This window comes from Prosthecomicrobium pneumaticum (genome assembly GCF_014199915.1).
Taxonomy (GTDB): Bacteria; Pseudomonadota; Alphaproteobacteria; order Rhizobiales; family Kaistiaceae; genus Prosthecomicrobium; species Prosthecomicrobium pneumaticum.
On the sequence record NZ_JACHOO010000004.1, the window covers coordinates 56,421 to 111,315 of the forward strand.

The window sequence follows — 54,895 nt, forward strand, 5'->3', positions numbered from 1 at the left end:
ACCGCGGACGGCCTGCCCTTCGGCGTGCAGCTCGTCGGCCCGCGCGACAGCGACGAGGCGCTCGCCCCCTTCGCCGCGGCGCTGCACCGGGCCGCCGGCTGCGGCAGCGGGCTCGACCTCGCCCTGACGCCTCCGCCGGTCGCCGCGCCTTCGGAGGACCGTCTGCCGATCGCGGTGGTCGGCGCGCATCTCTCCGGCATGCCGCTCAACCGCGAACTCGCCGCGCTCGGCGGCCGGCTGGTGCGCACCGGGACGACGGCGCCCGACTATCGGCTCTATGCCCTTGCCGGCACGGTGCCGCCGAAGCCGGGACTGGCGCGCGCGCCGGGCTTCGCCGGACCGGGCATCGCGCTCGAGATCTGGTCGCTGACGCCGGAGGGCTTCGCCCGTTTCGTGGCGGGTATCCCGAAGCCGCTCGGCATCGGCAAATTGACGCTCGACGACGGCTCGGAGGTGTCGGGCTTCATCTGCGAGCCGGCGGGCCTCGAAGGCGCGCGCGAGATCACCGAGTTCGGCGGCTGGCGCGCCTATGTCGAGAGCCGGACCCGCGCCGCCGCGACGGCGACCGCCTGAGGCCTATTCCTCCGGCTCGGTGGTGAAGAGGAGCGGATAGCCCTCGGCCCGGCCGGCATCGGTGGCGCGGGTCGCCTTGGTCTCGGCGATGTCCTTCGCATAGACCGCGACCACGCACACGCCGCGGCGATGCGCCGTGATCATCACCTTGTAGGCCGTGTCCTCGCTCATCCGGAACTCGGCCTTCAAGACCTTGGTGACGAACTCGCGCGGCGTGAAATCGTCGTTGACGAGAATGACCTTGTGGAGCCGCGGCCGCTCCGTCTTCTGACGGGTGCGGGTGCGGGGACTGTTGGCGATGTGGCTCATCGCAGCGTCCTCCGACAGGGGCGGCGTCTCCCGACGGGGTCGGCCTTGCTCGGGCTGGGGTGCACGAAGTCTCGCATTTCGGCCGCCTGCCGTCCACCTCGCGCGCTGTCGGTCGGACGGTGCGCCCAATCTTGAACCGGCCGTGCCATCCGACCATATCTTGTGCGTCCGCTCCGTGTGCCTCCCGAGGGCATGGGGCGGCGAGGTCGCTTCTCGGAGGACTCGTGTGACGCGCGTATCCGGTTTTTCCAGCCCCCTCCTGCTCGGCTTCGACGAGATCGAGCGGGCGCTCGACCGTGTGACGAAGACGGCGGGCGACGGCTATCCGCCCTACAATATCGAGCGGCTCGCCAAGACCGAGACGCGCGGCGAGATGCTGCGCATCACGCTCGCGGTCGCGGGCTTCTCGCGGGATCAGCTCGAGGTGACCGTCGAGGAGAACCAGCTGCTGATCCGTGGCCGTCAGAGCGAGGATCCGACGCGGGTCTATCTGCATCGCGGCATCGCCGCGCGGCAGTTCCAGCGCACCTTCGTTCTCGCCGAGGGCATCGAGGTTCTCGGTGCCGAACTCAGGGACGGCCTGCTCGCCGTCGACCTCGCGCGGCCGGTTCCGGAGCGCGTCGTCAAGAAGATCGCCATCGACGTCCGCGACTGAGGATGCCGATCGTCTCGCTCAGATGAGGAGAGTGTAACATGACCGAGTACCAGACCCTCGACACGCAGGGCTTCGCCGAACTGGGCGGTGGCAAGATCGCCTTCGTCAAGGAATTCCGCTCCGAGGAGCTGCCGCGCTACTTCCCGCAGGCGCCTGCGCTCGCGCCCGGCCTCAGACTGTTCGCCCTGCTCGACGCCGCCGGCACGCCGCTGATGGTCGCCGACAATCGCGACGCGATCGAGATGAACGCCCGCGAGCACGACCTCGAGACGGTGAGCGTGCACTGACGCGGCGGGGTCCGGATCTCCTCCGGACCCTCCGCCTAACGCTGCCAGACCGTCAGCGACACCGCCGCCGCGGCATCGAGCACGACGGGGGCCGCCGGGGTCAGCCCGTGCCGCGCGAGCAGCGCCTCGGCGCCGCCCGCTTCGTTGACGCCGGTGAAGATCTTCACCCCGCCCGGCAGGCGGACGCCGCGCTTGCGCACCAGATGGTAGGCGTCGAAGCCGAGTTCGAGGAACAGGTCGTTGACGAGCCGGCCGCCGGGCACGGCGACGATGCCGCCCTGCGGCGCGACCCGAATGATCGCCTGCAGCAGCGGCACGTCGGCCGGGTTCCACCACCAGCCATCCGCCCGACGCTCGATGCCGCGCGCGCTCGACGACACGACGAGACGCGGCCGCCGCTTCGGGTTGGGGTTCTGTTCGTGTCCCTTGCGGCCGAGCACGATCACCGCGGCGCGGTCGAGTTCGGCCTGAAAGTGCGCCCAGTCGGCATCGTTGCGCAGCGCCTCGGGCATGAGGCCGGAGGCGTCGGTGATGCAGTCGTCGTCCGAGACGATCGAATGGCCGTGGACGCGATAGTCCGGCATCGCCGCTCCTTCGGCTGGGCGGCCCGGCCGGCGGCCGGGCCTTGTCGCGTCAGCTCCTGAGCGTGCCGCCGGTCGCCTTGGCGACCTGCGCCACGATCTTCGCCGAGACGGCGTCGATCTCCTCCTCGGTCAGCGTCCGGTCGGTCGGCTGCAGCGTCACCGCGATCGCCACCGACTTGCGGTCGGCGCCGAGCGCGGCGCCCTCGAACAGATCGAACACCGCGACCTCGGCGACCAGCTTGCGGTCCGCGCCTTCCGCCGCCCGGACGATCTTCGCCGCCTCGACGCCGCGATCGACGACGAAGGCGAAGTCGCGCACCACCGGCTGGAAGGCGGAGAGCGCCAGCGCCGGCTTGGTGCGGGTCGGCCGCGCCTTCGGCGCCGGGATGCGGTCGAGGATCAGCTCGAAGCCGGCGAGCGGGCCGGCGACGTCGAGCGCCTCGAGCGTCAGCGGGTGGAACTCGCCGAACCAGCCGATCACCGTCTGCGGCCCGAGCTGGATCGTGCCCGAACGGCCGGGATGCAGGAAGTCCGGCCCGCCGGCGACGATCTGCATCTTGTCGACCGGCGCGCCGAGCGCATCGAGCAGCGCGAGCGCATCCGCCTTCGCATCGTAGACCGACACGGAGGCCGGCTTCGCCCGCCAGTGCCGGCCGCCGCCCGCGAGGCCTGCGCTGCCGCGCCTTATCCCGGCCGCGGCGGTCGACTGGTCCTGCGGGCGGACGCCGCGGAACACCTGGCCGACCTCGAACAGCGCGAGATCGGCGCTGCCGCGGTCGGCGTTGCGCTGCGCGGCGAGGAGCAGGCCGGGCGCCAGGCTCGGCCGCATGTCCGACATGTCAGCCGAGATCGGGTTCGACAGCACGAGCGCCTCGGCGCCGCCGCCGAAAGCCTGCGCGGCCTTGCGCGTGATGAACGACCAGGTCACCGCCTCGACGAGACCGCGCGCGGCGAGCGCCCGCTTCGCCCGCCGCTCGCGCTGTTGCGGCAGGGTGAGCACGGGCTTCGCGACGCCCTCCGCGCGGCGCATCGGGGTCGACGGGACCGCGTCGACCCCGAGGATGCGCACCACTTCCTCGACCAGATCGGCCTTGCCCTCGACATCGGGCCGCCAGGACGGCACCGCGACGGTGAAGGCGGGCGCCTCCCCCGATACGCCGAAGCCGAGCGCGCCGAGCACGCGGGCGATCTCGTCGGCCGGCGGATCGATGCCGGCGAGGCGCTTCACCTCGGCGACCGGGAAGGCGATCGACAGGCGCGGCTCGGGCACCGCGCCGGCGACGACGATTTCGCTCGGCTCGCCGCCGCACAGGTCGAGCACCAGCCGGGTGGCGAGCTCGAGGCCCGGCACGGTGAAGGCCGGATCGACGCCGCGCTCGAAGCGGTAGCGCGCATCGCTGTTGATGCCGAGCGCGCGGCCGGTGCGGGCGATCGAGAGCGGCTCCCACAGCGCCGATTCGATCAGCACGTCGGTCGTCGTCTCGGAACAGCCGGTCGCCTCGCCGCCCATGATGCCGGCGAGCGATTCGACGCCGTTCTCGTCGGCGATGACGCACATCGTCTCGTCGAGCGTATAGGTACGGCCGTCGAGCGCCAGCAGCGTCTCGCCGGCGTGGGCGCGCCGCACCGTCAGATCGCCCTTGACCTTCGCCGCGTCGAAGACGTGCAGCGGCCGGTTGCGGTCGAAGGTGAGAAGATTGGTGATGTCGACGAGCGCATTGATCGGCCTGAGCCCGATCGCGCGGAGCTTCTTCTGCAGCCAGTCGGGCGAGGGGCCGTTCTTGACGCCGCGGACGAGCCGCAGCGCGAAGGCGGGCGAGAGCGGCTCGCCGTCGCCGAAATCGAGCGTCACGGAGACGGGCGCCGGGAAGCGTCCCTCGACCGGCGCGACCGCGGGGGTCTTCGCCGTGCCGAGACCGGCCGCGGCGAGATCGCGCGCGACTCCGGCGACGCCGAGACAGTCCGGCCGGTTCGGCGTGATGGCGATGTCGATCACCGGATCGTCGAGCCCGGCATAGGCGGCATAGGGCGTGCCGACCGGCGCATCCGCCGGCAGCTCGATGATGCCGTCGTGATCCTCCGAAATCTCGAGCTCGGCGGCGGAGCACAGCATGCCGCGGCTTTCGACGCCGCGGATCGTGCCGATCGCGAGCGTGATGCCCTTGCCGGGAATGTAGGTGCCGGGCGGGGAGAACACGCTCTTCATGCCGGCCCGCGCGTTCGGCGCGCCGCAGACGACCTGCACGGGCTCGCCCGCGCCGGTGTCGACCATGCAGACGCGCAGCCGGTCGGCGTTCGGGTGCTGCTCCGCCGAGACGACATGGGCGATCGAGAAGCCGGCGAGCCGCGCGGCGGGATCGTCGACGCCCTCGACCTCCAGCCCGACCCGCGTCAGCGCCTCGGTGATCTCGGCGAGGCTCGCCCCGGTCTCGAGGTGCTCCTTCAGCCAGGACAGGGTGAATTTCATCGGTCGGTCTCTCCCGCTTCCGGCCCGCCGTCTCCGAAACCCTCCCCCCTTGTGGGGGAGGGTAGGGTGGGGGGAAGCATCAAGCTGTCGGCGATCGTGCGGAGCACGCCCTCGATGTTGTCGATCACGTCGGCATTCCAGAAGCGCAGCACACGATAGCCCTGCTCGGCGAGCCAGGCGTCGCGGCGGACATCGCGCGGCCGCCCGGCACCCGTGCCGTGCTGACCGCCGTCGACCTCGATCACCATCCGTTGCTCGTGGCAGACGAAGTCGAGCACATAGGGCCCCATGGGCGACTGACGACGGAAGCCGAGTCCCTCGAAATGGTGGCCGCGCAGCTGATACCAGAGCCGCCACTCTGCCTCGGTCATCTCCCGGCGCAGGCGTCTGGCCCGCCCGCGCATGGCTTTCGACAGCGGCTTTCTCGCCATGGACGGCGTCCCCCCACCCTGACCCTCCCCCACAAGGGGGGAGGGAAGAAGGGTGCACGCATCGGTGGCGACGCTCAAGACGCCGAGCCGGTCCGCCCCCTTCCCGCGCGGGGGATGGGGGGCCGGGGCGTGACCGCGCCTTTCGAGCCCGATCACGAGGACAGCCCTCCGACGAGCGACGGCAGGTCGAGCGGGCGGAAGCCGTAGTGCTTCAGCCAGCGGATATCGGCCTCGAAGAAGGCGCGCAGGTCCGGCATGCCGTATTTCAGCATGGCGATGCGGTCGATGCCCATGCCGAAGGCGAAGCCCTGGTAGACGTCCGGATCGAAGCCGCCGGCCCGCACGACGTTCGGGTGGACCATGCCGCAGCCGAGAATCTCGAGCCAGTCATCGCCCTCGCCGAAGCGCACCTCGTTGCCGCGGCGGTCGCACTGGATGTCGACCTCCATCGACGGCTCGGTGAAGGGGAAGAAGCTCGGCCGGAACCGCATCGACACCTTCGGCACCTCGAAGAAGGCCTTGCAGAACTCTTCGAGCACCCATTTCAGGTGGCCGATATGGCTCTCCGTATCGATGACGAGGCCCTCGACCTGATGGAACATCGGCGTGTGGGTCTGGTCGGAATCGTTGCGGTAGGTCCGTCCCGGGCAGATGACACGGATCGGCGGCGTGCCGCGTTCCATCGAGCGGATCTGCACCGGCGAGGTGTGGGTCCTGAGCACCAGCTTCTCGCCCGCCGCGTCGGGCGGCAGGAAGAAGGTGTCGTGCATCTCCCGCGCCGGGTGGCCGACCGGGAAATTGAGCGCGGTGAAATTGTAATAGTCCGTCTCGATGTCCGGCCCCTCGGCGACGGAGAAGCCGAGATCGGCGAAGATCGCGGTGATCTCGTCGATCACCTGGCTGACCGGATGGATGCGGCCTTCGGCGAGGCCGCCCAGGCGCACCGGCAGGGTGACGTCGACGGCCTCGGCCGCGAGGCGGGCGGCGAGGCCGGCCCGCTTCAGCGCTTCGCGCCGGTCGGCGAGCGCGGCGGCGATGCGGTTGCGCAGGCCGTTCAGGGCCGGCCCCATCGTCTTGCGCTCGTCCGGCGTCATGCCGCCGAGGCCCTTCAGGCGCTCGGAAACCGAGCCCTTCTTGCCGAGCGCGGCGACGCGCACGGCTTCGAGCGCCGCTTCGTCCGCGGCGGCGTCGATATCGCCGCGGATCTGGCGCTCGAGTTGATCGAGATCCGACATGTCTTCCTCGTCGTGACGGCCGTTACGTGCGGTCCGAGAGGAAAGGCTCGGCGGACCGCGATCCCGCCCGTGCCGCGTTCCGCGACACAGGCCTCAAGGTGCGGGCCCCGGTCAAGTCCGGATTGGGTGAACGTCGATCGCAGCCTCAGGCCGCGAGCGCGCCCTTCGCCTTGTCGACCAGCGCGGCGAACGTCGCCGGCTCGCGCACGGCGATGTCGGCGAGCACCTTGCGGTCGACCTCGACGCCGGCCTTGGCGAGGCCGTCGATAAATCGGCCATAGGTCAGGCCGAGCTCGCGGGTGGCGGCGTTGATCCGCTGGATCCACAGGGCGCGGAAGTTACGCTTCCGGGTCTTGCGGTCGCGATAGGCGTACTGTGCGGCCTTGTCGACCGCCGCCTTCGCCGTGCGGATGGTATTCTTGCGCCGGCCGCGAAAGCCTTCGGCGCGCTTGAGGGTCTTCTTGTGACGGGCGTGCGCTGTGACGCCCCGCTTGACGCGTGCCATGTCTCATGGTCTCCGAAAAAGGGATGATCGTCGAAGGAGCGGTTCAGCCGTACGGCATGTACTGCTTGACGATCTTCGCGTCCTGCTCGGCGAGCACGGTGGTGCCGCGCGCGTTGCGGACGAACTTCGCGGTGCGCTTGATCATGCCGTGCCGCTTGCCGGCCTGCTGCACCTTGATCTTTCCGGTTCCCGTGAGCTTGAAGCGCTTCTTCGCGCCGCTCTTGGTCTTCATCTTGGGCATTTTGCTACCTTTGATCTGCGCCGGAACTGAAGAAGCCGTCCCGCTCCGCCCCTTGCGGGCGGCAGAGAGACGGCGATCCGGCTCTTGAGCATTCGAGAGCCGCCACGGCATGCCCTTCGAGCGATCGCAAGCGATGCTCTCAAGCCGGGCGGCTCGGAACGGCGGGCGTTATAGCGATGTCATGGAAAAGAGACAAGGGCGGAGGCGGCGCTCCGTCGTCCGGCGCCGCTCCGCCACGCCGGCCGCGCGGACCGGCCCGCCGGGGGAAAGCCGCGCCGCCCGACGCCGCGCCATCCCCGCACGGACGGGCGCCGATGAAGGGAAGGTCGCCACAGCCGGGGGGGGGGGGCGGCTTCGGGGGATGAGGGCGGACGGCGAAAGCGCCCGGCCTCGCTATGGCGTGCGCCGCCGGACGCGGCCGGCATTCCCGCCATCCCTCTGTCGACCGACGCCGAAGACGGCGGTGGCCGGGCCCGGGCCGGCCATGGCGATGCACCGCGCCATCCCGACGATGAAGGCGGGCGAGAGAGACGAGGCTCCGGGCGCGGATCGGCCCGGCGGCGGTGCGAGAGGCGCCGCTTATCGCGGCGCCAGAACCATCACCATCTGGCGGCCTTCGAGCCGCGGCTCGGCCTCGACCTTGGCGATCTCGGCGGTCTCGTCGCGCACCCGCTCGAGCAGCTTCATGCCGAGATGCTGATGCGCCATCTCGCGGCCGCGGAAGCGCAGCGTCACCTTGACCTTGTCGCCCTCTTCGAAGAAGCGGCGGATCGCCTTCATCTTGACGTCGTAGTCGTGATCGTCGATGGCCGGACGCATCTTGATCTCTTTGACCTCGACGACCTTCTGCTTCTTGCGGGTCTCGGCGGCCTTCTTCTGCGTCTGGTATTTGAAGCGGCCGAAATCGAGGATCTTGACGACCGGCGGCTCGGAATTGGGGGCGATCTCGACGAGATCGAGGCCGGCCTCGGCCGCGGCGTCGAGTGCCTCCTGAATCGGCACGACACCGATGTTCTGCCCGGCATCATCGATCAACTGAACTTCACGGACGCCGCGGATCTCGCGGTTGACCCTCGGACCTTCCTTGGTGGGCGGCGGGGCTCTGAACGGACGACGAATGGGTGCTTCTCCTGGTCGTTGCTCCGGAACGATCCGACTTCTTAACGCGGACAGCCCCGCCGCTGGGCGACGAGGCACCACGGGCGCGCTCGTACGCGTCCGGACCGGACCGAAATGGAAAAGTCGGCGATCGATCCGTAAAAGTCAAGGACGACCGCGGCGATCGACCCCGGATTGGCCGGAAAGCCGCTCCGTGTTACGCGATCGGCACAGCGCGGCGGCAGGCGGAGGACGGACATGGACGAGCGCGACGAGCGGATCGTGGTCGGCGAGGGGGCGGCGGCCCGCACGATCGCGCTGCGGCACCGTGACGGCCGGGCGCCGGGCCTCGTCTTCCTCGGCGGCTTCATGTCGGACATGACCGGCTCGAAGGCGGAGGCGCTCGCCGCCCATGCCGGGGCGACCGGGCGGGCGATGACCCGCTTCGACTATTCCGGCCACGGGGCATCGGGCGGCGCCTTCGAGGACGGCACGATCACGCGCTGGCTCGAGGAGGCGCGCGCCGTCTTCGACCGTCATGTCACGGAGTCCGCCGTTCTGATCGGTTCCTCGATGGGCGGCTGGATCGCACTCCTGCTCGCCCGCGCGCTCGCCGCGGCGGGCGACCGGCGGATCGCCGGGCTGGTGCTGATCGCCCCGGCGACCGATATGACCGAGGCGCTGATGTGGTCGGCGATGCCCGAAGCGGCGCGGGCCGAGCTGATCGAGACCGGCGCCTGGCGGCGGCCGAGCGCCTATTCGGGCACGCCCTATCTGATCACGCAGGGCCTGATCGAGGACGGCCGGCGGCATCTCTTCGGCGACCGGCCGATCGAGGTCGGCTGCCCGGTGCACATCCTGCAGGGCGTCGCCGACACCGACGTGCCCTATCGGCATGCGCTCGACCTCGTCTCGCGGCTGCACGAGGACGATGTGGTGCTGACGCTCGTCAAGGACGGCGACCACCGCCTGTCGCGGCCGGAGGACCTCGAGCGCATCCTCGCCGCGGTCGACGCGATCACCGGATAGAGGGCCGGCCGACCGAAGCGGTGCGCGCTCAGGCCGCGGTCGCGATCGCCTCGAGGAAAGCCTCGCCATAGAGGGCGAGCTTCTTCTCGCCGACGCCCTGGACATGACGCAGTTCGTCGAGCGTCGCCGGGCGGCTCTCCGCCATCTCGATGAGCGTCCGGTCGGGGAAGACCATATAGGCCGGCACGCCCTCGTCGGCGGCGATCTCGCGCCGGAGCGCCCGGAGCTGCTCGAAGAGCGCTGCGGTCGTTTCGTCGAGACCGTCGGCGCGGTTTTCGCGCGGACCGCCGCCGAGGCGCGACCGCCGCGGTGGCGCAGCCGCCTCGGCCAGGGCGCGCAGTTCGATCCGCTCGCGGCCGAAGAGGATCGCCTCGCCCTTCTCCGACAGGCCGAAGCCGCCGTGCTCTTCGCTCGCGGTCGTGAGCGCGCCGACCGCGAAGAGCTGGCGGGCGAGCGTCTGCCAGTCGCGTTTCGAACGGTCGGCGCCGACGCCGAAGGTCTTCAGCCGCTCGTGGCCGTGGCGGGCGACCGCCTCGGTGGCATTGCCGGTCAACACATCGGCGAGATGGCCGGCGCCGAAGCGCTGACCCGTGCGCACCACCGCGGAGAGGAGCTTCTGGGCGTCGACGGTCGCGTCGACGAGCCGGGCGCCCTCGCGGCAGAGGTCGCAGCGTCCGCATGGGCCGCTCTCCTCGCCGAAATAGGCGAGCAGCGTCTGGCGGCGGCAGACCGCGCCCTCCGCGAGGGCCAGCATGGCGGTGAGCCGGCGGTGCTCGATGCGTCGGCGTTCCTCGTCGACCGGCTTGTCGTCTATCTGCCGGCGGCGGAAGGCCATGTCCTCGAGGCCGTAGAGGGTGAGCGTGTCGGCCGGCAGCCCGTCGCGCCCCGCCCGGCCGATCTCCTGGTAATAGGCCTCGACGCCGGCCGGCATGTCGGCATGGACGACGAAGCGGACGTCCGGCTTGTTGATGCCCATGCCGAAGGCGACCGTGCCGACGATGACGATGCCGTCCTCGCGCAGGAAGAGGTCCTGGTTGTTCGCCCGCACGGCCGCGTCGAGGCCGGCGTGATAGGGGAGCGCCCGCACGCCCTTTCCCGACAGCCAGTCGGCGAGCTTCTCGGTCTTGTCGCGGGAGGAGGCGTAGACGATGCCGCTCGCGCCGCGATGGCGGGCGAGAAAATCCTCGATCTGGCTGCGCGGCTTCTCCTTCGGCGCGAAACGCAGCATCAGGTTGGGCCGGTCGAAGGAGTGGACGAGCACGCGCGGCGGCGCGGGGAACAGCTCGCGGGCGATGTCGGCGCGGGTGGCGGCGTCCGCGGTCGCGGTGAGGGCGATCGTCTGCGGCCCGCCGAGCGCCCGGCGCACCGCGGCGAGCCGGCGATATTCCGGCCGGAAGTCGTGGCCCCATTGCGAGACGCAGTGCGCCTCGTCGATCGCCAGCCGGCGGACGCCCGCATTGGCGAGCAGGGAGAGGAAATTGTCGCCCGACAGCCGCTCCGGCGAGACGAAGAGGAGCCGCAGGCTGCCGTCCCGCAGGGCCCTCAGCGCCGCGCCGTTCTCCTCCTCGCCGATCGTCGAATTGAGCGTCGCCGCGGCGACGCCGACATGGGCGAGCTGGCCGACCTGATCGCGCATCAGGGCGACGAGCGGCGAGACGACGACGGTCAGCCCGCCATCGACCACCGCCGGCAATTGGTAGCACATCGACTTGCCGGAGCCGGTCGGCATCACGGCGAGCACGTCCTCGCCGGCGAGCACCGCGCCGATCACCTCGTCCTGGCCGGGACGGAAATCGTCATAGCCGAAGACGGATTTAAGCGCGGCGCGGGCCGGATCGAGCGAAACGGACATCGCCTCTCGCTATCCGATTCGGCCGGGGTGCGGCGAGGGGCTTCACCCGCGTCGGCGCGTCGCGACCCTCGCCGCGGCGCGCCCGTGGTCTGCGCCGGTCAGGAGAAGCGGCGCTTGCGGGCGGACAGCGTGCGCAGCCGCAGCGCGTTCAGCCGGATGAAGCCGGCGGCGTCCTTCTGGTCGTAGGCGCCGCGATCGTCCTCGAAGGTGACGAGCGCGTCGGAATAGAGCGATTTCGGGCTCTCGCGGCCGACGACGATGACATTGCCCTTGTAGAGCTTCAGCCGCACCTCGCCCTCGACATGCTCCTGGCTCCTGTCGACCAGCGCCTGCAGCATCTCGCGCTCGGGCGCGAACCAGAAGCCGTAATAGACGAGCTCCGCATAACGGGGCATCAGGCTGTCCTTGAGATGCGCCGCCTCGCGGTCGAGCGTGAGCGATTCGATCGCCCGGTGCGCGGCGAGCAGGATCGTGCCGCCCGGCGTCTCGTAGATGCCGCGCGACTTCATGCCGACGAACCGGTTCTCGACGAGGTCGATGCGGCCGATGCCGTTGTCGCGGCCGAGTTCGTTGAGCTTCGTCAGCAATTCCGCCGGGGACAGCCGCACGCCGTCGACCGAGACGGCGTCGCCCTTCTCGAAGCCGACCGTGACATAGGTCGGCGTATCGGGCGCCTCCTCCGGCGCGATGGTGCGCATGAAGACGTAAGGCGGCGGCTCCTTCGCCGGGTCCTCGAGCACCTTGCCCTCCGAGGAGGAGTGGAGAAGGTTGGCGTCGACCGAGAAGGGTGCCTCGCCGACCTTGTCCCTCGGCACCGGGATCTGGTTCTTCTCGGCGAAATCGATCAGGTCGGTGCGCGACTTGAACTCCCATTCGCGCCACGGCGCGATCACCTTGATGTTGGGATCGAGCGCATAGGCGGTCAGCTCGAAGCGGACCTGATCATTGCCCTTGCCCGTGGCGCCATGGGCGATCGCATCGGCGCCCGTCTCATGGGCGATCTCGACCAGGCGCTTGGCGATCAGCGGCCGGGCGATCGAGGTCCCGAGCAGGTAGACGCCCTCATAGAGGGCGTTCATCCGGAACATCGGGAAGACGAAATCCCGTACGAACTCCTCGCGCAGATCCTCGATATAGATCTGCTTGATGCCGAGCATCTCGGCCTTCCGGCGCGCCGGCCCGAGCTCCTCGCCCTGGCCGAGATCGGCGGTGAAGGTCACAACCTCGGCGCCATAGGTGACCTGGAGCCATTTCAGGATGATCGAGGTGTCGAGCCCGCCCGAATAGGCGAGAACCACCTTCTTGACGTCTGCCATCTGTGCCGGTCCGACCGTGGAAAGTGAGGAGGAAGCTGGCGCGGCTTATAGACCGCGGCCGGGCCGCGGACAATCGCCCTAGCAGCCGGGAAGCGGCATCAGGACACCGCCGCGCGGCGCCTCGAGGAGATAAGGCAGGTGCACGCGCTCCGTGGTCGGCCCGGTCGCCACCACGATCGGCGCGAGCGGCGTTACCCGCAGATAGGCGGCGGCGAGATCGGCCTCCCGTTCGCAGGCCGAGATGAAGAGCAGGCGTTCCGGCGCCGGCCGGTCGAGCAGGCTTCGGGTGAGTTCGAAATGCTGGCTCGGCCGCTCGCCGCCGGGCCAGGCGAGGACGGAAAGCGTCGCGTCGCGCAGATAATAGGTCAGCTCCGCCTGATCGGTGCGGTTCGCCGCCACGACCGTGTCGACGCCGTGCTCCGCGGCGAGCGCGGCGGTGCGGCGGGCGAGTTCCGGCCAGCCGAGCACCGGCCGGTAGATGTCGCCCCGGGCGAGGAAGGGCAGCGTCACCCGTGGTGCGGCGGCGTCCGCGGCGAAGAGCACGCCCTGCGCGACGAGGCCGAAGAGGAGGCTCGCCGCGACGAGGCGCGGACGCTCGCGCCGCAGCAACGCGGCGGCGAGGATGACGGTCGCGACGAGCGCGGTGGCGCCCCAGTTGGCGTGCGCCCGCACGGCGAAGGCGACGAGGCAGACGGCGGCGAGGATCGGTAGCGAAAAGGCGAGCATCACCCGGTCGCTCGGCTCCGGCGTCCGCCGGACGGCGCGGACCGCCGCGACGAGGAGCGCGGCGAAGACGAAGGGGCCGATGATGCCGAACTGTGCGGCGAGGAAGCCGGCGATGTCGGAGGGGTCGAAATCGAAACCGCCACCGCGGATGTTGTCGCCGGTGTGGCGGAAGGTGGCGAAGCCGTTGTCGAGGTTCCACAGGAGGTTCGGCGCGACGATCGCTAGGCCGATCACGACCGAGAAGACGAAACGGCGGCTCGTCACGACGCCCCGGCTCGCCGGATCGAGGACCGCGGCGACCAGCGCGCAGCCGAGGAAATAGACCATCGCATATTTGGCGAGCAGCCCGAAGCCGAGCGCGAGGCCGAGCAGCAGCGGATCGCCCCGGCTGCCGCCGGCCCGCAGCCGGCCGAAGGCGAAGAGCGCGGTCGCGAAGCAGAAGAGGAGCGGCACGTCGGTCGAGATGATGCGGGCGGAGAAGGCGACGCCGGGCGCGAGCGCATAGAGGAGCGCGGCGGTGATGCCGGTGCGATCGTCGTAGAAGCTGCGCCCCGCGAGTCCGATCATCAGCGCGGTCGCGGCATGCAGGATCGGCGAGGGCAGCCGGACGCAGGCCTCGCCGGCGCCGCAGAGCGGACCGGTGAGCGCGATCAGCCAGCCGATCAGCGGCGGCTTCGAATAATAGCCGAAGGCGAGCGCGCGCGACCAATCCCAATACTGCGCCTCGTCCATCACGAGGTCGGTCCGCGCCGAGAGGAGCCCGGCGACGCGCAGGCCCGCGAGCACGACGAGCGCGGCGACGAGAGCGAGCCATGCCCTGCGCACTGCCGCGCCGGAGGGCGCGCCGGCCGCCGTCACGCCCGCTCGTCCGCGGCCTCGCCCCGCCACCAGGCGGCGAGGCGGGCGCGGCCGCGCGCGATGGCGAGCCCGAGCGCGGCGTCGGCGCGCCGGCTCCAGCGCCGGGCCCGCGGATCGACGATCAGCACGCGATAGAGGGCGAGGATGACGATCAGCGTCACGCACCAGGCGATCAGCACGTCGGAGAGATAATGGCCGCCGAAGGCGACGCGGTTGAGCGACAGGGCGGCGACGAGCGGCAGCAGAAGCGCGAAGGCGATGCCGCGCGCCGGCCGCGGCAGGAGGAGCACGAAGACGACGAGCCACATCGCGGACGAGCCCTCGCCCGAGATGAAGGAGCAGTTGCGCTGGCAGAGCCCGTCGAAATTCCAGGCCGGAATGAACTCCATCTTCCCGCCGAAGAGATCGGTGGCGATCGGCCGCGGCCGGCCGGAAAAGCTCTTGAAGAGGCCGTTGACGATCAGCCCGGTGCCGAGCGCGAGCGTGCCGAGCACGAAGGCGACGACGTGCGGCGGCACGGGCGACGGACGGCGGGGAAAGCGCAGCTTGGACAGGAAGGAGGCGACGATGACCACGGCGGCGAGCATCAGCAGGTCGTCGTTGAGGTCCCGCAGGTCCCGCAGGAACGTCATCCGGCTGGCCGGGAAGCCCTCTCCGGCAACGTAGAACAGCCGTGTCGCGGCGATGTCGAGGCCGGGGAAGAGGATGAAGACGAGGGACACCAGAACGAGGGCGATGGTCGTCCGGGTGATCGGTCCGGAACGCCGCAGGAAGCCGCCCGGATCCGGAGGCAGGGCGCGCAACACGGCGCCGAACCGGCCTTCCGACCCGGCGTGTCTCCCGTCTCGACCGCTCACATCCACCAAAACGAGCTCCCTCGCCGCCTCTTGCGACGGCGATGATAACCCATGCGGACGACGCTTTCCCAGCGCGCCCCGTTGCCGCGCGGCGGCCTCTCGCTTTCGCCGCGGCTTGCGCTATGGTCGCGCGCCGCAGGAGCGCTCGCCATGCTCGATTTCATTCCCTCCTCTCCCATCCTCGCCGCCTATCTCGTCGCGGTCGTCGTGCTGACGCTGACGCCGGGGCCGGACATGACGATGTTCGTCGGCAAGGCCGTCAGCCAGTCGCGCGCCGCCGGCTTCGCCGCCTTCGCCGGCGCCTCGACCGGGCTCGTCGTCCACACCGTGCTGGTGGCGGTCGGCCTCTCCGCGCTCCTCGCCGCCTCCGCGACCGCCTTCCTCGTCCTGAAGATCGTCGGCGCCGCCTATCTCGTCTATCTCGCCGTCCAGTCGCTCAGGCACGGTTCGGCGCTCTCGGTCGGGGGCGCCGGCAAGGCGGAGACGATCGGCGCGGTCTATCTGAAGGGCCTCGGCGTCAACCTCCTCAATCCGAAGATCATCGTCTTCTTCGTGACCTTCCTGCCGCAATTCGTCGACGCGAACGATCCCCACGCCGCCGGCAAGCTGATCTTCCTCGGTCTCACCTTCGTCGTTGTGGCGACGCCGATCTCGGCCGTGCTGATCTGGTTCGCCGGGTCGATCGCCGCCTGGCTGAAGCGCTCGCCGCGGGCGACACGCGCCGTGGACTACGTCTTCGCCGGCGTGATGGGCGCCTTTGCGGTGCGGCTGATCCTCGCCCAGGCGAAGTGACGATGGCGGGATCGAGACGTTCGGCGACGCTCATCGGCGGCGTCGCCATCCTGCTCTGGTCGACGCTCGCGCTCGTCACCACGATGAGCCGGTCGATCCCGGTGTTCGAGGCGCTCGCCATCACCTTCGCGATCGGCGCGGTCACGGTATCGGTCGGCTTCCTCTTCACAGAGGGGCCCGGCGGCATCCGGGCCGGGCTCAAGGCCTGGCCGGCGCGGGCCTGGGCGCTCTCGATCCTCGGCATCTTCCTCTATCACGCGCTCTATTTCGTCAGCTTCCGGCTCGCGCCCGTCGGCACGGTGACGGTGATCAACTATCTCTGGCCGCTGCTGATCGTCATCCTCGCCGGGGTGATCCCCGGCGGCACGACGCGGCTCGGCTGGCCGCAGCTCGCCGGCGGCCTCGTCGGCTTCGGCGCGACGGTGATGCTGGTCGGCGGCAGCGTCACAATGGAGACGAGCGGCGCGGCGCTCGCCGGCTATCTCTGCGCTTTCGCCTGCGCCTTCCTGTGGAGCTTCTACTCGGTCCTCAACAACCGGATCGGCGCGCCCGGCAGCGTGCCGATGATCGGCGTCTGCGCCGCGGTCGCGCTGCTCGGTGCGGTCGGCCATGTCGTCGCCGGCGAGGCCTTCGTCGTGCCGGACGCGACGACCGCCATCGCCCTCGCCGTGCTCGGCGCCGGGCCCGTGGGGGCGGCCTTCGTCGCCTGGGACCACGCGACCAAGAAAGGCGATGTCGGCCTTCTCGGCGCGCTCTCCTATGCGACGCCGCCGCTCTCGATGATCCTGCTCGTCGCGGCCGGGGCTGCGCCGGCGAGCTGGGCGCTGGCGCTCGCCACCCTCCTCGTCGTCGCCGGCGCCGCGCTCGCCGCCCTGCCGTCGCGGCCGGCGCGGCGCCCGGCCTCCTGATCCGGGGACTTTTCGGCCGCACGGGGATTGAGGGCCGCGGCGATCTGTGGTTCCACAAGGTGATCGCCGGCTTCGAAAGGCCGCCATGCCCCGGACCGAGGTTCCGATCGTCCCCGCCGTGCTGCCGACCATTACGGATCTGCCCCTGTCGCTCCTGGGCCGGCCGATCTTCGTCTACGATCTCGACCGGCGCGTTTTCGCGTCCGCCAATCCGGCGGCGCTGCGGCTGTTCGGCCTCGCGGCGGCGGATACGGGCGATGTCGGGCGGCTGATGGACGATTCGATCGCGACGCGGATCGTGCTCTCCGACTATCGCGACCGGCTCTCCGTATCGGGCGGCACGATCGACGACCGCTGGACCTTCTTTCCGCCCGTCCGCAGCATGACGCTCGACTGCCGCCTCAGTGCGGTCGTGCTCGAGGACGGCCGCATCGGCCTGATGTTCGAGGCGGCCGAGATCGAGGCGGGCGACCGCGAAGACCGCCGCGCCGTCGAGGTACTGCACCACATCCGCACCATGGTCTGGCTCTACGACTGCGGCGGCGCTGCGGTGTTCCGCAATCCGGCCGCGATGGCCGCCTTCGGCGGGGCGCAGCACCGCTTCGTCGACCGCTTCGTCGATCGCGCCGAGGGCGCGGCGCTCTGGCAGGCCTCTCTCGCCGGCGCGACCTCGGGCGGCATCTATCGCGTCGCGACGCTCAATGGCGCTCGCTGGCACGGGCTCGACGTCAGTCCCATCCGGGATCCGGTGACCGGCGATCTTCATGTGCTCGTCAACGAGCGCGACGTCACGCGGATCAAGACGATCGAGCAGAAGCTGCGCGATCGCGAGCGCCAGCTGATCACGGCCCAGGAGATCGGCGGGCTCGGCGACTGGCGCTACGATCCGCAGCGGCGGGTGTTCGAAATCTCGACTTCGCTCGCCGCGATCTATGAGCTCGATCATCTGACCGTCCATGCGGACGAGGTGAACGGGCTTCTGCCGGAGGATGAACGTGGGGCGGTACGGGCGCAGTTTCTCGCGGCCTTTCAGACGGGCGAAGTCTATGATCTGCGCCATCGCATCGTCACCCGCTCCGGCATGGTGCGTCACGTGGCGGTGCGGGGCGCGGTCTTCACCGATGAGGCGACCGGCGAGCGGGAGATGATCGGCATCCTGCGCGACGTGTCGGACGAGGTGCGGGCGCGCGAGCGGATCGAGCATCTGGCGCTGCACGACACCGTGACCGGCCTCGCCAACCGGGCGCAGTTCGTCGATCGGCTCGGCCGGGCGATGGGCGGGGCGGAGTCCTGCGGCGCGCTGATCCTGGTCGATCTCGACGGATTCAAGGACATCAACGACACGCGCGGCCATGCCGCCGGCGACGCCGTCCTGAAGGAGATCGGTGTCCGGCTGATGCGCCTCGCGCGGGCCGGCGATGTGGTGGCGCGGCTCGGCGGCGACGAATTCGCACTGATTCTCCCCGATCTCGTCGAGCGGACCTCGCTCGAGCGCCGGACACGGGAACTGCTCGACGCCCTCTCTGCGCCGATCCTCGTCGAGGGCGCCTTCGTCTCGGTCGGCGCCTCGATCGGCGTGTCGCGCTGGCCCGAGGACGGGCAGGATCCGGAAAGCCTGCAGCGCAATGCCGATCTCGCCCTCTATTCGGCGAAGGGCGAGGGCGGCGAGGTGGCGCATTTCTTCTCGCGCGCCATGCGGCTCGCCGTCGAGGAGCGGCGGCGCCTGCTCGACGATCTGCGCCACGCGATCGAGCGGCGCCAGCTCGACGTCTATTTCCAGCCGCTCGTCGAGCTGGAGAAGCGGCGGGTCGCCGGATTCGAGGCGCTGGTGCGCTGGGAGCACCCGAACTGGGGCGTCATCCCGCCGGACAGCTTCGTACCGATCGCCGAAAGCTCCGGGCTGATGCAGCCGCTCGGCGCGCAGGTCTTGCACACGGCGCTCGGCCAGATCCGGCAATGGCTCGACGAGGGGCTGGAGCCCGGCACGGTTGCGGTCAATCTCGGTGCCGACCAGCTGCGCGGCGAAGATCTCGTCGGCCTCATCGCCGACACGCTCGCGGCGTTCGACCTGCCCGCCTGGCGGCTGGAGATCGAGGTGACCGAGACGGTGACGCTCGGCCGCCGTGCCGCCGAGGTGGTGGCGCTGCTCGAGCGGCTGCACGATCTCGGCGTGCGCATCGTGCTCGACGATTTCGGCACCGGCCACGCCTCGCTCACCCATCTGAAGCGGCTGCCGGTCGACCGGCTGAAGATCGACCGCTCCTTCGTCGCCGATATCGAGCGCGATGCGTCCAACGCGGCGATCGTCAAGGCGGTGCTGGGCCTCGGCCGGAGCCTGTCGGTGAGCGTGGTGGCGGAAGGCGTCGAGACGCCGGCGCAGGTGCGGTTCCTGCGCCAGCACGGCTGTGACGTGGTCCAGGGCTATCTGTTCGGCAAGCCGATGCCGCGCGAGGAGGCCGGCGAATGGCTGCGTTCGATGCGCTTCGCCGCCATCGCCGGCTGAGCTAGCGGCCGATCGTCTGCGGCAGCACGAAGGCCGTGCCGGCCGGCGGCGGCGCGCCGACCCGGATGCGGACGCCGAACACCCGTGCCATCATCTCGTCGGTGATCACCGCGGCGGGCGGTCCGTCGGCGGCGATCGTGCCGCGATGGACGACGACGAGCCGGTCGGCATAGAGCGCGGCGAGGTTGAGATCGTGCAGCACGGCGATCACGCCGCCGCCGGCGGCCGCGAAGTCGCGCGCGACGTCGAGAGTGGAGAGCTGGTGCCGCAGGTCGAGGCTCGAGGTCGGCTCGTCGAGCAGCAGCCAGCGCGGCCGGCCGTCGACGACGGGTTCGCGGACCTGCGCGAGCACCCGGGCGAGATGGACGCGCTGTTGCTCGCCGCCCGAGAGCTCCTGGAAGAACCGGCCGCCGAAGCCCGCGAGGTCGACGCGTGCCAGCGCCTCGGCGACGAGCGCGCGTTCCTCGCTTCCGCCGAGCCGGCCCCCCGCCCGCAGACCGAGTCGCACCACCTCGTAGACCGTGAAGGGGAAGGCGAGCGCGGACGATTGCGGCAGCACGGCGCGGCGTGCGGCGAGCTCGGCCGCCCGCATCGCCGCGATCGGCGTGCCGTCGAGTCGCACGGCGCCGGAAGCGGGCGCGAGATCGCCGCAGATCGCTTTCAGGAGCGTCGACTTGCCGGCGCCGTTGGGGCCGACCACGACGGTGACCTCGCCCGGCGCGGCCGCCGTCGTGACACGGTCGAGAAGCGTGCGGCCGCGGATCCGGATGGTGAGCGATTGGACCTCGATCATGACGGCCTCAGAGATCGACGAGGCCGCGACGGCGCAGCAGCAGCCAGAGGAAGAAGGGCGCGCCGAGCACGGCGGTGAGGATGCCGATCGGCAGTTCCGCCGGCGCGACGAGGATGCGGCAGAGCATGTCGGCGGTGACGAGCAGCGCGCCCCCGAGCAGCGCGGAGGCGGGCAGGAGCAGCCGGTGCTCCGGCCCGATCGACAGGCGCAGGAGGTGCGGCACGACGATGCCGACGAAGCCGATCACCCCGGCGAAGGCGACCGAGGTGCCGACGGCGAGCGCGACGAGCACGATGATGATCCGCTTCATGCGATCGACCTCGATGCCGAGATGGCGCGCCTCGGCCTCGCCGAGGACGAGCATGTCGAGGGCGCGGCCGATCAGCGGCGCGGCGACGAACACGCCGGCGCACAGCACGGCGGCGATGACCGCCTTCGTCCAGGTCGCGCCGCCGAGCCCGCCGAGCGACCAGAAGGTGAATTCCCGCAATTGCAGGTCGTCGGAACGGAAGATCAGATAGGCGGTCACGGCCCCGGCGAGCGCGCCGAGCGCAATGCCGGCGAGCAGCATGGTGGCGACCGAGGTGCGGCCCTGCCGCGTGGCGATCAGATAGAGGAGCACGGTGGTGACGAGGCCGCCGGTGAAGGCTGCGGCAGGCAGCAGCCCGATGCCGAGCGCGCCGAGCACGGGAAGCGTGACGCCGCCGCCGAGCGTGATCGCCGCGACCGCGCCGAGGGCCGCGCCGGACGAGACGCCGACAATGCCCGGATCGGCGAGCGGATTGCGGAAGAGTCCCTGCATCATCGCCCCGGCGATGCCGAGCGCGCCGCCGACGACGAGGCCGAGCAGAGTGCGCGGCATGCGGATGTCGAACAGCACGACATGGCCGAGGCGGGCTTCGGCGGGATCGCGCCCGGCGAGGAGATCGCCGGTCAGGCGCACCACCTCGGTCGCATCGACGCCGGCCGGCCCGATCGCGAGCGAGGCGAGGGCGACGGCGGCGACGAGGATGGTGAGCGCGACGACGGCGGTCCGGCCGCGCTCGCGGCGATCGCCCTCCGCCGGGGTGGCGAGCGCCATCGTCATCGGCCGGCCGCCAGGGTGGGCAGGGCGAGATCGGGATAGAGCCGGTGCGCGAGGTCGCGTGCGGCGGCTGCAGCGCGCGGTCCGAAATTGAGCAGGGCGGCGTCCATGACGATCAGGGCCTGCGACCGGGCCGCCGGCGTCGCGGCGAAGGCGGGTGCGGCGAAGATCTCCTCGGCCTTCGGCGCATCCTCGGCGCCGCGGGTCATCATCAGGACGACGTCCGGCGCCGCCGCCGCGATCGCCTCTTCGGCCGCCGGACGATAGCCGGCGATCTCATGCAGCGGGTTGACCCCGCCGGCGAGGCCGATCATCGCGTCGGCCGCGGTGCCGCTGCCGGCGGCGAGCGGCTTGCCGCCCTGGAAGGAGAGGAGGAAGACGACCCGCTTGCGGCTTTCCGGGGGAAGCTTCGCGATCGCGGCTTCGACCGCCTCGAAATCCGCCTCGACGCTGCCGGCGAGCGCGGCGCCCTTCTCCTCGAGGCCGAGCGCGGCGGCGATCAGCCGGATCTTCGCCGCAGCCCCCGCCGGGGTCTCGCCCTTCGGCACGAAGACGATCGGCACGGCGGCCGATTTCAGGATGTCGAGCGTCGCCTCCGGACCGGCGCCTTCGGCGGCGAGGATGAGATCGGGTGCGACCGAGAGCACGCCCTCGGCGGAAAGTGCGCGCATATAGCCCACATCGGGCTTCTCGAACACGGCCGGCGGATAGACGCTCGTCTGGTCGCGCGCCACCACCCGGTCGGCGGCACCGAGCGCATAGACCGTCTCGGTGACGTCGCCGCCGATCGTCACGATGCGGCGCGCATCGCCCACCGTCACGCTGCGTCCGGATGCGTCGACGATCGTCCGCTCCGCGGCGACGACGTCGACGAGCGAGACGAGCGTCATCGCGACGGCGACGAGGGCGCCGAGGAGAATCTGGCCGCGTCGTCCAAGGAAAGCGGGCGGCGGGCGCAGCGTCGGGCGCGGCAGCGGGGCGGCGTTCATAGCGCGGGATCTCCCGTTCGTCCAAAGGCGGGCACCGGCCCGGCCGGCGCCTTGGTCAGGATCAGCTTGCCGGCGCGCGTCACGCGCAGGCGGTATTCGGCGGGGCCGTGGTGGATGGCGAGCTCGCGCTCGCCGGCGAGCAGCGCCTCGCTGGTGACGCTGCGCAGCGGGGCGCCGTCGCCCTTCGATCGGTCCGGCTCGGCCATCTCGGCGTCAGTCTCGACTCGTTCTAAACTTGCGAACCATTCGCAACAATTTTGTTGACTTCACTACTCACCTTTTCATAGTGACGCAAGTGCGGCGCCTTCGTGCCGCCCCGTCGCGGCGGCGTGACGGGTCAATGCCGAGCCAGCCGAACCGCGCGAGCGCCGACGGCGAGCCAGGCCACAGCAATTCCTTGGGGGTTGGCATGAGGGTCTCGGGCTCGGGACGGCACTTCAACGCGCTGATGGCGGGCACCGCGGTCCTGCTGGCGCTGGGCACGCAGGCTTTCGCGCAGACCGCGCCCGCTTCCGAAGAGGCGGCGGCACAGGACGGCATCATCGTCAGGGGCAACAAGGTCAAGGCGACGCTCGACACGATCACCGTCACCGCCTCGAAGGGCGAAGAGGCGGCGATCGACCAGCTCGCCGGCGTCTCGATCGTCTCGGCGGAGGAACTGGAGCGCATCCAGGCCGGCCTGCCGAGCGAGATCTTCCGCGCCGTTCCCGGTGTGATGACGGCGCCGCTCGGCAATGATCCGGGCACGATCATGAACATTCGCGGCTTGCAGGATTTCGGCCGCGTCGCGGTGACGGTCGACGGTGCGCGGCAGAATTTCTCGCGCAACAGCCATGCCGGCAATGGCACCTTCTATCTGGAGCCGGAGATCCTGAAGAGCGCGACGGTGATCCGCGGCCCGGTGGCGAACGCCTATGGCTCCGGCGCGATCGGCGGCGTCATCTCCTTCGAGACCATCGATCCGGTCGACTTCCTCGAGCCGGGCGAGACCTGGGCGCTGTCGGAGAAGTTCGGCATCGACTTCAACAGCGAGGGCTATGTCACCTCGACCACCGGCGCGCTGCAGGTGAACGACCAGCTCGGCGTGCTCGGCAATTTCGTCTACCGCAACGACGGCGACTACACGACCGGCAATGGCGTCGTGCTCGGCGATACCGCACAGGAGCTCGAGAACGGCCTCCTCAAGGCGGTGATCAACCCCGCCGAATTCCACGAGATCGAGCTGAGCGGCATCCTCTTCAACGACGATTACGACGCGAGCCGCTCGGCGGGCCTCTCTTCGGCGACGACCGAAGCGGTCGAAACGCAGAACCAGGCCGCGACCGCGCGCTGGACCTACTCCAATCCCGACGATCGTCTGTTCGACTTCCAGGGCACCGCCTACTGGAACGACACCGATACGAGCATGGTGAAGACCGGTCCGACCAACAGCGGCAGCACCGGCAATATCGGCGACCGGCGCGAGTTCGAGGTCGAGACCTACGGCTTCGACCTGCACAACGCCTCGCGGGTCGCGGCGCTCGGCTTTGAAAACACCTTCACCTATGGCGGCGATTATTTCCACGACGACGCCGACAGCTGGTCGGACCTCACCACCTCGTCGCCGCCGAAGTCGACGGCGAGCGCGACCGGCTCCGGCGTGCGCGAAGCCTATGGCGCCTTCCTCGAATGGAAGGGCGAGCGCGGCGACTGGCTCGAACTGATCGCCGCCGCGCGGTATGACGGCTTCAACCTCGAGGGCGAGGATGCGAGCGGCGATCCGGTCAGCCTCGATGGCGGCCGTCTGTCGCCGCGCGCCACGATCGGCGTGACGCCGCTCACCGGCTTCCAGCTCTACGGCACCTATGCCGAGGGCTATCGCGCGCCCTCGATCACCGAGACCTTCGTCGGCGGCTCGCACCAGAACGACTTCTCCTGGATCCCCAACCCCGATCTCGATCCGGAGATCGCCCGCACCTTCGAGATCGGCACCAATCTCAAGTATGACGGGGTGTTCTCGGAGGTCGACCAGCTGCGCGCCAAGGTCGCCGTCTTCCACACCGAGGTCGACGACTATATCGACATCGTCTCGCTCGGCGGCGGCATCAGCCAGTATCAGAACATCGACGGGGCGACGATCGAGGGCATCGAGGCGGAGCTCAACTACGACTTCGGCGCCGGCTTCCTCGGCCTCGCCGGCGCGCTGATCGACGCGGAGAACGACGACGGCGGCCATCTCAACAATGCGCCGCAGAACAAGTTCAGCGCGACCGTCGGCATGCGCGCCTTCGAGGAGCGGCTGACCTACGGCATGCAGTGGATCTCGATCGGCGAGGGCTGGCACAACGCCGTCGAGACCGAAGTGCCCGCCTACAATCTCGTCAACGTGTTCGCCAACTTCCAGGTGAGCAAGAACGTGCGGGTCGACTTCGCGATCGAGAACCTGCTCGACGAGGATTACACCAACGCGCAGAGCGGCTATTTCGGCCTGTCGCCGAGCTATCAGCCGGTGCTCGTCGAGGACGGCAAGGGCCAGACCATCAAGCTCGCGATCACCTCGCGCATCGGCGGCTGATCTTCGCTTGCGACGACGCCGGGCGGGTGGTGTGGTGACGCCCACCCGGCGCGGAGGAGGGGAACCGGTCGCGCCCGGCCCCTCCTCCTCTCGTTTTCGCTCACGCCCACACCAGCCATGACGGACCGACCATGACCTTCATCGCCATGAACCGCTTCCAGGTCGCCCGGGGCCACGAGGCCGCCTTCGAGGAGATCTGGAAGACCCGCGACCGCCATCTCGACAGCGTGCCCGGCTTCGTCGAGTTCCGCCTGCTGAAGGGGCCGGAGAGCGAAGAGGCGACGCTCTACTCTTCGCACACCGTCTGGCGCTCGAAAGACGACTTCCTCGCCTGGACGAAGTCGGACGCCTTCCGCAAGGCGCATGCCGGTGCCGGCGCGGCGAAGCCCGTCTATCTCGGACCGCCGGTGTTCGAGGGCTTCGAGGTGGTGGAAGGCGCCTGATCCCTCCCGCGACGGGCCGTTTCGCCGCATCCGACTGGCGCGCGCCGCGCCGAGCGGCTAAAGGAAGCGCCAAACGCCCGACACGATCAGGACTCCATGCGCGCTCTGAGACTGCAAGCCGACCGAAAGCTCGCTCTCGTCGAGATCCCCGACGCGCCCGAGCCGGGCGAAGGCGAAGTCCGTGTCCGCATGGGCGCCGTGGCGCTCAACCACATCGATGTGTGGGGCTGGCGCGGCATGGCGTTTGCCAAGCGCACGCTGCCGCTCACCGTCGGCGCCGAGGCGGCCGGAACGGTCGAGAGCGTCGGTCCCGGCGTCACCGATCTCACCCCGGGCCAGGTGGTGGCGATCTACGGTGCCGAGACGTGCGGCCACTGCCCGGCCTGCCGCGCCGGCCGCGACAATCTCTGCGAGAACGTCGCCGGCGTGCGCGGCTTCCATATCGACGGGCTGGCGAGCGAACTCGTCACGGTGAAGGCGCGCCATGCGGTGCCGGCGCCGGCCGGCGTGTCGGTGCGCGACGCCTCGCTCGCGCCGATCACCTTCGGCACGCCCGAGCACATGCTGTTCGACAACGCGAAGCTCGAGGCGGGCCAGACCGTTCTGGTCCAGGCCGGAGGCTCGGGCGTCGGCACCTCGGCGATCCAGCTTGCGAAGAGCGTCGGGGCGACGGTGATCACCACGGTCGGCAGTGCCGAGAAGGCCGAGAAGGCGAAGGCGCTCGGCGCCGACCATGTCATCAACTACCGCGAGGAGCGCTTCGAGGGTGTCGTCCGCAAGCTGACGAAGAAGCGTGGTGTCGACGTGGTGTTCGAGCACGTCGGCGTCGATACCTGGGCCGGCAGCCTGTTCTCGCTGCGCCGGGGCGGCACGCTCGTCACCTGCGGCTCGACCACCGGCATCGTCGCCGAGATCAACCTGTTCCAGCTCTACCAGCAGCAATTGCGGCTGATCGGCAGCTTCGGTTGCCGGATCGCCAATCTCGCCACCTCGCTCGGCAAGCTCGGCGACGGCACGGTGAAGCCGGTGATCGACGCCGAGATTCCGATCGAGTCGATCGACGAGGCGCTGCAGCGGATCGAGCGGCGCGACGTGTTCGGCAAGATCGTCGTGACGCTCTGAAGGCGATGGCGCGGGTCGGTCATCCGGCATGAAGGTCGGCAAATACTTCCGCAAGGCGACCCGGCGGCTGACGCGCTCGCGTGGCGTCCAGTTCGCGGTGGCGAGCGGCGTGCGCGGCGCGATGGGGATGGTGCGCTCGCTCGGTCCCGACCGCGCCCCCGACTCCCTCGGCCGCCTCGCCAGCGCGATCGGCCGCTTCCTGCCGGAGGAGCGGGTCGCCCGCAAGAACATCGCCGCGGCCTTTCCGGAGAAGAGCGAGGCCGAGCGCGAGCGCATCCTGCGCGGTGCCTGGGCGAGTTTCGGACGGCTCGCGGCCGAATACGTCCATCTCGAGAGCCTGGTCGCCGACATCGACCCGGAACGCCCGACCGGCGGCCGGATCGAGGTGGCGGGGGTCGAGCATTTTCTCGCCCTGCGCGACGACGGTCGCCCGGGCATCATCTTTTCGGCCCATCTCGGCTGCTGGGAGATGCTGCCCGTGGTGGCGGCGCGCTACGGCCTGCCGCTCCTGTCGCTCTACCGCGCCCCCGTCAATGCGGTGCTCGCCAAGGATCTGGCACGGCGGCGCGAGGCGCTGATGGGGCGGCTCGTCGATTCGAGCCGCGGCGCCACCTTCGAGATCGGCGCGGCGCTCGAGCGCGGCGACCATCTCGGCCTCCTGACCGACCAGTTCCATCACAGCGGCCATGTCGTGACGCTGTTCGGCCGGCAGACCCGGGCGAACCCGCTCGTCGGACGGCTGGCGCGGCAATATGAGTGCCCGGTGCACGGCGCCCGCTCGATCCGCCTGCCGGACGGCCGCTACCGGCTCGAACTGACGCCCGCCTTCGACCTGCCGCGCGACGCGGAAGGGCGGATCGATGCGGAAGGCACCACCGCCCTCGTCATGAGCGTGGTCGAGGGCTGGGTGCGCGAGCACCCGGAGCAATGGCTCTGGCAGCACGACCGCTGGAAGCGGAACGGCAAGCCCCTGCCCGACGCGCTCGCCGCGCGGGGTCCGGCGGTGTCCACGGCGTCGGAGCCGTGCGGCTCCGGGACCGCGCCCCACGATGACGATCCGGAAACGGCGCAGGAGCGCCGCTGATCAGGCCGGCTCTTCGGCGGGCGCGTTGAGATTGGCCTGGATGCCGAGCAGCGCCTGGCGCAGCGCCGCCACCGCATCGGCATCGAGATTGCGCAAGCCTTCCTCTTCGAGCACCTTGCCGACGGCGCGGATCCGCCGCACCAGCGGTGCGGCCGCGGCGGTCGGCCGGATCAGCTTGGCGCGGCGGTCGGTCGGATCCGGCACGCGCTCGATCAGGCCCTGATTCTCGAGCCGGTCGAGGAAGCCGACGAGCGTCATCGGCTCGACGCAGAGTTCTTCGGCGAGCACCGCCTGGCGAAGGCCGGGCCGGCGGGCCGTAAAGGCGAGGGTACGTGCCTCGGCAACGGTCAGGCCCAGCCCAGACGCTTCCAGTCGACGCTCGTAGTGCCGGCGCATCTGCCGGGCTACGTCGACGATGACGAAGCCGATGGGATCCTCGGGTGTGGCCGTCAATGCGCTCTCCTCAGTTGATAAGGTTTCCTTACAATGACATCGGGCGACCCGAATTTCAACCCGGGCTTCCCGAGGGGTCTTCGATCCCGTCCAGCCAAGATCGTTTCGCGGCCGTCATTGCTTGTTCCGGCCGGATCACTATATTGCGCCGCAAAATCGCTTCCCCGGATCATCGATATCATGAAACTTCGAAATCTCGCCATTATTGCGCATGTCGACCACGGAAAAACCACGCTGGTCGACAAGCTGCTGCAGCAGTCCGGGGCGTTCCGGGAGAACCAGCGCGTCGCCGAACGCGTGATGGACTCGAACGATCTCGAAAAAGAGCGCGGAATCACCATTCTGGCGAAGGCGACCTCGGTGGTCTGGAAGGACACCCGGATCAACATCGTCGACACGCCCGGCCATGCCGATTTCGGCGGCGAGGTGGAGCGCATCCTCAACATGGTCGACGGCGCGATCGTGCTCGTCGATGCCGCCGAAGGGCCGATGCCGCAGACGAAGTTCGTCGTCGGCAAGGCGCTGAAGGTCGGCCTGAAGCCGATCGTCGCGATCAACAAGGTCGACCGGCCCGACGCCCGTATCGAGGAAGTGGTGAACGAGGTGTTCGATCTCTTCGCCGCGCTCGACGCGACCGACGAGCAGCTCGATTTCCCGATCCTCTACGGCTCCGGCCGCAATGGCTGGATGTCGCGTGCCGCCGACGGCAGCCAGGACCAGGGCATGGCGCCGCTCTTCGATCTGGTGCTCGAGCACGTTCCCGAGCCGACCGTCGAGGACGGTCCTTTCCGCATGATCGGCACGCTCCTCGAGGCGAACCCCTATCTCGGCCGCATGCTCACCGGGCGCATCGTCTCCGGCTCGGTCAAGCCGAATCAGGCGGTGAAGGTGCTCGGCGGCGACGGCAGCCTCGTCGAGCAGTTCCGCGTCTCGAAGATCCTCGCCTTCCGCGGCATCGAGCGGCAGCCGATCGAGGAGGGCGTCGCCGGCGACATCATCGCCCTCGCGGGCATGACGAAGGGCACGGTGGCCGACACCTTCTGCGACCCCGCCGTCACCGAGCCGATCAAGGCGCAGCCGATCGATCCGCCGACGGTCACGATGTCCTTCATCGTCAATGACAGCCCGCTCGCCGGCACGGAGGGGGACAAGGTGACGAGCCGCGTCATCCGCGACCGGCTGTTCAAGGAAGCCGAGGGCAATGTCGCGCTGAAGATCGAGGAGAGTTCCGAGAAGGACTCCTATTACGTCTCCGGCCGCGGCGAGCTGCAGCTCTCGGTGCTGATCGAGACGATGCGCCGCGAGGGTTTCGAGCTCGCCGTGTCGCGCCCGCGCGTCGTGATGCGCGACGATCCGGCGACCGGCGAGCGGCTCGAGCCGATCGAGGAAGTGCTGATCGACGTCGATGAGGAGCATTCCGGCGTCGTCGTGCAGAAGATGAGCGAGCGGAAGGGTGAGCTGGTCGAGCTGCGGCCGTCCGGCGGCAACCGCGTCCGCCTCGTCTTCTACGCCCCGACCCGTGGCCTGATCGGCTATCAGTCCGAGCTTCTGACCGATACGCGCGGCACCGCGGTGATGAACCGTCTGTTCCACGCCTATCAGCCCTATAAGGGCCCGATCACCGGCCGCATCAACGGCGTGCTGCTCTCGAACGAATCGGGCGAGGCGGTCGCCTACGCGCTCTTCAACCTCGAGGATCGCGGCCCGATGGTCATCGATCCGGGCGACAAGGTCTACGCCGGCATGATCGTCGGCATCCACACCCGCGACAACGACCTCGAAGTGAACGTCCTCAAGGGCAAGAAGCTCACCAACATCCGGGCCGCCGGCAAGGACGAGGCGGTGCGCCTGACCCCGCCGATCAAGATGACCCTTGAGCGGGCGCTCTCCTGGATCCAGGACGACGAACTGGTCGAGGTGACGCCGAAGTCGATCCGGCTGCGCAAGGCGATCCTCGATCCGAACGACCGCAAGCGGGCCGAGCGCTCGAAGCTCAGCGCGTAATGCCCGATCGATGGCCGGGCGCCCCCGGCCATCGCCCGGCGCGGCTCTTCGGCAACGCCCCGGTCACGGATGTGCGAAGCGGCAAGAAGCCTCTTCCGCACGTCCCGATCGCATCCTATCCTGCGCTTCATGAGCACGCTGTCGATCGAGGTGCGCAGGGCCGAGAAGGCGGATGCGGGGGCCATATCCGAGGTCCACGATACCGCCTGGCGTCATGCCTATGAGGGCATGATCCCGGCGCGCGAACTCGCCCGCATGATCGCCCGCCGCGGTGCGGCCTGGTGGGAGCGGGCGATCCGGCGCGGCACCGGCATGCTGGTGCTCGATGTCGGCGGCACGGTCGCCGGCTATGTCACCTTCGGACCCAATCGCGCCCGCAATCTCGTCCAGCGCGGCGAGGTCTACGAGCTCTATCTGCGGCCGGAATATCAGGGCGTCGGGCTCGGCACGCGGCTCTTCCTCGCCGCCCGGCGGGAGCTGCTGCGGCACGGCTTCGACAGCGCCGTCGTCTGGGCGCTCGCCGACAATGACGGCGCCTGCCGCTTCTATCGCAATGCCGGCGGCCGCCGCATCGCCCGCGGCAGCGAGCGCTTCGGCGACGTGACGCTCGCCAAGGTCGCCTTCGCCTTCGCCCGCAGCGGCTGAAACGGCGCGGCTTTTTGCGACGCAACAAGCGGCTTGAAGGCGGCGGGTCCGGGCTTTAGAGGAGGGCTCCGTCCAAGGAGTGCCCTCATGCGCATCGACGCCATCCCGATCGGCAAGAACCCGCCGCACGATCTCAACGTCATCATCGAGGTGCCGGTCGGCGGCGAGCCGATCAAATACGAGCTCGACAAGGAGGCCGGCGCGCTCTACGTCGACCGCTTCCTCTATACGCCGATGCGCTATCCGGGCAATTACGGCTTCGTCCCGCACACGCTGTGCGGCGACGGCGATCCGCTCGACGTGCTCGTCGCCAATCAGCGGGCGATCGTGCCGGGCGCGGTGATGAACTGCCGGCCGGTCGGCGTGCTGAAGATGCGGGACGAGGGCGGTGAGGACGAGAAGATCATCGCCGTGCCGTCGACCAAGCTCACCCGGCGCTACGAGCGGATCGCCTCCGTGCACGACCTGCCCGACATCACGCTGAAGCAGATCGAGCACTTCTTCAGCCATTACAAGGATCTCGAAAGCGGCAAGTGGGTCGAGATCATCGGCTGGGGCGACAAGGACGAGGCCGAGCGGCTGATCCTCGATGCGATCGAGCGGGCGAAGGCCGGGAAGGGCTGAGCCCGGCGGCTAACCGCCGGTTGCGCGGGTGAGGGCCGCGGCGAGCCGCGCCGCGTCGCCCTCGATGTGCACCTGCTTCTGCCGCGCCGTCGCGCCCGAGACCAGGCTGACGGCGCCGCGCGCCACGCCGGCCGTTTCGGCGAGGAGGGCGAGAAGAGCGGCGTTCGCCGCGCCCTTGTCCGGCGCCGCCCGCACCCGGGCGGCGAGCACCGGCCGCCCGTCGGACAGCGTCTGCACCCCGTCGACCGCGTCGCGGCCGCCCTTCGGCGTCAGCCGGACGGCGACCGTCAGGCCGGTCGCATCGACCCGCCAGGGCAGGCCGGTCACAGCACGTAGGGGTAGATGTAGTAGATGATCACCTGCTGCAGGAAGAAGATGCCGAGCAGCAGGATCAGCGGCGAGATGTCGATCGTGCCGAGGCTCGGCAGACGCTGCCGGATCGGCCGCAACAGCGGTTCCGTCGCCTGATAGAGGAACTGGCCGATCGCGGAGACGACCTGGTTGCGCGGATTGACCACGCCGAAGGCATAGAGCCAGGAGAAGATCGCGCTCCCGATGACGATCCACCAGTAGATGTTGAGGGCGAGCATGACGACGTCGAGCAGGGCGCGCATTGGTGCTCCGTGAGGCGGGCAGAGTCCTGATGTAGCGACGCGCTCCCTCGCGCGCAACGGCCGCCCGGACCTGTCCGGACGTCGCCCCGCACCGTTCTGCGTCGCAGTGACGCAGTCGCGACGCCGCCTCTTCGCGTTGGTCGCCATGTGGCGCGGCGAGGAGGCGGGGGCGATGTGGCAGGGTGTGAGGCGGGTGGCGACGGCGACGGTCGCCGGCTGGTGGCGGCACGAGGCGATGACGCTCGGCGCGGCGATCGCCTATTACGGCGCCTTCTCGCTCGCGCCGATCCTGCTCCTCGTCATCTCGACGGCCGGCCTCGTCTTCGGCGAGGAGGCGGCGCGCGGCGCCGTGGTGCGCGAGCTCTCCGACCTGATCGGCCGGCGCGAGGCCCAGATGCTCGAGGCGATGGTGGCGAGCGCGCGCAATGTCGGCTCGGGGGCGGTCGGGACGATCGTCGGCATCGTCCTGCTGCTCGTGCTCGCGACCGGCGTGCTCGCCCAGATCCAGAATGCGCTGCATGCGATCTGGGAGGCGCAGCCGCCGAAATCGCCCTTCTGGGCGACGCTGCGCAGCCGCCTGCTGAGCCTCGCGCTGATCGGCAGCATCGGCTTCCTGCTCCTCGTCTCGCTGGTCGTCGACGCCGGCATCGCGGCGGCCGGGACCTACGCCTTCCGGCTCTTCCCCGGTGCCGAGCTGGCGCTGATCGCCGCCAACTTCCTGCTCTCGCTGTTCTTCGCGAGCCTCCTCTTCGGCATGGTCTACTGGCTGCTGCCGGAGGTGAGGCTGCCGTTGCGCGACCTCGTGCCGGGTGCGGTGCTCGCCGGCGTCCTGTTCACCTTCGGCAAATCGTTGATCGGCCTCGCCGCCGGCCGCGGCGAGATCGCCTCGAGCTTCGGCGCCGCGGCCTCGATCCTCACCATTCTCGCCTGGATCTATTACGCCTCGCAGATCCTGCTGCTCGGCGCCGCCTTTGCGAAGGCGCTGCGGGACCGGCGCGTCGCCCTGGGTGGCACCGCGCCGCCGCCTCAGCCGCGCAGCGCCACATAGATCGCCGGGATGACGAGCACGGTGAGCGCCGTCGAGGAGGCGAGGCCGAACAGCAGCGAGATCGCGAGACCCTGGAAGATCGGATCGGCGAGGATCACCGCCGCGCCGATCATCGCGGCGAGCGCGGTCAGCAGGATCGGCTTGAAGCGGATCGCCCCCGCCTCGAGCAGCACTTCGACGAGCGGACGGTCTCCGCCCTGCGCGTGACGGATGAAGTCGGCGAGCAGGATGGAATTCCGCACGATGATGCCGGCGAGCGCGATGAAGCCGATCATCGAGGTGGCCGAGAAGGGTGCGCCGAACAGCCAGTGGCCGATCATGATGCCGATCAGGGTGAGCGGGATCGGCGTCAGGATGACGAGCGGCAGCTTGAACGAACCGAACTGGGCGACGACGAGGATGTAGATGGCGAGAATGGCGACGGCGAAGGCCGCCCCCATGTCACGGAAGGTCACCCAGGTCACCTCCCATTCGCCGTCCCACAGCAGGGTCGGGTGGCTCTCGTCATCCGGCTGGCCGTGCAGCGCGATCGTGGGCTTCGGCACGTCGCCCCAATCGGCTCTGTCGATCGCCTCCGACACCGCGAGCATGCCGTAGACCGGCGCCTCGAAGGCCCCCGCGAGCTCCGCCGTCACCATTTCGGCGGCGCGGCCGTTATGGCGGAAGATCGGATAGGAGGCGGGTTCGCGCGTCACATGGACGACGTCGCCGAGCTCGGCGACCCCCCGGCTGCCGGGCTGGGCATTGGCCGGAACCGGGGTGGCGAGCGCCCGCTCGTCGACGACGGCGTCGCTCTTGCCGAGCCCGATCGAGATCGGAATCGGCGGCCGGCCGCCGCCGCGGTGCGAATAGCCGACCGTCGTGCCGCCATAGAGCGCGGCGAGCGCGTCATAGACGTCGGACTGCTCGACACCGTGATATTCGAGATTGTCCTGGTCGATCGCGACGCGGACGCGCTCCGCCCGGTTGTGGAAGGAATCGTCGACGTCGACGATGAAGGGGATGCTCTCGAAGGTCTCGCGCAGCCTGGTTGCCACGGCACGGCGGGTCTCGGCATCCGGGCCGTAGACCTCGGCGAGCAGCGTTCCCATCACCGGCGGACCCGGCGGCGGCTCGACCACCTTGATCACCGTGCCGGCCGGCACGTCGACGCCGGCGAGGCGCTGGCGCAGATCGAGCGCGATCGCATGGCTCGTGCGCGCCCGCTCGCCCTTCGGCGACAGGGTGACGACGACGTCGCCCTGTTCGGGCCGGGCGCGCAGATAATAGTGCCGCACGAGGCCGTTGAAGTTGAACGGTGCGGCTGTGCCGGCATAGGTCCGGAAGGAGACCGCTTCCTCGACCGGGGCGAGCCGGCCGACGATCGCCTGCAGCGCCCGGTCGGTGTCCTCCACCGACCGGCCCTTCGGCAGATCGACGACGACCTGCAGCTCGGTCTTGTTGTCGAAGGGCAGCAGCTTCACCGTGACGTGCTTCGTATAGACGAGGCCCATCGAGGCGAGGGTGGCGAGCCCCACGAGGATCAGGAAGATCCAGGACCGCCTCCGCGAGGCGAGGATCGGCCGGGCGACAGCGACATAGGCGCGGCCGAGCCGGCCGCCGGCCGAATGATCGTTCGCCCCGCCATGGCCGGCCGCGCCGTGCCCCGACACCTTGCCCCCGAGCCGCAGCATCAGCCAGGGCGTCAGGACGACGGCGACGAAGAAGGAGAACAGCATCGCCGCCGAGGCATTGGCCGGGATCGGGCTCATATAGGGCCCCATCATGCCGGAGACGAAGAGCATCGGCAGCAGCGCGGCGACGACGGTGAGGGTCGCGACGATAGTCGGATTGCCGACCTCGGCGACCGCATCGACCGCTGCCGCGGCGCGCGACCGGCCGTCGCGCATCGCCCAGTGGCGGGCGATGTTCTCGATCACCACGATCGCGTCGTCGACCAGGATGCCGATCGAGAAGATCAGCGCGAAAAGGCTGACGCGGTTGAGCGTATAGCCCATCAGCCGGGCGGCGAAGAGGGTGAGGAGGATGGTCGTCGGAATGACGACGGCGACCACCACCGCCTCGCGCCAGCCGATCGCCAGCGCCACGAGCACGACGATCGAGACGGTGGCGAGGCCGAGATGGAAGAGCAGCTCGTTCGCCTTCTCGTTCGCGGTCTCGCCATAGTTGCGGCTGACCGTGAGCGCCACGTCGTCGGGCACGATGCCGCCGCGCACCGCCTCGAGCCGGGCGACGATCTCCTCGGCGATCGCCACCGCATTGGTGCCCGGCCGCTTGGCGACGGCGAGCGAGACGGCGGGCACGCGCACGACGCCGTCCGCGGTCTTCGCGATGGCGGAGACGCGGCTCTCGTTCGGCTCGGTCGCGAGCACCACCCGCGCGACGTCGCGGACATAGACGGGCCGGCCGTCGCGGGCGGTGACGAGGAGATTGCCGATCTCGGAAAGGGTCTGCAGCGTCTGGCCGGCGACCAGCGTCGGCTGGCCGCCCTCGATGCGGACGCGGCCGACCTCGAAGGAGCGGTTGGCGCCGGCGATCTTCGCCTGGAGCTGGGCGAGCGTGATGCCGTAGAGCGAGAGCTTCTCCGGATCGGGCTCGACGCGGATCTCTTCCGGCTGTTCGCCGACCAGATAGGTGAGGCCGATGTCGGGCAGCTTGGCGATCTCGACCTGCAGCTCGCGGGCGATCCGGGTCAGATCGTTGGCGGTGATGCGCGCGGCGGCGGCCGCGCCCGCCGGCGCGAGGTCGACGACGACGATCGCGACGTCGTCGATGCCGCGGCCGACGATCAGCGGTTCGGGAATGCCGACCGGGATGCGGTCGAGATTGGCGTTGACCTTCTCGTGCACGCGCAGCACCGCGGCGTCGGCGCTGGTGCCGACGAGGAAGCGTGCGGTGACGACGACGCCGTCGTCCTCGGTCTGCGAATAGACGTGCTCCACACCGTCTATGCTCTTGACGATCGTCTCGAGCGGTTCGGTGACGAGCTTTTCCGCGTCCTCGGCCTTGAGGCCGTTCGCCGCGACGTGGATGTCGACCATCGGCACGGAGATCTGCGGCTCCTCCTCGCGCGGCAGGGTGACGAGCGCGACGAGTCCGAGCGCGAGCGCCGTGACGAGGAAGAGCGGAGTGAGCGGCGAGCCGATGAAGGCGCGCGTCAAGGCGCCGGCGATGCCGAGCTTCGCGGGCGTCACGGTCACTTCGCTTCTCCCGGCAGGACGACCCGGTCGCCGTCGTGCAGCCCGGTCAGGATCTCGACCATGGTGCGGCCGTTCTCGACGCGGGTCTCCCCTGTGATGACGGCGATGTCGAGCGGGCCGTCGGCGGCCGTGAGGCGAACATAGTCGACGCCGTGTCGCAGCGTCACCGCCTCGGCCGGCACGGCGAGCGCGGTCCGCTCGCCGACCGGAATCCACACGAGGGTGCGCTCGTTGACGAAATAGTCGCCGATGCCGTCGACCTCGACGTCGGCGACGACGAGCCCGTCGGTGATCTCCGGATAGACCTTCGCGACGCGGCCTTCACGGGTCGTCTGCGGCCCGCTCTCCGGCGACAGGCCGCGCGCGCCGATCCGCACGACGTCGCCCTCCTCGATCTCCGCGGCGTGGCGCTCGGGCAGCGACAGGCGCAGGAAATAGCGGCCGCTGGCGATGCGGGCGATCTCCTCGCCGGCGAGCACGACGGAACCGAGCGTCACCGGCACGGTCAGCACCCGGCCGGTGGCCGGCGCGACGATCGCCCCTTCGCTCGCCTGCTGGACGATCACGGCGCGGTTCGCCTCGGCGGCCGTCACCTGATTGACGGCGACCTCGTATTGCGTGCGAGCCTGGTCGAGCTGGCTCTGCGGGCTGATGCCGCGGGCGACGAGCTGCTCGGCGCGGGCGAGATCGGTGCGGGCGTTGTCGCGCTGCGACTGCAGCTGTTTCAGCTGCGCTTCCGCGGCGTCGCGCTGCAGCGCCAGCTTGTCGTCGACCACCTCGGCGATCGTCTCGCCTTCCGTCACCTCGCGCCCCTCCGTCACCGAGATGGACCGGATCGTGCCGCCGATGCGGGCGCGGGCGGGCACGACGGTGCGGCTCTCGACGCGGCCGAACACCGCCTTGAACTCGGTGACCGGCCGCGCCTCGACGAGGAAATCGGCGGCCGCCGCGGGCGCCGCGAGGCCACCGAAGGCGCAGAGGAGAAAGGCGAGACGGATCGGTCGGGACATGGATCTGCCGGGGTTCTTGCGGGACGGGAGCGCTCAGCGGAAGGCGGTGCCGGCCGGGCAGCCGAGCCGCTTGAAGACCATCGCCGCCGGGCAGAAGCCGGTGACCGAGGCCTGGATCAGATTGAGGCCGACGAACACGGTCAGCAGATACCAGTAGGGCGACACGAAATGGCCGAGTGCCAGCGAGACGAGGATCATCAGGCCGGCGAACATCATCACGGCGCGGTCGAGGGTCATGGCTGCTTTCCTTTCGGGAGAGAGACGCTTCACGGCGTCGGATCGATCTGGACTTCCTTGAGCTTCTTGATGCCGAGCATTTCGAGGGCCGCGTTCTCGTAGAAGGTTTCGCTCTTGCCCTGGCGGACCTTGCGCAGGAAATACTTCTCGAAGCCGATCTTGGCGGCGTGGACCCATTTGCCCTGCGCCGACCAGTTGACGTTGCGCGGCGGGATCTGCGGCTGGGCGACGAAGGCGATGCCCTCGTCGCCGAAATCGGCGAGGCAGACCGCATTCCAGGTGGCGACCGCCTTCGGCTCCGCGCCGCGCAGCAGCGCGCCGATGTTCTGCGCCGTCGCGGTGACCATCGATTCGATCATGAAGCCGGTCTTCGGCACGCCGACGGGCAGCGGCGTCTTGCCGACCGGCGGAATGGCGACGCAGACGCCGACCGCGAAGACGTTCGGGAAGGCCGCGTTGCGCTGGTGCTTGTCGATGGTGACGAAGCCGCGCGGATTGGTGAGGCCCTCGATGCCCGCGACCGCAGGGACGCCGCGGAAGGCGGGCAGCATCATCGAGAAGGCGAAGGGAAGGGTGTGCGTGGTCTTGAGCGCGCCATCCTCCTGCACCTCCTCGACGGTCATCGCGCCCGCTTCGACCTTGGCCACCCGGGCATTGGTGATCCACTTGATGTGCCGCTCGCGCATCGCGCTTTCGAGCAGGCCCTTCGTATCGCCGACGCCGTCGAGGCCGAGATGGCCGATATAGGGCTCGGGCGTGACGAAGGTCATCGGCACGCGGTCGCGCACCCGGGCGCGGCGGAGCGCCGTCTCGAGGATGAAGGCGAACTCATAGGCGGGGCCGTAGCAGGATGCGCCCTGCACCGCGCCGATGATCACCGGGCCGGGCGCCCTGACGAGCGCCTCGAAGGCGGCGCGGGCGGCGAGCGCATGGTCGGTCTGGCAGACGGACTGGGTGTGGCCCTGCGGCCCGAGACCGGGCACTTCGTCGAAAGCGAGGTCGGGTCCGGTCGCGACGACGAGGTAATCGTAGTCGAGCACGCTGCCGTCCTTGAGGGCGATCCGGTTCTCGGCCGGAAGCACCCGCTCCGCGCCCTCCGGCCTGAGCCCGATGCCGCGGCGGGCGAAGACATCGGAAAGGTCGACGCTGATATCCTCCGGTTCGCGCCAGCCGACCGCCACCCAAGGGTTGGACGGCACGAAGGAATAGGTCTTGCCGAGATTGACGACGACGAGCTCGTCCTGCGGACGGATCGCGTCCCGCAGTTCATAGGCCATGATGACGCCGCCGAGCCCGGCGCCGAGGACAACGATGCGTGCCATGGATCTCCCTCCCTTCGTCCGGACCGGACGTCCTCCACCCTCGTCGGTATCCGCGCCGCCCATCACGCCATCGAATGACGATTTGCGGTGTGCGGCTTTGATCGACCGCAACTTCCGCGGTCCGGCCACCGATGCTCTTGCATCTAACATTCAAATCTCATAAATTCAATATCATGAATGTAAGAGAGATGATCCCGGCTTCGGAGGCGGCGGCGGAGCTGATGCGCAGCCTGTCGCATCCGCAGCGCCTGCTCGTGCTCTGCGCGCTCGGCGATGAGGAACGCACGGTCGCCGAACTGCGCCAGATGCTCGACATCGAGCAGGTGCCGATGTCGCAGCAATTGATGCGCCTGCGCGCCGACGGCCTCGTCCAATCCCGTCGCGAAGGCACGACGGTGCACTACCGGATCACCCGGCCCGAGGTGCTGGCCGTGATCGCGGCGCTGCACGCCGCCTTCTGCGGTCCGCACCGGCCCGGCTAGCGTCCGCCGCCGATCGAAGCCGGAAACCCGATCCGGGCGGGGGCATTGGTGAGAGGGCCGAGGGCAACGGCGGGGCGGATGACTCGATCGCACACCTCTCTTCTCGTTCTGTTCGGTGCTGCCGGGCTGCTGCTTCTCCTGGCGCCCGACGTGTTTCTGATCGTCTTCGCCGGCGTGCTGCTCGCCGTCTTCCTGCACAGCGGGGGCGCCTGGATCGGGGCGCGGCTCGGTATCCGGCCCGCCTTCGGCGTCGGACTGTTCCTCGCGCTGATCGTGCTCGCCCTTCTCGGCTTCGGCGCCGCCGTGGCGCCGGCGGCGATCGCCGAGGTCGAGGAACTGGCGCGGCGGCTGCCCGAGGCGCTCACCGATCTGCACGATCGCATCGAATCCTATTCGATCGGCGCTATGGTGCTCGAGCGGGTGACGCCGGATTCGCTCGCCGGCGGCGCCGGCGGCGCCGCGGCGATGTCGGCGGTCTCGTCGACCTTCGGCGTGCTCGGCAATTTCGTCGTCGTCCTGTTCATCGGCCTTTACGGCGCGATCGATCCCGGCCTCTATCGCCGGGGGCTCGAAAGGCTCCTCGAGCCGGCCCTCAGGTCGCGTGGCGGGAGGGTGCTGCGGGCGGTCGGGGCGGCGCTGCGCAACTGGCTCATCGCGCAGCTCGCGGCGATGGCGGTGGTCGGCGGGTTGACCGGGCTCGGCCTGTGGCTCGCCGGCATACCGCTCGCCTTCGCGCTCGGCCTCGTCGCCGGCCTGCTCGCCTTCATCCCCAACATCGGGCCGGTGCTCGCCATCGCGCCGGCCCTCCTCCTCGCTCTGCCGCAGGGTCGGACCGCGGTGCTCGTCGTCCTCGCCGTCTATCTCGGCGTGCAGGCGCTCGAAAGCTATGTCGTCACGCCGCTGCTGCAGCAGGAGAAGGTGTCGCTGGCGCCAGCGCTGGTGATCGCGGCGCAGCTTCTCGCCGGCGTCTGGTTCGGCCTGCTCGGCCTCGCCCTCGCCACGCCGCTCACCGCCGCGCTGATGACGTTGGTGCGGGTCGCCTATGTCGAAAACACGCTCGAGGACGGCGCCGGCGGCACGTCGCCGGGCGCCGCATCGTAGCGTTCGGTCAGATCTCGAGCAGAAGCGGCCGGTGGTCGGAAACCTCCGGCGCCGCGACGACGTCGAAGCCGCGCACATCGACCGCGTCGTTGACGAGCATGTAGTCGGCGAAGGCGCCGGGCTTGCGGTAATGCGACGAGCGCGTGCCGGAAAAGCCGCGGCCGGTGACGAGGTCGCGCAGGCCCAGTTCGCCGAGCACGGCGAAGGTGGCGCTGCCGGGCTGGACGTTGAAATCGCCGCAGACGACCAGACGGTCGCCGGGGGCTGCGACCGCGGCGGCGAGGCCGGCGAGGCGGCGCGCCTGCGCGAGCCGTTCGGGCGTGTCCATCTTGCCGCGGAGATCGCGCAGCCCGTGCATATGGGCGATCGTCACCGGTTCGCCGCGTTCGAAATCGTGGATCCGCACCGCATGTGCGGTGCGCGAGCGCGGATGGTCGCCATAGCCGTCCGGCGAGAAGGCCTTGTGGACGAAGCCCTGGGCCTGGCCGATCACCGCCAGATCGGCACGCACGAAGGTGGCGAGGCCCCAGTAGGACGGCACGCTCGCCGGCCCGTCCCACAGCACGCCGCGCGCCGCCGGGCAGAAGGTGGCCGTGTGATGCGGCAGCACGGACGACACGTCCCGGAAGAGATTGGCGCGCTGCGGCAGCACATGGTCGCCGTCGCGATAGGTGAGCCAGACCGCATCGGTCGCCGGCGTGTGCACCACTTCCTGCAGGCACAGCACATCGGGCGCCGCCGCACCGAGATAGGCGAGAAGGGGCTCGGCGAGCGTGCCGCCCCAGCCGTTCAGGCAGATGATCCGCAAGCGGTTCGCCCCCCGGGAAATGCCCCTCTCACGGGGCTGTCGCGCGAACTCTGGCAAGACCGGCAAGGGCCTGCAAGAGCCTGCAAGGGCCTCGGCGCACAATCGGGAGTCGAGCTCGCTCGCCGCGCCGCCCATCGTCATGCGGGTCTCCTTGAGAGACATATAACTCAAGGTTGCATTTTTGTGCGACTGCATCTAGCCTGCTCATGCCGGAAGGGGCAGAGACCGCGGGAGACGCCGATGGCCGAATATCGGGTGGCGCGGGAGGGCGATCTCGCCGAGGGCGAGAAGCGGGTCTTCGTGGCGGGCGGGGTGGAAATCGGCCTCTTCCGGCTCGACGGCCGCTTCATCGCCTGGCGGAACGCCTGTCCCCACCAGGGAGGCCCGGTCTGTCAGGGGCGCATTTTCCGCCGGGTGATCGCCGAGGCCGGCGAGACCGGGCGACCGGCCGGCCGGCGCTATCACGAGCGCGACGTCAACATCGTCTGCCCCTGGCACGGCGCCGAGTTCGACATTCGCACCGGCGTTCATGTCGGCAGCGGCCTGCTGCGCCTCGCACCGGTCGCGACGCTGCTGCGGGACGGCGCGGTGCATGTCGCGATCGCCGACGAGGTCGAGCACGGGGACGGCGCGTGACGAGGGCGGCGGCGACCAACAATCCCTATGCCGAGGCGGAAGCGCTGGCGCTCCGCGCCCTCGATCTCGCTCTCGCCGCGGTGGGCTCCGGCGAGGCGCATCTCGTCTCGGACGCGGCGGTGCGCCGGCTGATGACCGCGGCCGTCAAGCTCTATGCCGCCAAGGCGGATGGCGAGGCGCGCAGCTTCCGCGCCCTCGAGGGGCGCTATGACGAGGTGGTGCGGCCGACCGAGGCGCTCACCGCGGTGACCGAAGTGCTGCGGGCGCTGCGGCTCGGGCCGGTCGAGTTCGGCCTGTGGTCGCGCCGCCGGCCGGAAGACTATCACGAGACCGGCGCGGGAGAGCGCTGAGATGGATGCGCCGCTGCCCATCGAGGCGCTCGCCGAGATCGGTGTCGAGACCGACACGCGGCTCTATCTCGATCACGCCCGCCGCCATGCCCGCCGGCACGGCTATGACCGCTGGACGCTCGTCGACATCGACGCGCACCACGTCGAATCGATCTCGTGGAAGGAGATCGTCGATTTCATCGAGGACCCGGTGCTGCGCGACCAGGCGAAGGCCTATCACGCCGAGCGGGTCGGAGCGCCGCCCTATGGCCTCGTCGGCGATTTCGGCCTGCGCTATCAGGATTGCGGCGGCCGGATCCCGCATCAGGCCGACCGGCGCGAACGGGTCGAGCCGGGGCCGCATCGCGACGTCGTTCTGACGCGGCGCGCCATGGAGGCGCTCGCCGTCGCCTATATGGTCGTGTTCCCGACCTCGATGCTCTTCCTCGGCATGCACCCGCAGCCGCAGATGGAGGTGGCGCTCGGCCGGGCCTATAATCGCTGGGTGGAGGCGACGCTGCTCGCCGGCGACGCGGGCATTCTGGCGCTCGCCTATCTGCCCTTCAACACGCCCGAGGAAGCGCTCCGCGTCGTCGAGGAGAGCGCCGCCCATCCCCGGGTCGTCGGCTTCACCGTCACCTCGACGCGCTACAAGCCGGTGCACGATCGCGCCTATTGGCGGCTCTACCGGGCGATCGAGGAGAGCGGCAAGCCGATCTGCTTCCATGCCGGCTATCACTGGCAGGACCCCTCGCTCGCCACCATCCCGACCTTTCTCGGCATGCACGCGCTCGGCTTCGTCTGGTGCAACATGGTGCACATGACGAACTGGATCCTCGAAGGGATCCCGGAGCGCTTCCCGCGGCTGAGATCGCTGTGGGTCGAGAGCGGCCTCGCCTGGATTCCCTTCCTGATGCAGCGGCTCGACGACCAGTTCCTGATGCGCCCGTCCGAGGCGCCGATGCTGAAGCGGCTGCCCTCCGAATACATGGCCGAGCGGTGCTGGTATTCCTCGCAGCCGATGGAGCGCGGCAATCCGAAGGCGCTCGCGCTCACCTTCGAGATGATCCGGGCGGAGAGCCAGCTGCTCTGGTCCTCCGACTGGCCGCATTTCGACTTCGACACGCCGGGCGTGATCTACGACCTGCCGTTTCTGTCGGAGGCGGCGAAGCGGGCGATCCTCGGCGGCAATGCGCAGCGTCTGTTCGGCCTTCCCGACCGGCGGCCGCCGGGCCCGGGAGGCGCGTGATGGCCGACCTGCCCGAGCCGCTCCCCGTTCAGTCCGCCGCTCCGGAAGCGGCCGAGGCCTCCATCATCGGCCTGACGCTCAACGGCGTGACCCGCGTCGTCCCGCTCGACGATCCCCGCGTCACCCTCCTCGATCTGCTGCGCGAACGGCTCGGCCTCTCCGGCGCCAAGAAGGGGTGCGACCGCGGCCAGTGCGGCGCCTGCACCGTACTGCTCGACGGAAGGCGGGTGAACGCCTGCCTCGTGCTCGCGGTGACGCTCGACGGTGCAGCGGTGGAAACGATCGAGGGGCTCGGCGGCGGCGGGGCGCTGCATCCGCTCCAGGCCGCCTTCGTCGAGCACGATGCGCTGCAATGCGGCTTCTGCACGCCGGGCCAGATCATGAGCGCGCTCGGCCTCCTCGCCGAGGAGGGTAACGATCCCGATCCGGAGCGCATCCGCGCCGGGATGAGCGGCAATCTCTGCCGCTGCGGCGCCCACCCGGCGATCGTCGCGGCGATTCGCGCCGTGATCGGCGCCGGCGACCGGTCGGAGATGCCGGAATGAGGCGGTTCGCCTATCTGAGGCCGGCGCGCCTCGAAGAGGCGCTCGCTGCCGCGGCCGAGCCGGAGACCGCCTGGCTCGCCGGCGGCACCAACCTCGTCGAACTGATGAAGCGCGGTGTCGCACGGCCGGCCCGGCTCGTCGACCTCGCCGGCCTCGAGGACCTCGCCACGATCACGCCGCTCGCCGCGGGCGGGCTCTCGATCGGCGCGGCGGTGCGGAACGCCGATCTCGCCCGCCATCCCGTCATCCTGCGCGATGCTCCGATCCTCGCCGAGGCGGTCCTCTCCGCCGCCGCGCCGCAGATCCGCAATCGTGCCACGACGGCCGGCAATCTGCTCCAGGCGCCGCGCTGCGCCGGCTTTCTCGATCCCGGCGCAGCCTGCAACCGGCGCGCTGCCGGCTCGGGCTGCGCCGCGCGCGGCGGCGACGGCCGGGATGCCGCCGTGCTCGGTGCGACGGAGGCCTGCATCGCGGTCCATCCATCCGATCTCGCCGTGCCGCTCGTCGCGCTCGATGCCCGGCTGCGCGTCGCCGGTCGGGACGGCGAGCGGACGATCGCGCTCGGCACGCTCTACGGAGCCGATGGGGCGTCGACGCTCCCCCCGGGCGAACTGGTGCGCGCCGTGCTGCTGCCGGCGGAGGCGGCGGGATTTGCGGGGCACGCGCGCTATCTGAAGCTGCGCGAACGGACGAGCTTCGCCTTCGCCCTCGTCTCGGCCGCGGCGGCGCTGCGCATCGCGGGCGGCCGGATCGTTGCCGCACGGGTCGCGCTCGGCGGCGTCGCGCCGCGACCCTGGCGGCCGGCCGAGGCGGAGGCGGTGCTCGCCGGGGCGGTGCCGACCGACGCTCTCTTTCGGGCTGCCGCCGATGCGGCGCTCGCCGCGGCGCGGCCGATCGCGGAGAACGGCTTCAAGATCGAACTCGCCCGCCGGGTGCTCGTGCGCGCCCTCACCCTGGCGCTCCGCGGCACGCCGGCCCGCGTTCCGGCGCTCGCCGCCTCGCCCTTCGCGCCCGCCGGGGAGGGCGCCCGCCATGGCTGAGGGCACGGCGCCGATCTCGCCCGAGGGTGCGGCGATCGGCCGGCCGATTGCTCGCGACGACGGCGTCGCCAAGGTGACCGGCCGCGCCCGCTATGCCGCCGACTGCAGGCCGCCGGGGCTGCTCCACGCCGTGATCGCGCCGAGCCGGATCGCCCGCGGCCGTGTCACCGCCTTCGATCTCGATGCCGCCATGGCGGAGCCGGGTGTCGTCGCGGTGATGACGCCGGCGAACCGGCCGCCGCTCGCCGAAGATCCGGATGCGAAGACCGCGCCGATCGTCTTCCGGCTCGATCTCCTCCAGGACGACCGGATCCGCTATGCCGGCCAGCCGGTCGCGGTGGTCATCGGCGAGACGCTCGAAGCGGCGGAGGAGGGCGCCTTCCGCCTCGCCCCGGCCTATGCCGCGGAGCCCGCCCTGGTCGACATCGACGCTGCTGAACCGTTCGTGCCGGAGACGGTCGGCCTCGGCGCGCCCGTCGAACGGCGCCGCGGCGATGTCGAGGCGGCGCTCGCCACAGCCGCCCACCGCGTGCAGCGCCGCTACGAGACGGCGGCGCAGGTCCACAATCCGCTCGAGCCGCACGCCGTCGTCGCGGTCTGGGAGGGTGATCGCCTCTGGGTCGACACACCGAGCCAGAATGTCGCCCGCGCGCAGCGCCGCATCGCCGGCCTGCTCGGCCTGCCGCCCGACCACGTCCATATCCGCAGCCCCTTCGTCGGCGGCGGCTTCGGAGCGAAGGCCTTCCCCGCCGGCCCGCAGGTGCTCGGCATTCTGGCGGCGCGGCTCGTCGGCCGGCCCGTCAAGCTCGTCCTGTCACGGGCGCAGATGTTCGGCGCCGTCGGCCATCGCGCGCCGACGCGGCAGACGCTGCGGCTCGGTCTCGCCGACGACGGCACGATCGCCGCGCTCGCCCATCACGCCCGGGTCGCGTCGAGCCGGTTCGACGATTTCTTCGAGCCCGCGGCGGCGCTGTCCGGCGGCGTCTATGCCGCCGGCGCGGTGGAAACGACACACGAGGCGGTGCGGCTCGACATCGCCACCCCGGTCGTGATGCGCGGCCCGGGCGAGGCGACCGGCTCGCTCGCCCTCGAATGCGCCATCGACGAGGCGGCGGCGGAGCTGGGCCTCGATCCGCTCGCCTTCCGCCGCCTCAATCACGCCGACACGGAGCCGATCTCCGGCCGGCCCTTCTCCTCGAAGGCGCTCAGGGCCTGCTACGATGCCGGCGCCGCCCGCTTCGGCTGGGCCGGCCGGCCCCTCGCGCCGCGCAGCCTCTCCGATTCAGACGGCCGGCTGGTCGGTCTCGGCATCGGCACGGCGGTGTTTCCTTCGATGATGTTCCAGGCCGAGGCGCGGGCGCTGCTGCGGGCCGACGGTGCCGCGATCGTCGAGCTCGGCGCGCACGAGATCGGCCAGGGCGCGGCGACGGCCCTCCGCCAGATCGCCGCCGACGCGCTCGGCCTGCCGCTTTCCGCCGTCACGTTGCGGACCGGCGCATCCGACCTGCCCGATGCCGGCGGCGCGGCGGGTTCGAGCCACACGGCGACGGCCGGGTCCGCAATCCATGCCGCCGGCACGGCACTCGTCGCGCGGCTGGCGGCGCTCGCCACCGCCGATCCGGCTTCGCCGCTCCATGGCGCCGGCAATGCCGTGCTCTTCGCCGCGGACGGCGCGCTCCATGCCGGCGACGGCCGGCGCGACCCGCATGCCGCAGTGCTCGCCCGCGCCGGGCTCGGCGCGATCGAGGCCCGGGGCGCCGCAGCCCCCGACCGGGCGGCGAGGGCGAGCCACGCCATGGCGGCGCATGGCGCGGTCTTCGCCGAGGTGGCCGTCGATCCCGATCTCGGCGCGATCCGCGTCACCCGTCTCGTCGGCGCCTTCGCCGCCGGCCGTATCGTCAATCCGCGCCTCGCCCGCAGCCAGCTCGTCGGCGGCATGATCTGGGGGCTCTCGCTCGCCCTCCACGAGGCGGCGCAGTTCGATCCGGCGACGGGCGCGATCGCCAATGCCGATCTCGGCGCCTATCGCATCCCCGTCCATGCCGATCTGCCCTTTGTCGAAGCGCTGCTGGTCGCGGAGGAGGACACGCTCGTCAATCCGCTCGGGGTGAAGGGCGTCGGCGAGATCGGCATCACCGGCACGGCGGGGGCGGTGGCGAACGCCGTCTGGCACGCGACGGGCGTGCGCATCCGGCGCTTCCCCATCCGCATCGAGGACCTCGCCCTCGCCATGCCGGGGCGCGAGAAGGAGGACGACGCATGAGCGCGGAGCATTTCGGGTTCCCGGCCGACCGGCCGGTGGTCGGCGTCGTCCATCTGCGGCCGCTGCCCGGCGCGCCGCGCTTCGATGGCGATACCGGCCTCATCCTCGATCAGGCGCTCGCCGACGCCGCTGCGCTCGAGGCCGGCGGCGTCGACGCGGTGATGATCGAGAATTTCGGCGATACGCCCTTCTTCCCCAATGTCGTGCCGCGCGAGACGATCGCCTGGATGACGCGGATCGGGGCCGGCATCCGCGCCCAGAGCCGCCTGCCGCTCGGCGTCTGCGTGCTGCGGAACGATGCGCGCGCCGCACTCGCCATCGCCCATGCGATCGGCGCCGCCTTCATCCGCGTCTGCATCCTCGGCTCGCCGCGGGTGACCGACCAGGGCCTGATCGAGGGCGAGGCCTATGATCTCCTGCGCGACCGGGCGCGGCTCGGCGCACAGATCCGCATCTGGGCCGACATCGACATCAAGCATTCCTATGCGCTCGCGCCCGGCTACTCGCTCGTCCGCGATGCCGCCGATCTCGTCGCCCGTTCGCATGCCGACTGCCTGATCGTCACCGGTTCGGCGACCGGCCAGCCGATCGAGGAGACCCACCTCGCCGCGCTCCACGGCAAGGTCGGGGCGCCGGTGCTGGTCGGCAGCGGGGTCACCGAGCGGACGATCGGCGGGCTCGCCGCGCGCGCCGATGGCTTCATCGTCGGCACGGGGCTGAAGGAGGGGAGCGGCCCCGGCGCCCGGATCGGCCTCGGCCTCACCCGCGCGCTGGTCGCCGCCCGGGACGCCGCGCGCGGCTGAGCGGACCCGCGCGCACCCTCCGCGAGACATATGCCGCCGAGACGGTGTTTCGGCGGCTCAGGATCGATCGGGGCCCGTCCCGTCGGCGCGCGGCGTCTCCGGCCCGTTCAGTCCGGGCTGCCCGCCGCGGCGAGCGCCGCGCCGATGTCGAGGAGGCCCCAGCCGGTGGCGCGGTTCGGATAGGGGGGACCGGAAGGATGCCCCTGCGCCGAGACGCCGACATCGATGCGCCGCGCCGTCGCGGCGATGAGGGCGCGCAGGGCCGCAGGCTCCAGCCCCGGCCGGGCCTGCAGCAGGAGGGCGGCGAGGCCGCTCACCTGCGCCGAGGCGGACGAGGTGCCGCTGATCACCACCCAGCCGTCGTCGGGCAGGCCGCCATCGCCCCGCGGATAGGGATATTCGGCGAAGGCGCGGTCGATCGCCGAGCCGGGCGCCGTCGGCAGCATGATGTAGACGCCGTTCGGCGCCGGACCGACCAGGCCGCAGAAATCCGGCACGATGCGGCCGGGAAAGAGCGCGCTCGCATAGCCGCTCGCATAGTCGGAGGCGCGGTAGAGATCGGCGGCGTCGACATAGGCGCCGCCGGCGGCGAAGGCGGCCGGCACTTGCGGCGGGAAGATGATCTTCTGGTTGCCGGCGGCGAAGACCGGGACGATGCCCGCCTCGGCGGCATCGGTAATCGCGGCGAACACCGCCTTCTCATAGGGCGTCATCGCCGGTGCCGTGGTGATATGACCCCAGGTGTTCTGGATGACATGGGGCCGCGGCCGCATCGCGGCGGCGGTCTTGAAGGCGGCGAGCGACAGGGCGTCGCTGGTCTTGATCACGGTCAGCTCGGCGAGCGGCGCGATCGACACGATCGTCGCGCAGATCATCGTGCCGTGGCCGATCGCGTCGATCTCGGGATTGTCCTCATCCGGGCCGCAGACGACCGTGATCGCCGACCGCCGCGCGCGGAAATAGGGGTGCGCCCGGTCGCAGCCGGAATCGATGACGGCGATGCGGATGCCGCGGCCGTCATGGCCGGTGATCGAGGCGCGTGTGCCGTCGAGCGCGGTCAGCATGTCGACCGGCGCGCGCAGGCAGAAATAGGGCGTCGAGGGCGGCAGCGGATCGGTGCTCCGTCCGGTCGGCGGCACGGCGGCGAGGCCGGCGACCGCCGGCGCGCCGGGCAGGCGGAAGAGGTCCGGCCGGTCGGTGTCCCGGAGCAGGGCCCGGTCGGCGGCCCAGCCTTCCGGGGCGAGGACCGAGAGCGTGTGGGCGTTCGTGGCGACGACCGTCAGGCCGGCCGCGGCGAGGGCGTCGCGCGCCGCCGCGAGGGCGGCTTCAGAGGCGCGGAAGGGGGCGAGCCCCTCCGCGACCGGGTCGGCCCCGGGGTCGAACAGGCTGCGCCCGTCGGCAAGGAGCGGCGCGACTTCGAAGACGCGGGACGATGCGGGTTCGGCCATGCTCCCCTCCCCAATGCGTCAGGCGGACGCCGCCTCGCGCAGGTGGATCGCCGCGCCGCGATTGGCGATCCGGGTGAACCAGTGGCGCCGCACGACGCGCTCTGAGACGAGGCCGTCGAGCCAGGCGGTCGCCCGCTCCGGATCGCGCGTGAAGGCGAAGCAGACCGGCCCCATGCTGCTCATGCCGATCGCATCGATGCCGTGGTCGCGGGCGTGATCGACGACGTGCTTCAGATGATCGTTCTGCAGGCCGATCTGCAGCCGCTTGAACCAGCTCTCGAAGGTGATCGCGTTGAGCGCGTTGCAGAAGCCGCCATAATCGGCTTCCGCCACCGCCGGGGCGAGCCGCATCAATACCATATGCGCGGTGCGGTGCGATTCCGCTTCGGGGATCGGCAGGGTCGCGCGGAAGAAGGCGAGTTCCGCCTCACCATGGATGTGCGCCCCGTCGGGCAGGATCATCAGCACCGGCCAGTCGGGGAAGGGAAGGTTGATCAGCGCCGGCGGCCGGCGGCCGGCGCCGGCATAGCGGCTCGGCACCAGATAGCGGTTCGGCGCGCCGGCGAAATCCGGCGGCGTCGCGTGGCCGCCATCGACGAGAAAGCCGCCGCTGTCGATCAGATTGACGGTACCGCCCGATGTGCCGGCCCGGCCGGCGAGTTCGGCGAGCTGCGTCGTCGTGGTGGCGATGCCGTTGAGCGCGGCATAGGCCTTGCCGACCGAGAGCAGCGTGTTGGTCTTCGAGCCGAAGCCGGAATGGGTCGGGATCGGCCGCGCGATCGTCACGCGCGCCGCACCGCCGCCGAGCGTCGCCCGCACCCGCTCGAGATAGCCGATGATCAGCGCGCCGTAATCGTCGAGCCCCTCGACCGGATCGACCGCCATCACCCCGCTCGGGGCGAGCGTCGCGACGAAGCTCGGATCCTCGACCGGCATCGAGGCCATGCCGTTCCTGCGGCCGCTCGCCCCGGTGAGGTCGATCAGGGTGAAGCTCAGCCGGCAGGGCGATGTGATGGTGACGCTCCGGCCCCCGATCGGGCCACCGAAGGGTGTGTCCAAAGGGGTGTCCAACGGGGTGTCCATGGCGGCGCTCCCATCCGGCGGGCTTCAGATCTTGATGACGATCGGCTCCTTCAGCCCCTCGGGCGGGCGGAAGGCGAAGCGCAGCTCGAGCTCGCCGGCATCGAGCGCGGCGGCGAGCACCGTGCCCTCGACGGATCGCAGGCCCGCCGTGATTGTCGCGGCGAGCGCCTCGGTGCGGGCGCGGAAGCAATGCGGCGCATAGCGCAGCTCGAGCGCGAGGGTGAGCACGGGCCGCTCGCCCTCCGGCTCCTCGTAGCGCAGCGCGACGAGCGGCAACGAGCCGATGCTGCGGTCGAGCGCGACACGGACATTCGAGAACCAGTCATAGAGCCGGATGTCGGGCAGCGGCGACAGGATCTCATTGAGCGCGGCGGAGAAGACGAGGTAGTCGCGCCGCCCGCCGCGCCGGCGGGAGACGACGTTCTTCTGCTTGCCGAGGAAGCGGAAGGTCATCTGGCCGGTGTCGGTCCGTCGCGTGCGCTGGACGAGATCGCCGGTGTCGTAGCGGATCAGCGGGTGCATCTGGATGAAGGGCGCGAAGCCGGTCAGGCAGAGCCGGCCGACGCCCTCCTCGACCGGTCGGCCGTCCTCGTCGATCACTTCGCCGAAGATCTGCGGGTCGAGGACGAATTCGTCCGTCGTGCCGAGCCGGGAGGCGCCGCCGATCGCCTCGGTCAGCGTGAAACGATCGTTGATCATCGCTCCCCAGGACTCGGCGAGGAAGTCGAGCCAGTGACGGGCGAGGAAATTGCCCGTGACATTGACCGCCTGCAGGCGGAAGCGGCGCGGGTCGATGCCCTGTTCGAGCAGATAGCTCGTGAAGAAGAGCACATGGTGCTCGAGCCCGGAGAGCAGGCCGATCCGCGGCGCGTGGCCCTTGATCCTGTAGTCGCGGTCGAGCACGCGCACCGCATCGCGGATCAGGGTGTCGTCGGTGACGCCGGCATGGAAGCTTTTGCCGAGGCCGGGAATCGGCACCGGCATGCCGTGATTGATGTTGGGGAAGGAGAGCGACAGCGGCAGAGCCGCCAGGCGGCGCCGCAGCGGCCGGAACAGCGCGTTGAAATAGGCGCCGATGAACTCGACCTCGGCATAGGATTTGTAGATCTCGATCGGCGTGCCGGTGGTGCCGGAGCTGTGGCAGATCTGGCGCAGCTCGAGCCGGTCGGAGACGATCTCCTCGGCATGGGCGACCGCGGTGCGGCGGTCGATCACCGGCAGGGCGGAGAGGTCGATCGGCCGGCCGGGCTCGGGCGCCTCGATGCGCCCGTAGACCGCGCGGTCGCGATAGAAGGCGCTGTTCTCGCGTGCCTTGGCGAGCGTGTGGCGCATCAGCCAGGCCTGCGTGACGGCGAGTCCGGCCTTCTGCAGCGGGTGGCCGCCCGTGAAGCCGAGCAGCAGCCGGGCGAGTCCCTCGGGCGTCGGGCCGGGCAGCGCATCGAGCTGCACGGCGAGTCCGGCGGCGAAGGCGCGGGCGTCGTTCGAACCGGGAAGCGCGTTCATCGGCGAGCGGCTTTCGGGAGAGGGCACGGACAAGCGGGGGAATCGGCCCCGGCGGGCCGAACCGGGCGGAATCCGGGCGCGGGATCCGAGTCGGCGGAGGCGGCTGTCTGCGGTGCGGCAGACAGCCGCTCCGGCGGGCGGCCCGGGTCGGGGCGGCACCCGATCGGTGCACTCCCGGGCCGTGTCGTCGAGCCGTCCGTCAGGCCTTCGCCGACGCGGCCTCCGCGACATTCTCGGCGGCCGCCTCGGCCGCCGCCTCGGCGGAGGCCTCCGAGGACGCCTCCGAACTCAGTTCCGAGCTCGATTCCGCGGCGAGCTCGGCCGCGACTTCGCTTGCCGCCTCGCTCGCGGCTTCGAGCGCGGTCTCGGCCGCGGCCTCTGCCGTGATCTCGGACGTCAGCCCGCTCGCGACTTCCCGAGCGGTATTTTCGTCGACCTTATGCTTGACGAGAGTGTCGGATACCCACCTTACGACGCTATCCATTTTCATCTCCTTAGAAAACGGCTTACGCGATACAGGGGAAGCCTACCGTACTCGCCTATAAGGTGCAAGAACGATAGAAAATTTTCGATCAATCCGGAAGATCATGATGGATGACGACGTTTTTGACCGAGACACACAATCTATGGTAGATATCCGGTCCCGGATCGTCGCCAGACGCGGCTTTCGCCCGCGCCGGATGGCGGCGCATCTCTGCCGGGGACGGTCATCGGAGAACGGGCATGCTGAAACAGGTCAGGAGTGAAGGCATCGGCGTTTCCACCGCCTTTGCGCTGCCGATGCTGGTGGCGCGGGATCAGGGGTTCTTCGCCGACGAAGGGCTGGATGTCACCTTCCACGACAACCGTCAGGCGCAGCGCCTGCCGGACACCATCGTCGACCCGGCGCTGGTCGATTCCATCCGCACGCACGTGCCCTTCGAGGAGGGGGATGTGAACATCTATCGCGCCTGCGAGTGGGGCCAGATCCGCCGCGCCCGCGACAGCCGGCGCGGCGGCAAGATCATCGGCAAGCGTTCCTCGGTCGCGGTGATGGCGATCGTTTCGGCGCCCGGCTCGAAATACACCTATCCGCAGACGCTGCGGAACGCGCCGATCTCGGTCAGCTTCCACAATGGCAATCACTACGCCACCCTGCAGATGCTCGAAGGCTTCATGGCGCGCGACGAGATCAATGTCGTCGGCCAGCACCACACCTTCGGTCTCGAGGCGGTGCGGCGCGGCGATGTGGCGGCGATCGCGCTCACCGAACCCTGGCTGACCGTCGCCGAGAAGCAGGGCTTCCAGAAGGTGATCGAGACGCATTATGCCGGCTCCGAGATCGCCGGTCCCGAGCTCGACGCCGACACCTATGCGGCGATGCGGCGGGCCGAGATCCGCGCCGTCGACCTCATCAACGCCGACAAGAAGCGCTTTCTGCCCTATCTGATCGCGGCCTTGCCCGAAGGGGTGCGCGAGACCGTGACGCCGGACGATTTCTGGCTGCCGCGGCTGCGCTTCGTCGAGCCGGAGCCCTATACCCGCGACGAGTTCGAGCGGGCCTATGCCTGGATCCGGAGCTGGGACCTGATCGGGCCGGGCACCGATTTCGCCGACATCGTCGACAACCGTTTCCTGCCGGAGAGCGTAGCGGCGTGAGGCGTGCGGGCGGTCCCTAGCGCGGCGCGCCGAGCGCCGCGACGAGCGGGGCCGCCCGCCGATAGGCGGCGAGCGCCGGGCGGTAGAAGGCGACGAGCGCGGGATCCGGGAGGACCACCGCGCCGTCGAGCCGGAGCGCTGCCCGGGCCTCTGCGAGCGAGCGATGGACGCCGGCGCCGAGCCCGGCCATCAGCGCCGCGCCGAGGCCGGAAGCGTTTCGCGCCGCCACGATCTCGACCGGCGCGGCCGAGACCGCCGCCTTGATGGCGAGGCGGAGCGGATTGCTCGTCTCGCCGCCGACCGCCCGGATCCGCTCGACCGGGCCGGAGTCGGGCGCGGCGATCATCGCCTCCGTGCAGAGCCGCCCCTCATAGGCGAGCGCCTCGAGCGCGGCGCGGTAGAGCGTGGCCCGCCCGGTGCCGAGGCCGAGGCCCCAGAAGGCGCCGTTCGGCCGCAGCCGCGCGCCCGGCGCGTCGCCGATCAGCAGGTGCGGCAGGAAGCCGACGCCATGGCTGCCGGGTGGCACGGCCGCGGCTTCGGCGATCAACGTTTCCGCCGTGACGCCGCCGAAGAGGTCCGTGCGCAGCCATTCGAGCGCCGAGCCGGCCGTATAGATCCCCTTGAGCAGGAAGCGCCGCGTCGTGCCTTCGACCGCGAGCAGGCATTGGCAGACCCCGGCGGCGCCGAGTGCCGGCGAGGGCACGGCGCGGCCGGCGGGCAGCACCTGCGCCTCGGTGCTGCCGAGCGTCACGGCGAGTGTGCCGGGCTCGAAGCCACCGCAGACGAGCGCGCCGAGCGCCTGATCGTAGCCGCCGATCGAGACGAGCGCCGTCCTCGGCAGGCCGGTCTCGGCCGCGGCCTGTGGCCGGACCGGCCCGAGCGGCGTGCCGCTCGGCTGCAACGGCAAGAAGAGGCCGGGGTCGAGCCCGCGCGCGGCGATCAGATCGTCGGCGAAGCGGCCGGTCGCGATGTCGAGCACGCCGCTGCGCACCGCGAGCGAGGGCTCGGCGGCCATCACCCCGGACAGCCGGAAGGCCATGTAATCGGCGAGGCTGACGAAGGCGGCGGCGGCGCGACAGGCGGCCGCCTCGTGGCGGCGCAGCCAGTCGAGCTTGTAGGCGGAGAGGATCGGCTCCGGCGGCTGGCCCGTCCGCGCATAGAGCCGCCCGGCGCCCTCGGCCTCGATCCAGCTGCGGCAGGTCTCGGCGCCGCGCCGGTCGAACCAGGCGAAGATCGGGGTGAGCGGTGCGCCGGCCCGGTCGACGAGAAGGGCCGCCTCGCCGACCGAGGCGCAGGCGACGCCCGCGACGCGGTCCGCGTCGAGGCCGGCGAGCGCGGCGCGGATCGCGCCGGCCGCCGCCGTCCACAGTTCGTCCGGGTCGTGCGTCGCCCGGTCGGGCCCATCGGACCGCACCGGCACCGCCTCGGCGCCGAAGCCGAGGCAGCGCCCGTCCCTCGCATAGGCGCCGGCCTTGATCCGGCTGGTGCCGCAATCGAGCCCGACGAGCAGCGGGC

General features: G+C 70.5%; 54 protein-coding genes (2 of these 54 only partly in view). 25 read left to right on the plus strand and 29 right to left on the minus strand.

Translation table 11 applies throughout. From position 1 onward, the window contains the following. On the plus strand, positions 1–573 hold the final stretch of the coding sequence (gene atzF, locus GGQ63_RS10585) for an allophanate hydrolase (protein WP_183855552.1). The gene continues 1,242 nt to the left of window position 1, outside the view; the window shows 573 of its 1,815 coding nt (coding positions 1,243–1,815); the start codon falls outside the window, past its left edge; the stop codon is at positions 571–573. A gap of 3 nt (positions 574–576) precedes the next feature. On the opposite strand, the gene clpS is transcribed toward atzF, so the two are convergent. Continuing rightward, positions 577–882: an ATP-dependent Clp protease adapter ClpS gene (gene clpS, locus GGQ63_RS10590; protein ID WP_183855554.1), complete on the minus strand. Its 306-nt coding sequence runs from the start codon at positions 880–882 to the stop codon at positions 577–579. Between the two features lie 226 nt (positions 883–1,108). Between clpS and GGQ63_RS22020 the strand changes: the two genes are divergently transcribed. Further along, the gene (locus GGQ63_RS22020; RefSeq protein WP_183855556.1) at positions 1,109–1,537 is read left to right on the plus strand and encodes an Hsp20 family protein; all 429 of its coding nucleotides are present in this window, start codon (positions 1,109–1,111) and stop codon (positions 1,535–1,537) included. A gap of 38 nt (positions 1,538–1,575) precedes the next feature. After that, the gene (locus tag GGQ63_RS10600; RefSeq protein ID WP_183855558.1) at positions 1,576–1,824 is read left to right on the plus strand and encodes a BQ00720 family protein; all 249 of its coding nucleotides are present in this window, start codon (positions 1,576–1,578) and stop codon (positions 1,822–1,824) included. Between the two features lie 35 nt (positions 1,825–1,859). Here the strand turns inward: GGQ63_RS10600 and GGQ63_RS10605 are convergent, their stop codons facing one another. The 7 genes from GGQ63_RS10605 to infC form a co-directional block, all read right to left on the minus strand. Next, positions 1,860–2,408, minus strand: coding sequence for a dihydrofolate reductase family protein (locus GGQ63_RS10605; protein ID WP_246429725.1), 549 nt, complete (start codon positions 2,406–2,408; stop codon positions 1,860–1,862). Between the two features lie 49 nt (positions 2,409–2,457). After that, positions 2,458–4,875, minus strand: coding sequence for a phenylalanine--tRNA ligase subunit beta (gene pheT / locus GGQ63_RS10610; RefSeq protein WP_183855560.1), 2,418 nt, complete (start codon positions 4,873–4,875; stop codon positions 2,458–2,460). Next, a complete protein-coding gene (locus GGQ63_RS10615; protein WP_183855562.1) occupies positions 4,872–5,306 on the minus strand; it encodes an endonuclease domain-containing protein in 435 nt (144 codons plus the stop codon). The genes pheT and GGQ63_RS10615 overlap by 4 nt, the downstream gene beginning before the upstream one ends. Before the next feature lie 152 nt (positions 5,307–5,458). After that, positions 5,459–6,541, minus strand: a complete 1,083-nt coding sequence (pheS, locus tag GGQ63_RS10620; protein ID WP_183855565.1) for a phenylalanine--tRNA ligase subunit alpha — start codon at positions 6,539–6,541, stop codon at positions 5,459–5,461. A 145-nt stretch (positions 6,542–6,686) separates the two neighbouring features. Next, entirely contained in the window at positions 6,687–7,046 is a 360-nt protein-coding gene (gene rplT / locus GGQ63_RS10625) for a 50S ribosomal protein L20 (RefSeq protein ID WP_183855567.1), read from the minus strand. Positions 7,047–7,089: 43 nt separating this feature from the next. Continuing rightward, positions 7,090–7,287 carry a 50S ribosomal protein L35 gene (gene rpmI, locus GGQ63_RS10630; protein WP_183855569.1) on the minus strand — a complete coding sequence of 66 codons (198 nt, stop codon included), beginning with the start codon at positions 7,285–7,287 and terminating at the stop codon, positions 7,090–7,092. 579 nt (positions 7,288–7,866) lie between these two features. Next, positions 7,867–8,406: a translation initiation factor IF-3 gene (gene infC, locus GGQ63_RS10635; RefSeq protein WP_183856163.1), complete on the minus strand. Its 540-nt coding sequence runs from the start codon at positions 8,404–8,406 to the stop codon at positions 7,867–7,869. 237 nt (positions 8,407–8,643) lie between these two features. Here infC and GGQ63_RS10640 point away from each other — a divergent pair, with 237 nt between their 5' ends. Then, a complete protein-coding gene (locus GGQ63_RS10640) occupies positions 8,644–9,414 on the plus strand; it encodes an alpha/beta hydrolase (RefSeq protein WP_183855571.1) in 771 nt (256 codons plus the stop codon). A 28-nt stretch (positions 9,415–9,442) separates the two neighbouring features. Here GGQ63_RS10640 and recQ read toward each other — a convergent pair whose 3' ends face one another. The 4 genes from recQ to GGQ63_RS10660 form a co-directional block, all read right to left on the minus strand. Beyond that, complete coding sequence (gene recQ / locus GGQ63_RS10645; RefSeq protein ID WP_183855573.1) at positions 9,443–11,266, minus strand: DNA helicase RecQ; 1,824 nt, start codon at positions 11,264–11,266, stop codon at positions 9,443–9,445. 98 nt (positions 11,267–11,364) lie between these two features. After that, the gene (locus tag GGQ63_RS10650; RefSeq protein ID WP_183855575.1) at positions 11,365–12,582 is read right to left on the minus strand and encodes an argininosuccinate synthase; all 1,218 of its coding nucleotides are present in this window, start codon (positions 12,580–12,582) and stop codon (positions 11,365–11,367) included. Positions 12,583–12,660: 78 nt separating this feature from the next. Next, the gene (locus GGQ63_RS10655) at positions 12,661–14,166 is read right to left on the minus strand and encodes a glycosyltransferase family 39 protein (RefSeq protein WP_183855578.1); all 1,506 of its coding nucleotides are present in this window, start codon (positions 14,164–14,166) and stop codon (positions 12,661–12,663) included. After that, entirely contained in the window at positions 14,163–14,969 is an 807-nt protein-coding gene (locus tag GGQ63_RS10660) for a phosphatase PAP2 family protein (RefSeq protein WP_183855580.1), read from the minus strand. The genes GGQ63_RS10655 and GGQ63_RS10660 overlap by 4 nt, the downstream gene beginning before the upstream one ends. Before the next feature lie 204 nt (positions 14,970–15,173). Between GGQ63_RS10660 and GGQ63_RS10665 the strand changes: the two genes are divergently transcribed. The 3 genes from GGQ63_RS10665 to GGQ63_RS10675 all read left to right on the plus strand — a co-directional run bounded on the left by GGQ63_RS10665 (position 15,174) and on the right by GGQ63_RS10675 (position 19,226). Then, positions 15,174–15,815: a LysE family translocator gene (locus tag GGQ63_RS10665; protein ID WP_183855582.1), complete on the plus strand. Its 642-nt coding sequence runs from the start codon at positions 15,174–15,176 to the stop codon at positions 15,813–15,815. A gap of 2 nt (positions 15,816–15,817) precedes the next feature. Then, positions 15,818–16,723 (plus strand): DMT family transporter, encoded by a 906-nt coding sequence (locus GGQ63_RS10670; protein ID WP_183855584.1) that lies wholly within the window; start codon positions 15,818–15,820, stop codon positions 16,721–16,723. 85 nt (positions 16,724–16,808) lie between these two features. After that, positions 16,809–19,226, plus strand: a complete 2,418-nt coding sequence (locus GGQ63_RS10675; RefSeq protein ID WP_183855586.1) for a sensor domain-containing protein — start codon at positions 16,809–16,811, stop codon at positions 19,224–19,226. A 1-nt stretch (position 19,227) separates the two neighbouring features. Here GGQ63_RS10675 and GGQ63_RS10680 read toward each other — a convergent pair whose 3' ends face one another. The 4 genes from GGQ63_RS10680 to GGQ63_RS10695 are packed head-to-tail and all read right to left on the minus strand — an operon-like array spanning position 19,228 to position 22,298. Beyond that, the gene (locus tag GGQ63_RS10680; protein WP_183855588.1) at positions 19,228–20,019 is read right to left on the minus strand and encodes a heme ABC transporter ATP-binding protein; all 792 of its coding nucleotides are present in this window, start codon (positions 20,017–20,019) and stop codon (positions 19,228–19,230) included. Between the two features lie 7 nt (positions 20,020–20,026). Continuing rightward, positions 20,027–21,106: a FecCD family ABC transporter permease gene (locus GGQ63_RS10685; RefSeq protein WP_183855590.1), complete on the minus strand. Its 1,080-nt coding sequence runs from the start codon at positions 21,104–21,106 to the stop codon at positions 20,027–20,029. Beyond that, positions 21,103–22,092: a heme/hemin ABC transporter substrate-binding protein gene (locus GGQ63_RS10690; RefSeq protein ID WP_183855592.1), complete on the minus strand. Its 990-nt coding sequence runs from the start codon at positions 22,090–22,092 to the stop codon at positions 21,103–21,105. Before GGQ63_RS10690 ends, GGQ63_RS10685 begins: the two co-directional genes overlap by 4 nt. After that, positions 22,089–22,298 (minus strand): hemin uptake protein HemP, encoded by a 210-nt coding sequence (locus GGQ63_RS10695; protein WP_183855594.1) that lies wholly within the window; start codon positions 22,296–22,298, stop codon positions 22,089–22,091. The genes GGQ63_RS10690 and GGQ63_RS10695 overlap by 4 nt, the downstream gene beginning before the upstream one ends. 203 nt (positions 22,299–22,501) lie before the next feature. Between GGQ63_RS10695 and GGQ63_RS10700 the strand changes: the two genes are divergently transcribed. From GGQ63_RS10700 to GGQ63_RS10715, 4 genes are all read left to right on the plus strand, one after another. Continuing rightward, on the plus strand, positions 22,502–24,646 hold the full coding sequence (locus GGQ63_RS10700; RefSeq protein ID WP_183855596.1) for a TonB-dependent hemoglobin/transferrin/lactoferrin family receptor: 2,145 nt from the start codon (positions 22,502–22,504) through the stop codon (positions 24,644–24,646). 131 nt (positions 24,647–24,777) lie between these two features. Further along, a complete protein-coding gene (hmuQ, locus tag GGQ63_RS10705; protein ID WP_183855598.1) occupies positions 24,778–25,089 on the plus strand; it encodes a heme-degrading protein HmuQ in 312 nt (103 codons plus the stop codon). Positions 25,090–25,185: 96 nt separating this feature from the next. Further along, positions 25,186–26,211: a zinc-binding dehydrogenase gene (locus GGQ63_RS10710; protein WP_183855600.1), complete on the plus strand. Its 1,026-nt coding sequence runs from the start codon at positions 25,186–25,188 to the stop codon at positions 26,209–26,211. Positions 26,212–26,239: 28 nt separating this feature from the next. Then, positions 26,240–27,295, plus strand: a complete 1,056-nt coding sequence (locus GGQ63_RS10715; protein ID WP_183855602.1) for a lipid A biosynthesis lauroyl acyltransferase — start codon at positions 26,240–26,242, stop codon at positions 27,293–27,295. Here GGQ63_RS10715 and GGQ63_RS10720 read toward each other — a convergent pair whose 3' ends face one another. Beyond that, a complete protein-coding gene (locus GGQ63_RS10720; RefSeq protein WP_246429727.1) occupies positions 27,296–27,748 on the minus strand; it encodes a MarR family winged helix-turn-helix transcriptional regulator in 453 nt (150 codons plus the stop codon). Between the two features lie 180 nt (positions 27,749–27,928). Here GGQ63_RS10720 and typA point away from each other — a divergent pair, with 180 nt between their 5' ends. From typA to ppa, 3 genes are all read left to right on the plus strand, one after another. After that, a complete protein-coding gene (gene typA, locus GGQ63_RS10725; protein WP_183855604.1) occupies positions 27,929–29,752 on the plus strand; it encodes a translational GTPase TypA in 1,824 nt (607 codons plus the stop codon). A gap of 129 nt (positions 29,753–29,881) precedes the next feature. Continuing rightward, positions 29,882–30,397 carry a GNAT family N-acetyltransferase gene (locus GGQ63_RS10730; protein ID WP_183855606.1) on the plus strand — a complete coding sequence of 172 codons (516 nt, stop codon included), beginning with the start codon at positions 29,882–29,884 and terminating at the stop codon, positions 30,395–30,397. An 87-nt stretch (positions 30,398–30,484) separates the two neighbouring features. Then, the gene (gene ppa, locus GGQ63_RS10735) at positions 30,485–31,021 is read left to right on the plus strand and encodes an inorganic diphosphatase (protein WP_183855608.1); all 537 of its coding nucleotides are present in this window, start codon (positions 30,485–30,487) and stop codon (positions 31,019–31,021) included. 9 nt (positions 31,022–31,030) lie between these two features. Here the strand turns inward: ppa and GGQ63_RS10740 are convergent, their stop codons facing one another. Continuing rightward, entirely contained in the window at positions 31,031–31,348 is a 318-nt protein-coding gene (locus tag GGQ63_RS10740) for a DUF167 family protein (RefSeq protein WP_183855610.1), read from the minus strand. Next, complete coding sequence (locus GGQ63_RS10745) at positions 31,345–31,635, minus strand: YggT family protein (protein ID WP_183855612.1); 291 nt, start codon at positions 31,633–31,635, stop codon at positions 31,345–31,347. Before GGQ63_RS10745 ends, GGQ63_RS10740 begins: the two co-directional genes overlap by 4 nt. 172 nt (positions 31,636–31,807) lie before the next feature. On the opposite strand from GGQ63_RS10745, the gene GGQ63_RS10750 reads away from it, so the two are divergent. After that, complete coding sequence (locus tag GGQ63_RS10750) at positions 31,808–32,683, plus strand: YihY/virulence factor BrkB family protein (protein WP_183855614.1); 876 nt, start codon at positions 31,808–31,810, stop codon at positions 32,681–32,683. On the opposite strand, the gene GGQ63_RS10755 is transcribed toward GGQ63_RS10750, so the two are convergent. Genes GGQ63_RS10755 through GGQ63_RS10770 form a run of 4 tightly spaced genes read right to left on the minus strand, consistent with a single transcriptional unit; the run spans position 32,662 to position 38,452 of the window. Beyond that, positions 32,662–35,883, minus strand: a complete 3,222-nt coding sequence (locus tag GGQ63_RS10755; RefSeq protein ID WP_183855616.1) for an efflux RND transporter permease subunit — start codon at positions 35,881–35,883, stop codon at positions 32,662–32,664. The genes GGQ63_RS10750 and GGQ63_RS10755 overlap by 22 nt on opposite strands. Next, the gene (locus tag GGQ63_RS10760) at positions 35,880–36,893 is read right to left on the minus strand and encodes an efflux RND transporter periplasmic adaptor subunit (protein WP_183855618.1); all 1,014 of its coding nucleotides are present in this window, start codon (positions 36,891–36,893) and stop codon (positions 35,880–35,882) included. The genes GGQ63_RS10755 and GGQ63_RS10760 overlap by 4 nt, the downstream gene beginning before the upstream one ends. Positions 36,894–36,926: 33 nt before the next feature. Next, positions 36,927–37,130, minus strand: a complete 204-nt coding sequence (locus GGQ63_RS10765) for a YgaP family membrane protein (RefSeq protein ID WP_183855620.1) — start codon at positions 37,128–37,130, stop codon at positions 36,927–36,929. Between the two features lie 29 nt (positions 37,131–37,159). Then, positions 37,160–38,452, minus strand: a complete 1,293-nt coding sequence (locus GGQ63_RS10770; RefSeq protein WP_183855622.1) for an NAD(P)/FAD-dependent oxidoreductase — start codon at positions 38,450–38,452, stop codon at positions 37,160–37,162. A 188-nt stretch (positions 38,453–38,640) separates the two neighbouring features. On the opposite strand from GGQ63_RS10770, the gene GGQ63_RS10775 reads away from it, so the two are divergent. Beyond that, complete coding sequence (locus GGQ63_RS10775; protein ID WP_246429728.1) at positions 38,641–38,934, plus strand: ArsR/SmtB family transcription factor; 294 nt, start codon at positions 38,641–38,643, stop codon at positions 38,932–38,934. Between the two features lie 78 nt (positions 38,935–39,012). Further along, on the plus strand, positions 39,013–40,035 hold the full coding sequence (locus GGQ63_RS10780; RefSeq protein WP_183855626.1) for an AI-2E family transporter: 1,023 nt from the start codon (positions 39,013–39,015) through the stop codon (positions 40,033–40,035). A gap of 7 nt (positions 40,036–40,042) precedes the next feature. On the opposite strand, the gene GGQ63_RS10785 is transcribed toward GGQ63_RS10780, so the two are convergent. Further along, positions 40,043–40,843: an endonuclease/exonuclease/phosphatase family protein gene (locus tag GGQ63_RS10785; RefSeq protein ID WP_183855628.1), complete on the minus strand. Its 801-nt coding sequence runs from the start codon at positions 40,841–40,843 to the stop codon at positions 40,043–40,045. Between the two features lie 240 nt (positions 40,844–41,083). Between GGQ63_RS10785 and GGQ63_RS10790 the strand changes: the two genes are divergently transcribed. Genes GGQ63_RS10790 through GGQ63_RS10820 form a run of 7 tightly spaced genes read left to right on the plus strand, consistent with a single transcriptional unit; the run spans position 41,084 to position 47,708 of the window. Further along, entirely contained in the window at positions 41,084–41,479 is a 396-nt protein-coding gene (locus GGQ63_RS10790) for a Rieske (2Fe-2S) protein (RefSeq protein ID WP_183855630.1), read from the plus strand. Next, on the plus strand, positions 41,476–41,829 hold the full coding sequence (locus GGQ63_RS10795) for a hypothetical protein (protein ID WP_183855632.1): 354 nt from the start codon (positions 41,476–41,478) through the stop codon (positions 41,827–41,829). The genes GGQ63_RS10790 and GGQ63_RS10795 overlap by 4 nt, the downstream gene beginning before the upstream one ends. A gap of 1 nt (position 41,830) precedes the next feature. Next, a complete protein-coding gene (locus GGQ63_RS10800) occupies positions 41,831–43,057 on the plus strand; it encodes an amidohydrolase family protein (RefSeq protein WP_183855635.1) in 1,227 nt (408 codons plus the stop codon). Next, a complete protein-coding gene (locus tag GGQ63_RS10805) occupies positions 43,057–43,602 on the plus strand; it encodes a (2Fe-2S)-binding protein (RefSeq protein ID WP_183855637.1) in 546 nt (181 codons plus the stop codon). The genes GGQ63_RS10800 and GGQ63_RS10805 overlap by 1 nt, the downstream gene beginning before the upstream one ends. After that, positions 43,599–44,642, plus strand: coding sequence for an FAD binding domain-containing protein (locus GGQ63_RS10810; protein WP_183855639.1), 1,044 nt, complete (start codon positions 43,599–43,601; stop codon positions 44,640–44,642). Before GGQ63_RS10805 ends, GGQ63_RS10810 begins: the two co-directional genes overlap by 4 nt. Beyond that, entirely contained in the window at positions 44,635–46,905 is a 2,271-nt protein-coding gene (locus GGQ63_RS10815; protein ID WP_183855641.1) for a xanthine dehydrogenase family protein molybdopterin-binding subunit, read from the plus strand. The genes GGQ63_RS10810 and GGQ63_RS10815 overlap by 8 nt, the downstream gene beginning before the upstream one ends. After that, positions 46,902–47,708 carry a BtpA/SgcQ family protein gene (locus GGQ63_RS10820; protein WP_183855644.1) on the plus strand — a complete coding sequence of 269 codons (807 nt, stop codon included), beginning with the start codon at positions 46,902–46,904 and terminating at the stop codon, positions 47,706–47,708. Before GGQ63_RS10815 ends, GGQ63_RS10820 begins: the two co-directional genes overlap by 4 nt. Positions 47,709–47,815: 107 nt before the next feature. On the opposite strand, the gene GGQ63_RS10825 is transcribed toward GGQ63_RS10820, so the two are convergent. The 4 genes from GGQ63_RS10825 to GGQ63_RS10840 all read right to left on the minus strand — a co-directional run bounded on the left by GGQ63_RS10825 (position 47,816) and on the right by GGQ63_RS10840 (position 52,226). Next, positions 47,816–49,156 carry a S8 family serine peptidase gene (locus tag GGQ63_RS10825; RefSeq protein WP_183855646.1) on the minus strand — a complete coding sequence of 447 codons (1,341 nt, stop codon included), beginning with the start codon at positions 49,154–49,156 and terminating at the stop codon, positions 47,816–47,818. Positions 49,157–49,174: 18 nt separating this feature from the next. Further along, the gene (locus GGQ63_RS10830; protein WP_183855647.1) at positions 49,175–50,239 is read right to left on the minus strand and encodes a beta-ribofuranosylaminobenzene 5'-phosphate synthase family protein; all 1,065 of its coding nucleotides are present in this window, start codon (positions 50,237–50,239) and stop codon (positions 49,175–49,177) included. A gap of 24 nt (positions 50,240–50,263) precedes the next feature. Further along, a complete protein-coding gene (locus tag GGQ63_RS10835) occupies positions 50,264–51,742 on the minus strand; it encodes a phenylacetate--CoA ligase family protein (protein WP_183855649.1) in 1,479 nt (492 codons plus the stop codon). Between the two features lie 199 nt (positions 51,743–51,941). Beyond that, positions 51,942–52,226 (minus strand): hypothetical protein, encoded by a 285-nt coding sequence (locus tag GGQ63_RS10840; RefSeq protein ID WP_183855651.1) that lies wholly within the window; start codon positions 52,224–52,226, stop codon positions 51,942–51,944. A 239-nt stretch (positions 52,227–52,465) separates the two neighbouring features. Here GGQ63_RS10840 and GGQ63_RS10845 point away from each other — a divergent pair, with 239 nt between their 5' ends. Further along, entirely contained in the window at positions 52,466–53,380 is a 915-nt protein-coding gene (locus GGQ63_RS10845) for an ABC transporter substrate-binding protein (protein ID WP_183855653.1), read from the plus strand. Between the two features lie 16 nt (positions 53,381–53,396). Here GGQ63_RS10845 and GGQ63_RS10850 read toward each other — a convergent pair whose 3' ends face one another. Continuing rightward, a protein-coding gene (locus tag GGQ63_RS10850) for an FGGY-family carbohydrate kinase (RefSeq protein ID WP_183855655.1) crosses the window boundary here: on the minus strand, positions 53,397–54,895 show its 3' portion. It continues 16 nt past the right edge of the window; the window shows 1,499 of its 1,515 coding nt (coding positions 17–1,515); its start codon lies beyond the right edge, outside the window; it ends in the stop codon at positions 53,397–53,399.

What these genes read in the sequence shown, in the direction of transcription:
- hmuQ (WP_183855598.1), top strand. Translation starts at nt 24,778, where the DNA reads ATGACCTTCATCGCCATGAACCGCTTCCAGGTCGCCCGGGGCCACGAG.
- GGQ63_RS10830 (WP_183855647.1), bottom strand. Translation starts at nt 50,239, where the DNA reads ATGGACACCCCGTTGGACACCCCTTTGGACACACCCTTCGGTGGCCCG.
- GGQ63_RS10820 (WP_183855644.1), top strand. Translation starts at nt 46,902, where the DNA reads ATGAGCGCGGAGCATTTCGGGTTCCCGGCCGACCGGCCGGTGGTCGGC.
- GGQ63_RS10680 (WP_183855588.1), bottom strand. Translation starts at nt 20,019, where the DNA reads ATGATCGAGGTCCAATCGCTCACCATCCGGATCCGCGGCCGCACGCTT.
- typA (WP_183855604.1), top strand. Translation starts at nt 27,929, where the DNA reads ATGAAACTTCGAAATCTCGCCATTATTGCGCATGTCGACCACGGAAAA.
- GGQ63_RS10765 (WP_183855620.1), bottom strand. Translation starts at nt 37,130, where the DNA reads ATGACCCTCGACCGCGCCGTGATGATGTTCGCCGGCCTGATGATCCTC.
- clpS (WP_183855554.1), bottom strand. Translation starts at nt 882, where the DNA reads ATGAGCCACATCGCCAACAGTCCCCGCACCCGCACCCGTCAGAAGACG.
- GGQ63_RS10605 (WP_246429725.1), bottom strand. Translation starts at nt 2,408, where the DNA reads ATGCCGGACTATCGCGTCCACGGCCATTCGATCGTCTCGGACGACGAC.
- GGQ63_RS10845 (WP_183855653.1), top strand. Translation starts at nt 52,466, where the DNA reads ATGCTGAAACAGGTCAGGAGTGAAGGCATCGGCGTTTCCACCGCCTTT.
- GGQ63_RS10665 (WP_183855582.1), top strand. Translation starts at nt 15,174, where the DNA reads ATGCTCGATTTCATTCCCTCCTCTCCCATCCTCGCCGCCTATCTCGTC.
- GGQ63_RS10815 (WP_183855641.1), top strand. Translation starts at nt 44,635, where the DNA reads ATGGCTGAGGGCACGGCGCCGATCTCGCCCGAGGGTGCGGCGATCGGC.
- GGQ63_RS10650 (WP_183855575.1), bottom strand. Translation starts at nt 12,582, where the DNA reads ATGGCAGACGTCAAGAAGGTGGTTCTCGCCTATTCGGGCGGGCTCGAC.
- GGQ63_RS10750 (WP_183855614.1), top strand. Translation starts at nt 31,808, where the DNA reads ATGTGGCAGGGTGTGAGGCGGGTGGCGACGGCGACGGTCGCCGGCTGG.
- GGQ63_RS10760 (WP_183855618.1), bottom strand. Translation starts at nt 36,893, where the DNA reads ATGTCCCGACCGATCCGTCTCGCCTTTCTCCTCTGCGCCTTCGGTGGC.
- GGQ63_RS10715 (WP_183855602.1), top strand. Translation starts at nt 26,240, where the DNA reads ATGAAGGTCGGCAAATACTTCCGCAAGGCGACCCGGCGGCTGACGCGC.
- GGQ63_RS10600 (WP_183855558.1), top strand. Translation starts at nt 1,576, where the DNA reads ATGACCGAGTACCAGACCCTCGACACGCAGGGCTTCGCCGAACTGGGC.
- GGQ63_RS10685 (WP_183855590.1), bottom strand. Translation starts at nt 21,106, where the DNA reads ATGACGATGGCGCTCGCCACCCCGGCGGAGGGCGATCGCCGCGAGCGC.
- GGQ63_RS10670 (WP_183855584.1), top strand. Translation starts at nt 15,818, where the DNA reads ATGGCGGGATCGAGACGTTCGGCGACGCTCATCGGCGGCGTCGCCATC.
- GGQ63_RS10800 (WP_183855635.1), top strand. Translation starts at nt 41,831, where the DNA reads ATGGATGCGCCGCTGCCCATCGAGGCGCTCGCCGAGATCGGTGTCGAG.
- rpmI (WP_183855569.1), bottom strand. Translation starts at nt 7,287, where the DNA reads ATGCCCAAGATGAAGACCAAGAGCGGCGCGAAGAAGCGCTTCAAGCTC.
- pheT (WP_183855560.1), bottom strand. Translation starts at nt 4,875, where the DNA reads ATGAAATTCACCCTGTCCTGGCTGAAGGAGCACCTCGAGACCGGGGCG.
- GGQ63_RS10745 (WP_183855612.1), bottom strand. Translation starts at nt 31,635, where the DNA reads ATGCGCGCCCTGCTCGACGTCGTCATGCTCGCCCTCAACATCTACTGG.
- GGQ63_RS10840 (WP_183855651.1), bottom strand. Translation starts at nt 52,226, where the DNA reads ATGGATAGCGTCGTAAGGTGGGTATCCGACACTCTCGTCAAGCATAAG.
- pheS (WP_183855565.1), bottom strand. Translation starts at nt 6,541, where the DNA reads ATGTCGGATCTCGATCAACTCGAGCGCCAGATCCGCGGCGATATCGAC.
- GGQ63_RS10790 (WP_183855630.1), top strand. Translation starts at nt 41,084, where the DNA reads ATGGCCGAATATCGGGTGGCGCGGGAGGGCGATCTCGCCGAGGGCGAG.
- recQ (WP_183855573.1), bottom strand. Translation starts at nt 11,266, where the DNA reads ATGTCCGTTTCGCTCGATCCGGCCCGCGCCGCGCTTAAATCCGTCTTC.
- rplT (WP_183855567.1), bottom strand. Translation starts at nt 7,046, where the DNA reads ATGGCACGCGTCAAGCGGGGCGTCACAGCGCACGCCCGTCACAAGAAG.
- GGQ63_RS10780 (WP_183855626.1), top strand. Translation starts at nt 39,013, where the DNA reads ATGACTCGATCGCACACCTCTCTTCTCGTTCTGTTCGGTGCTGCCGGG.
- GGQ63_RS10835 (WP_183855649.1), bottom strand. Translation starts at nt 51,742, where the DNA reads ATGAACGCGCTTCCCGGTTCGAACGACGCCCGCGCCTTCGCCGCCGGA.
- GGQ63_RS10810 (WP_183855639.1), top strand. Translation starts at nt 43,599, where the DNA reads ATGAGGCGGTTCGCCTATCTGAGGCCGGCGCGCCTCGAAGAGGCGCTC.
- GGQ63_RS10640 (WP_183855571.1), top strand. Translation starts at nt 8,644, where the DNA reads ATGGACGAGCGCGACGAGCGGATCGTGGTCGGCGAGGGGGCGGCGGCC.
- GGQ63_RS10675 (WP_183855586.1), top strand. Translation starts at nt 16,809, where the DNA reads ATGCCCCGGACCGAGGTTCCGATCGTCCCCGCCGTGCTGCCGACCATT.
- GGQ63_RS10805 (WP_183855637.1), top strand. Translation starts at nt 43,057, where the DNA reads ATGGCCGACCTGCCCGAGCCGCTCCCCGTTCAGTCCGCCGCTCCGGAA.
- GGQ63_RS10825 (WP_183855646.1), bottom strand. Translation starts at nt 49,156, where the DNA reads ATGGCCGAACCCGCATCGTCCCGCGTCTTCGAAGTCGCGCCGCTCCTT.
- GGQ63_RS10710 (WP_183855600.1), top strand. Translation starts at nt 25,186, where the DNA reads ATGCGCGCTCTGAGACTGCAAGCCGACCGAAAGCTCGCTCTCGTCGAG.
- GGQ63_RS10770 (WP_183855622.1), bottom strand. Translation starts at nt 38,452, where the DNA reads ATGGCACGCATCGTTGTCCTCGGCGCCGGGCTCGGCGGCGTCATCATG.
- GGQ63_RS10730 (WP_183855606.1), top strand. Translation starts at nt 29,882, where the DNA reads ATGAGCACGCTGTCGATCGAGGTGCGCAGGGCCGAGAAGGCGGATGCG.
- ppa (WP_183855608.1), top strand. Translation starts at nt 30,485, where the DNA reads ATGCGCATCGACGCCATCCCGATCGGCAAGAACCCGCCGCACGATCTC.
- GGQ63_RS10695 (WP_183855594.1), bottom strand. Translation starts at nt 22,298, where the DNA reads ATGGCCGAGCCGGACCGATCGAAGGGCGACGGCGCCCCGCTGCGCAGC.
- GGQ63_RS10615 (WP_183855562.1), bottom strand. Translation starts at nt 5,306, where the DNA reads ATGGCGAGAAAGCCGCTGTCGAAAGCCATGCGCGGGCGGGCCAGACGC.
- GGQ63_RS10690 (WP_183855592.1), bottom strand. Translation starts at nt 22,092, where the DNA reads ATGAACGCCGCCCCGCTGCCGCGCCCGACGCTGCGCCCGCCGCCCGCT.
- GGQ63_RS10700 (WP_183855596.1), top strand. Translation starts at nt 22,502, where the DNA reads ATGAGGGTCTCGGGCTCGGGACGGCACTTCAACGCGCTGATGGCGGGC.
- GGQ63_RS10775 (WP_246429728.1), top strand. Translation starts at nt 38,641, where the DNA reads ATGATCCCGGCTTCGGAGGCGGCGGCGGAGCTGATGCGCAGCCTGTCG.